Annotated in this window: 46 protein-coding genes and 1 pseudogene (1 of these 47 running past the window's edge); 19 read left to right on the top strand and 28 right to left on the bottom strand. The window is 43.3% G+C overall.

Going from position 1 to position 57671, the window contains the following annotated elements:
• Positions 1–402, bottom strand: partial view of a 3-phenylpropionate MFS transporter gene (locus EXA13_RS14870; protein ID WP_238133852.1) — the beginning only. 789 nt of this gene lie to the left of the window's left edge; 402 of the gene's 1191 nt are visible here — the first part of the coding sequence; it begins with the start codon at positions 400–402; its stop codon lies beyond the left edge, outside the window.
• Positions 403–617: 215 nt separating this feature from the next.
• Here EXA13_RS14870 and EXA13_RS14865 point away from each other — a divergent pair, with 215 nt between their 5' ends.
• The 12 genes from EXA13_RS14865 (at position 618) to EXA13_RS14810 (ending at position 12907) form a co-directional block, all read left to right on the top strand.
• Positions 618–2441, top strand: coding sequence for a DUF294 nucleotidyltransferase-like domain-containing protein (locus EXA13_RS14865; RefSeq protein ID WP_238133851.1), 1824 nt, complete (start codon positions 618–620; stop codon positions 2439–2441).
• A gap of 6 nt (positions 2442–2447) precedes the next feature.
• Positions 2448–3086: a 3'-5' exonuclease gene (locus tag EXA13_RS14860; RefSeq protein ID WP_238133850.1), complete on the top strand. Its 639-nt coding sequence runs from the start codon at positions 2448–2450 to the stop codon at positions 3084–3086.
• 198 nt (positions 3087–3284) lie between these two features.
• Positions 3285–5231, top strand: coding sequence for an acetate--CoA ligase (acs, locus tag EXA13_RS14855; RefSeq protein WP_238133849.1), 1947 nt, complete (start codon positions 3285–3287; stop codon positions 5229–5231).
• Between the two features lie 256 nt (positions 5232–5487).
• Positions 5488–5937, top strand: coding sequence for a type II 3-dehydroquinate dehydratase (aroQ, locus tag EXA13_RS14850; protein WP_078926892.1), 450 nt, complete (start codon positions 5488–5490; stop codon positions 5935–5937).
• Between the two features lie 62 nt (positions 5938–5999).
• The gene (gene accB / locus EXA13_RS14845; RefSeq protein ID WP_238133848.1) at positions 6000–6452 is read left to right on the top strand and encodes an acetyl-CoA carboxylase biotin carboxyl carrier protein; all 453 of its coding nucleotides are present in this window, start codon (positions 6000–6002) and stop codon (positions 6450–6452) included.
• A gap of 15 nt (positions 6453–6467) precedes the next feature.
• A complete protein-coding gene (gene accC, locus EXA13_RS14840) occupies positions 6468–7811 on the top strand; it encodes an acetyl-CoA carboxylase biotin carboxylase subunit (RefSeq protein WP_238133847.1) in 1344 nt (447 codons plus the stop codon).
• 164 nt (positions 7812–7975) lie between these two features.
• On the top strand, positions 7976–8863 hold the full coding sequence (gene prmA / locus EXA13_RS14835) for a 50S ribosomal protein L11 methyltransferase (protein ID WP_238133846.1): 888 nt from the start codon (positions 7976–7978) through the stop codon (positions 8861–8863).
• 139 nt (positions 8864–9002) lie between these two features.
• A complete protein-coding gene (gene dusB / locus EXA13_RS14830) occupies positions 9003–9971 on the top strand; it encodes a tRNA dihydrouridine synthase DusB (RefSeq protein WP_238133845.1) in 969 nt (322 codons plus the stop codon).
• A gap of 23 nt (positions 9972–9994) precedes the next feature.
• On the top strand, positions 9995–10291 hold the full coding sequence (fis, locus tag EXA13_RS14825; RefSeq protein WP_000462885.1) for a DNA-binding transcriptional regulator Fis: 297 nt from the start codon (positions 9995–9997) through the stop codon (positions 10289–10291).
• A 238-nt stretch (positions 10292–10529) separates the two neighbouring features.
• Positions 10530–11396, top strand: coding sequence for a TIGR04255 family protein (locus EXA13_RS14820; protein ID WP_238133844.1), 867 nt, complete (start codon positions 10530–10532; stop codon positions 11394–11396).
• A complete protein-coding gene (locus EXA13_RS14815; protein ID WP_238133843.1) occupies positions 11396–12001 on the top strand; it encodes a hypothetical protein in 606 nt (201 codons plus the stop codon). The genes EXA13_RS14820 and EXA13_RS14815 overlap by 1 nt, the downstream gene beginning before the upstream one ends.
• A 9-nt stretch (positions 12002–12010) precedes the next feature.
• Complete coding sequence (locus EXA13_RS14810) at positions 12011–12907, top strand: hypothetical protein (RefSeq protein ID WP_238133842.1); 897 nt, start codon at positions 12011–12013, stop codon at positions 12905–12907.
• Positions 12908–13041: 134 nt separating this feature from the next.
• Here EXA13_RS14810 and mobF read toward each other — a convergent pair whose 3' ends face one another.
• The 6 genes from mobF to EXA13_RS14780 all read right to left on the bottom strand — a co-directional run bounded on the left by mobF (position 13042) and on the right by EXA13_RS14780 (position 20568).
• Complete coding sequence (gene mobF / locus EXA13_RS14805) at positions 13042–15597, bottom strand: MobF family relaxase (RefSeq protein WP_238133841.1); 2556 nt, start codon at positions 15595–15597, stop codon at positions 13042–13044.
• Complete coding sequence (locus EXA13_RS14800; RefSeq protein ID WP_238133840.1) at positions 15594–17219, bottom strand: type IV secretion system DNA-binding domain-containing protein; 1626 nt, start codon at positions 17217–17219, stop codon at positions 15594–15596. Before EXA13_RS14800 ends, mobF begins: the two co-directional genes overlap by 4 nt.
• A 485-nt stretch (positions 17220–17704) precedes the next feature.
• A complete protein-coding gene (locus tag EXA13_RS14795) occupies positions 17705–18028 on the bottom strand; it encodes a hypothetical protein (RefSeq protein WP_193286730.1) in 324 nt (107 codons plus the stop codon).
• Positions 18021–18236: a helix-turn-helix transcriptional regulator gene (locus EXA13_RS14790; RefSeq protein WP_193286729.1), complete on the bottom strand. Its 216-nt coding sequence runs from the start codon at positions 18234–18236 to the stop codon at positions 18021–18023. Before EXA13_RS14790 ends, EXA13_RS14795 begins: the two co-directional genes overlap by 8 nt.
• A 198-nt stretch (positions 18237–18434) precedes the next feature.
• The gene (locus tag EXA13_RS14785) at positions 18435–19340 is read right to left on the bottom strand and encodes a hypothetical protein (RefSeq protein WP_238133839.1); all 906 of its coding nucleotides are present in this window, start codon (positions 19338–19340) and stop codon (positions 18435–18437) included.
• A 1-nt stretch (position 19341) separates the two neighbouring features.
• Complete coding sequence (locus tag EXA13_RS14780; RefSeq protein WP_238133838.1) at positions 19342–20568, bottom strand: tyrosine-type recombinase/integrase; 1227 nt, start codon at positions 20566–20568, stop codon at positions 19342–19344.
• Between the two features lie 410 nt (positions 20569–20978).
• Between EXA13_RS14780 and EXA13_RS14775 the strand changes: the two genes are divergently transcribed.
• Positions 20979–22619, top strand: a complete 1641-nt coding sequence (locus EXA13_RS14775) for a methyl-accepting chemotaxis protein (RefSeq protein WP_238133837.1) — start codon at positions 20979–20981, stop codon at positions 22617–22619.
• A gap of 163 nt (positions 22620–22782) precedes the next feature.
• On the opposite strand, the gene EXA13_RS14770 is transcribed toward EXA13_RS14775, so the two are convergent.
• The 4 genes from EXA13_RS14770 to zntR form a co-directional block, all read right to left on the bottom strand.
• Positions 22783–24918 (bottom strand): lysine decarboxylase CadA, encoded by a 2136-nt coding sequence (locus tag EXA13_RS14770; RefSeq protein WP_238133836.1) that lies wholly within the window; start codon positions 24916–24918, stop codon positions 22783–22785.
• Positions 24919–25038: 120 nt separating this feature from the next.
• Positions 25039–26379: a cadaverine/lysine antiporter gene (gene cadB, locus EXA13_RS14765; RefSeq protein WP_238133835.1), complete on the bottom strand. Its 1341-nt coding sequence runs from the start codon at positions 26377–26379 to the stop codon at positions 25039–25041.
• Positions 26380–26914: 535 nt separating this feature from the next.
• Entirely contained in the window at positions 26915–28480 is a 1566-nt protein-coding gene (gene cadC / locus EXA13_RS14760; protein WP_238133834.1) for a lysine decarboxylation/transport transcriptional activator CadC, read from the bottom strand.
• A 154-nt stretch (positions 28481–28634) separates the two neighbouring features.
• Entirely contained in the window at positions 28635–29033 is a 399-nt protein-coding gene (gene zntR / locus EXA13_RS14755; protein ID WP_078926904.1) for a Zn(2+)-responsive transcriptional regulator, read from the bottom strand.
• Between the two features lie 39 nt (positions 29034–29072).
• Here zntR and EXA13_RS16995 point away from each other — a divergent pair, with 39 nt between their 5' ends.
• The 3 genes from EXA13_RS16995 to purD all read left to right on the top strand — a co-directional run bounded on the left by EXA13_RS16995 (position 29073) and on the right by purD (position 32370).
• Entirely contained in the window at positions 29073–29237 is a 165-nt protein-coding gene (locus EXA13_RS16995; protein ID WP_430794494.1) for a phosphoribosylamine--glycine ligase, read from the top strand.
• A 99-nt stretch (positions 29238–29336) separates the two neighbouring features.
• The gene (purH, locus tag EXA13_RS14750; protein ID WP_238133833.1) at positions 29337–30929 is read left to right on the top strand and encodes a bifunctional phosphoribosylaminoimidazolecarboxamide formyltransferase/IMP cyclohydrolase; all 1593 of its coding nucleotides are present in this window, start codon (positions 29337–29339) and stop codon (positions 30927–30929) included.
• A 148-nt stretch (positions 30930–31077) separates the two neighbouring features.
• The gene (gene purD / locus EXA13_RS14745; protein ID WP_238133832.1) at positions 31078–32370 is read left to right on the top strand and encodes a phosphoribosylamine--glycine ligase; all 1293 of its coding nucleotides are present in this window, start codon (positions 31078–31080) and stop codon (positions 32368–32370) included.
• An 80-nt stretch (positions 32371–32450) separates the two neighbouring features.
• Here purD and EXA13_RS14740 read toward each other — a convergent pair whose 3' ends face one another.
• On the bottom strand, positions 32451–33143 hold the full coding sequence (locus EXA13_RS14740; protein WP_238133831.1) for a DUF1481 domain-containing protein: 693 nt from the start codon (positions 33141–33143) through the stop codon (positions 32451–32453).
• Positions 33144–33183: 40 nt separating this feature from the next.
• The gene (gene hupA, locus EXA13_RS14735; RefSeq protein WP_068711629.1) at positions 33184–33456 is read right to left on the bottom strand and encodes a nucleoid-associated protein HU-alpha; all 273 of its coding nucleotides are present in this window, start codon (positions 33454–33456) and stop codon (positions 33184–33186) included.
• 413 nt (positions 33457–33869) lie between these two features.
• Between hupA and EXA13_RS14730 the strand changes: the two genes are divergently transcribed.
• Positions 33870–34934: a CNNM domain-containing protein gene (locus EXA13_RS14730; RefSeq protein ID WP_238133830.1), complete on the top strand. Its 1065-nt coding sequence runs from the start codon at positions 33870–33872 to the stop codon at positions 34932–34934.
• A gap of 374 nt (positions 34935–35308) precedes the next feature.
• On the opposite strand, the gene EXA13_RS14725 is transcribed toward EXA13_RS14730, so the two are convergent.
• The 3 genes from EXA13_RS14725 to EXA13_RS14715 form a co-directional block, all read right to left on the bottom strand.
• Entirely contained in the window at positions 35309–35449 is a 141-nt protein-coding gene (locus EXA13_RS14725; protein WP_238133829.1) for a hypothetical protein, read from the bottom strand.
• Between the two features lie 150 nt (positions 35450–35599).
• Complete coding sequence (locus tag EXA13_RS14720; RefSeq protein ID WP_238133828.1) at positions 35600–36841, bottom strand: mechanosensitive ion channel family protein; 1242 nt, start codon at positions 36839–36841, stop codon at positions 35600–35602.
• A gap of 16 nt (positions 36842–36857) precedes the next feature.
• The gene (locus tag EXA13_RS14715; RefSeq protein ID WP_238133827.1) at positions 36858–37448 is read right to left on the bottom strand and encodes a YjaG family protein; all 591 of its coding nucleotides are present in this window, start codon (positions 37446–37448) and stop codon (positions 36858–36860) included.
• 127 nt (positions 37449–37575) lie between these two features.
• Here EXA13_RS14715 and EXA13_RS14710 point away from each other — a divergent pair, with 127 nt between their 5' ends.
• Entirely contained in the window at positions 37576–38148 is a 573-nt protein-coding gene (locus EXA13_RS14710; RefSeq protein WP_238133826.1) for a uracil-DNA glycosylase family protein, read from the top strand.
• Positions 38149–38222: 74 nt separating this feature from the next.
• Positions 38223–38900 (top strand): maltose-6'-phosphate glucosidase, encoded by a 678-nt coding sequence (locus tag EXA13_RS14705; RefSeq protein WP_275949666.1) that lies wholly within the window; start codon positions 38223–38225, stop codon positions 38898–38900.
• A gap of 133 nt (positions 38901–39033) precedes the next feature.
• Here the strand turns inward: EXA13_RS14705 and EXA13_RS14700 are convergent, their stop codons facing one another.
• The 12 genes and pseudogenes from EXA13_RS14700 to EXA13_RS14645 form a co-directional block, all read right to left on the bottom strand.
• Entirely contained in the window at positions 39034–40107 is a 1074-nt protein-coding gene (locus EXA13_RS14700; protein WP_238133825.1) for a hypothetical protein, read from the bottom strand.
• A gap of 58 nt (positions 40108–40165) precedes the next feature.
• Positions 40166–42433 carry a hypothetical protein gene (locus EXA13_RS14695; RefSeq protein ID WP_238133824.1) on the bottom strand — a complete coding sequence of 756 codons (2268 nt, stop codon included), beginning with the start codon at positions 42431–42433 and terminating at the stop codon, positions 40166–40168.
• Between the two features lie 300 nt (positions 42434–42733).
• Positions 42734–46732 carry a pullulanase-type alpha-1,6-glucosidase gene (gene pulA / locus EXA13_RS14690; protein WP_238133823.1) on the bottom strand — a complete coding sequence of 1333 codons (3999 nt, stop codon included), beginning with the start codon at positions 46730–46732 and terminating at the stop codon, positions 42734–42736.
• Positions 46733–47277: 545 nt separating this feature from the next.
• On the bottom strand, positions 47278–48282 hold the full coding sequence (locus EXA13_RS14685; RefSeq protein ID WP_238133822.1) for an NAD-dependent epimerase: 1005 nt from the start codon (positions 48280–48282) through the stop codon (positions 47278–47280).
• A 182-nt stretch (positions 48283–48464) separates the two neighbouring features.
• Positions 48465–49820, bottom strand: a complete 1356-nt coding sequence (locus EXA13_RS14680; protein WP_238133821.1) for an MBL fold metallo-hydrolase RNA specificity domain-containing protein — start codon at positions 49818–49820, stop codon at positions 48465–48467.
• A 216-nt stretch (positions 49821–50036) separates the two neighbouring features.
• A complete protein-coding gene (locus tag EXA13_RS14675) occupies positions 50037–51998 on the bottom strand; it encodes a nucleoside-diphosphate sugar epimerase/dehydratase (protein WP_238133820.1) in 1962 nt (653 codons plus the stop codon).
• Positions 51999–52212: 214 nt separating this feature from the next.
• The gene (locus EXA13_RS14670; protein ID WP_238117056.1) at positions 52213–52761 is read right to left on the bottom strand and encodes a sugar transferase; all 549 of its coding nucleotides are present in this window, start codon (positions 52759–52761) and stop codon (positions 52213–52215) included.
• Positions 52758–53729 carry a UDP-glucose 4-epimerase family protein gene (locus EXA13_RS14665; RefSeq protein WP_238133819.1) on the bottom strand — a complete coding sequence of 324 codons (972 nt, stop codon included), beginning with the start codon at positions 53727–53729 and terminating at the stop codon, positions 52758–52760. The genes EXA13_RS14670 and EXA13_RS14665 overlap by 4 nt, the downstream gene beginning before the upstream one ends.
• A gap of 2 nt (positions 53730–53731) precedes the next feature.
• Positions 53732–54868, bottom strand: a complete 1137-nt coding sequence (locus EXA13_RS14660; RefSeq protein WP_238133818.1) for a glycosyltransferase family 4 protein — start codon at positions 54866–54868, stop codon at positions 53732–53734.
• Positions 54869–54874: 6 nt separating this feature from the next.
• A complete protein-coding gene (locus EXA13_RS14655) occupies positions 54875–55897 on the bottom strand; it encodes an NAD-dependent epimerase/dehydratase family protein (RefSeq protein ID WP_238133817.1) in 1023 nt (340 codons plus the stop codon).
• A gap of 22 nt (positions 55898–55919) precedes the next feature.
• On the bottom strand, positions 55920–57188 hold the full coding sequence (gene tviB / locus EXA13_RS14650) for a Vi polysaccharide biosynthesis UDP-N-acetylglucosamine C-6 dehydrogenase TviB (protein ID WP_238133816.1): 1269 nt from the start codon (positions 57186–57188) through the stop codon (positions 55920–55922).
• A 92-nt stretch (positions 57189–57280) separates the two neighbouring features.
• Positions 57281–57562, bottom strand: a pseudogene (locus tag EXA13_RS14645) (transposase); the annotation flags it as partial.
• Positions 57563–57671 lie beyond the last annotated feature (109 nt).

Raw genomic sequence — 57671 nt, 5'->3', positions numbered from 1 at the left:
AGTCCGACCATAATCCAGTAGATTGTGTTTAGCATAGTAGTTAGCCATCGCATCGGACAATGGCACAACCGGACCGCAGCAGAGGTTAAACAAGACTGTGGCTAACGCCATCAACCAAAAACTGCCTCCAGTAAAAAAGTGGAAAGCGATAAACAGTAATGCAGCCAGGCTTAACCAACGTAAAGCCGGTAGCAAATGCTCCACTTTGTGCACTCGAGGGGTAATCACTAAATTAGCAACACAACGCGTGGCAAAACCAATACCGACTAGTACACCAATATCCGTCGCCGAAACACCTTGATCAGCAAACCATAACGCCCAAAACGGTAGATACACCCCGTAAGCAAAAAAGAAACCGACAAAATATTGGGATATCCACCCAAACGGAGAGGGGTTAAACATACAACATCCTAGAAAATCAATAACCACTGAATGCTCAGCGACACTTACAAAGGCCGCTATTATGCAATGACTCCCTTTAACTAAAAAGGGATCTTTCACTTAAAGCTATATTTCCCTGATCTTATCTCTTACCAAGCAGGATTAGACCAAAGTCGTCTGGTGAGTGAAGAGAAATTTGCCACACTTAGCGAAGTGTCCTCGTTGAGGTGAACCCCATGCCAGAAAAATTCAATATGCATTCGCCTCCGTTTGATCGACTCACGGAACCTCAGCAACAGCAACTTCGCACCTCATTGGATGTCGCTTATTACCGCGAGCGAGACATTTTGATTCAAAGCGGCCAAGCTTGTGATCAACTTTGGATTTTAATTAAAGGCACAGTGGAAGAACGTTCTGCTAACGGTAAAGAAATTTATGCACATTATGCCAATGATGACATGTTCGATGTCCGTGCTCTTTTTGAAACACAGGCAAAACATCATTACGTCGCCCTAGAAGACACCTTGAGTTACCTACTTCCCAAAAAGGTATTTTTAAGCTTGTATCAAGAAAATGGCCAATTTGCCGCCTACTTCGATAATAATCTCGCTAGACGACAAGCCTTGATTGAAGCTGCACAGCAACAAAAAAATATTGCCGAATTTATTCTCACCAAGATAGAACCCTCTCTCTACTTAGCACCAACGTGGTTAAAACCCGAGCACTCTTTGCAGGCGGCCACCCAATTAATGAAAGATCAGGGCGTTGATGCTGCATTCGTTGCGCTGGCTGAAGATGACATTCGACTAACTCAACAAACGGCTCATCCTTATGCCATTGTTACCAGAACCAATTTACTCCACGCTGTCATGCTCGGGAACTATCCACTTGATACACCCATTGCACAGATAGCAACCTTTCCCGTGTTACACATTGATCAAGGTGATTTTCTCTTTAATGCTATGGTGATGATGACGCGCCATAAAGTCAAACGGCTGATGGTTTGTGACGGTCACCGTGCGGTGGGACTGTTATCTATGCTACAGATCTTAAGTACCTTTTCTACTCACTCTCATGTCTTAACTCTTGCCATTGCCCGAGCCAGCACCATTGACGAACTATCCCTTGCCGCCAATAAACAACGACAGTTAGTGGACAACCTACTTAGTCGAGGGGTTCGCACTCGTTTTGTGATGGAATTGATTGCAGCGGTTAACGAACAAATTATTGAAAAAGCCTTTGAGCTGGTGGTTCCTCCCGCGCTACACGATCACTGCTGCTTTGTCGTTCTTGGCTCTGAAGGACGAGGAGAACAAGTACTCAAAACCGATCAAGATAATGCCTTAATCATTAAAGATGGTTTGGAATGGCATCAATGTACGCTCATTATGGAGAACTTAACCCATACATTATTGCAACTTGGTTATCCGCTTTGCCCCGGAAAAGTGATGGTAAATAACCCCGAGTGGGTAAAATCGCAATCAGCGTGGAAACAAAGTTTAACGCATTGGGCGAAAAACGCTCACCCCGAACAAATCATGAAGCTCGCGATTATGGCCGATGCACATGCTATTGCTGGAAATAAACAGCTATTACTTCCAATAAAACAACACCTTAGTCAACTCATGGCCCATCAAGAACTCATTTTAGCGGTGTTTACTCGCCCTGCGCTTAACTTCTCAGTGCCACTGACATTATTTGGTCATGTCAAAAGCAGCAAATCAGGGCTAGATATTAAGCAAGGGGGGATTTTTCCGCTCGTCCATGGTATTCGAGCTCTGAGTTTAGAGTATGGCATTACCCCGAACAACACATTCCAGCGCATTGAAGCCTTGGTTAAACAACGAGTATTAGAAAAAGAGACGGGAGATAATCTCAGTGAAGCGCTTAAACTCTTTTTCAAGATCCGCCTCGCTCAGCAGCTCAATAACCAACACAGTCATAGTCATCTTGACTTAAAACAGCTAGAACGAGCCGAACGAGATCTGCTCCGACACAGCTTACACGTGGTTAAAAAATTCAAGCAATGGTTAGGCTACCATTATCAAATTAGGGATTAAGCAACGATGAATTGGCTAATGCGCTATTACTGGTTTCACAAGCTGAAGGGATCGCCATATCAGCCCCTCTTTTCGGCTTGCCAACAGCCAGAGCTCATCTCTCTGGATTGTGAAACCACTAGCTTAGACCCGAAACGCGCAGAGCTCGTCACCATTGCTGCCACCAAAATTATCGGGAACCGAATTTTAACCAGCCAACCTTTTGAAGTTCGTCTGCAAGCTCCCCAATCTTTAGATTCTCAATCGGTCCGTATTCATCGCTTACGCCATCAAGATCTGGCTTATGGCATCACAGAACGAGAAGCGCTGATCAAACTGATTGAATTTATTGGTAATCGCCCGTTGGTGGGTTATCACATCCGCTATGATAAAACCATTCTTGATCTGGCATGCCGTAAACAACTCGGTTTCCCATTACCCAACCGATTAATCGAAGTCAGTCAGCTTTATCACGATAAATTAGAACAACAACTCCCCAATGCCTATTTTGATCTTAGCTTAGCTGCCATCTGCCATCATCTCGATCTCCCTTTACATAACAAACACGATGCCCTGCAAGATGCCATTGCCGCCGCACTGGTGTTTGTTCGTTTAACCAAAGGGGATCTCCCCTGTTTAAGTTCCCCTTATCAACCCTCCAGTTAATGCGACACAAAACAAAACTTCTTTCGCTTCATCCTAAAGTCTAATTGTAGAAATTGTGCCCCTGGCTAACAGTTATAAGCATATACCCAAACAACTCGAAGTTACCGCTTCCAGTAAAAATGGGAGAACGAATTTCCGCGGTTATGTTTAAAACACTTGCTGAAAAGGAAATTTGCCGTATTCACAAGGAGAATAACAATGAGTGATGCCCATATTTATCCGGTCAAAGACAACATCAAAGCCCACACCCATGCGGATAATGAAACTTATCTAACTATGTACCAGCAATCGATCAACAACCCAGAAAGTTTTTGGAGTGAGCATGGCAAAATTGTTGACTGGATTAAGCCCTTCAGCCAAGTCAAGCACACCTCATTTGATACTGGCCATGTGGATATCCGCTGGTTTGAAGATGGAACACTGAACATTTCCGCCAATTGTCTGGATCGTCATTTAGCAGAAAAGGGCGATCAAATTGCTATTATTTGGGAAGGGGATGATCCCGCGGATGATAAAAGTCTGACCTATCGTGAATTGCACCAGCAAGTCTGCCGTTTTTCGAATGCCTTAAAAGCACAAGGCGTCCGTAAAGGTGATGTAGTCTGCCTCTATATGCCAATGGTACCAGAGGCGGCGGTCGCCATGTTGGCATGTACTCGTATTGGCGCAGTCCATACGGTGGTATTTGGTGGGTTCTCACCAGAAGCCTTATCAGGACGTCTCATTGATTCTGATGCGAAATTAGTGATCACCGCCGATGAAGGTATCCGAGCTGGTCGCCCCGTTCCTCTCAAAAAGAACGTCGATGAAGCCTTAACCAATCCTGAGGTCAAAAGCATCAACAAAGTCATCGTGTTCCAACGAACAGGTGGTCATGTCGAATGGCATGACCATCGAGATGTATGGTGGCACGATGCGATTGCCCATGTCTCCGACCACTGCCCTGCAGAAGAAATGAACGCCGAAGATCCTCTCTTCATTCTTTATACCTCAGGTTCCACAGGCAAACCTAAGGGGGTATTGCATACCACGGGCGGTTATTTAGTCTATGCGACCATGACCTTTAAATATGTCTTTGATTATCAACCTCAAGAGGTTTTCTGGTGTACAGCAGATGTTGGTTGGATAACCGGACATACCTACCTAATTTATGGCCCACTTTCCAATGGCGCAAAAACCGTTTTGTTTGAAGGCGTGCCGAACTACCCAGATACCAACCGCATGAGCCAAGTGGTCGATAAACACCACGTTAATATCCTTTATACCGCACCAACGGCGATTCGTGCCTTGATGGCGAAAGGTGATGAGGCCATCAAAGGAACTCATCGCAACAGCTTACGGATTATGGGATCCGTCGGCGAGCCGATAAACCCGGAAGCGTGGGAGTGGTATTACAAAACCATTGGAGAGGAAAAATCCCCGATTGTGGATACATGGTGGCAAACAGAAACCGGCGGCATATTAATCAGCCCGTTACCCGGCGCAACAGACTTAAAACCCGGTTCAGCAACTCGTCCTTTCTTTGGTGTTCAGCCAGCCTTGGTTGATAACATGGGAAATATTATTGAAGGAGCCGCCGAAGGTAACTTGGTGATTCTCGACTCTTGGCCGGGCCAGATGCGTAGCGTCTATGGGGATCACGACCGTTTCGAGCAAACTTACTTTTCAACGTTTAAAGGCATGTATTTTACTGGCGATGGTGCTCGTCGAGATGAAGATGGCTATTACTGGATAACTGGGCGCGTAGATGATGTGCTCAACGTCTCTGGGCATCGAATGGGCACGGCTGAAATTGAATCTGCATTGGTAGCATTCGACAAAATTGCCGAAGCCGCCATTGTTGGCGTGCCACATGACATTAAAGGGCAAGCGATTTATGCGTATATCACCCTCAATGATGGCGTCTACCCAAGCGCTGAATTACATAAAGAAGTCAAAGATTGGGTACGAAAAGAGATAGGCCCCATTGCCACGCCAGATGTTCTGCACTGGACAGACGCACTCCCGAAAACCCGTTCAGGCAAAATCATGCGCCGTATTTTACGTAAAATCGCCACAGGTGATACCAGTAACCTAGGTGACACATCAACTCTTGCTGATCCGAGCGTCGTGGATAAGTTGATTGCTGAAAAAGCGCAGTTGTAAAAGAAGCGCAAGCTAGGTTCTAGGTTCTAAGACCTAGAACCTCCTCTCTCAAATCTAAATTCTGCCGAATTACTTCCCTTCAAAAAACATCCACCCTAGTCATTAGACCAGTAAATTGCTGCCATTTGCGATGAATTAGCTATAATCATGGTCAATTTGATAAAAACAGTGAACTTTTGACAAAAAAATTGTGTCGAAAACGTCATAATATGGGATTATTAGATTACGTCTCACAATAGAGGAAGATAGCCACACAATGACCGCAAAATTACGCATTCTTGTTCTTAATGGTCCAAACTTAAACCTCTTAGGTTTACGAGAGCCAGAACACTACGGTTCGCAAAACTTAACGCAAATCGTCGAAAAGTTAAAAGAACAAGCCGCACAAGCGAATGTGGAATTAGAGCATCTTCAGTCTAATCGTGAATATGAATTGATCGAAGCTATCCACCAAGCGTATCAGCATGTGGACTTCATTATCATAAATCCCGCAGCGTTCACTCATACCAGTGTCGCTTTGCGTGATGCTTTGCTTGGCGTGGCAATCCCTTTTATTGAAGTGCATCTATCCAATGTACATGCACGAGAAGCTTTTCGTCATCACTCCTATCTGTCTGATAAGGCTCAAGGAGTGATATGTGGTTTAGGCGCACAAGGTTATGAATTTGCTTTGGCAGCAGCGATCCATACGTTGCAAACAAAGTAATCCCCAACACTCTACAACCCGAATAGGGTTGTCTTACTCACAAGATAAAAGAGAAAGAAACAATGGATATTCGTAAAATCAAGAAACTGATCGAATTGGTTGAAGAATCTGGCATTTCTGAGCTAGAAATTTCAGAAGGTGAAGAATCGGTACGCATCAGTCGCCATAATCCAGCCCCCGCTCAGGTTCATTATGCTGCAGCACCGGCACCGGCTCCAGCCACCGCGCCAGCACCAGTAGCGGCAGAAGTACCCGCCGCACCAGCGGCAAAAGTACAAACGGGTCATATGGTTCTTTCTCCAATGGTCGGTACTTTCTACCGTTCACCAAGTCCAGACTCAAAATCATTCATTGAAGTGGGTCAAACCGTTTCAGCAGGCGACACGTTGTGTATTGTTGAAGCCATGAAAATGATGAACCAAATTGAAGCAGACAAATCTGGTGTCGTAACAGAAATTCTTGTGGAAGATGGTCAGCCAGTAGAATTCGACCAACCTCTTGTGGTCATCGAATAATCGAGGCGTGTTGTTATGCTAGATAAATTAGTCATCGCGAACCGAGGCGAAATTGCGCTTCGTATTCTTCGCGCATGTAAAGAATTAGGCATCAAAACCGTTGCCGTTCACTCCACCGCAGATCGTGATCTAAAACACGTTTTGTTGGCAGATGAAACCGTATGTATCGGCCCTGCAAAAGGTATCGATAGCTACCTAAATATTCCTCGCATCATTTCCGCGGCTGAAGTGACCGGAGCCGTCGCTATCCACCCAGGTTATGGCTTTCTCTCTGAAAATGCCGATTTTGCAGAGCAAGTTGAGCGTAGTGGCTTCATTTTTGTTGGCCCGAAAGCCGATACCATCCGTTTGATGGGGGATAAAGTTTCAGCCATTACCGCCATGAAAAAAGCGGGGGTGCCTTGTGTACCCGGTTCAGACGGCCCGCTAGATAGCGATGATGCAAAAAATAAAGCCCATGCTAAACGCATTGGCTACCCAGTCATCATCAAAGCCTCTGGCGGCGGCGGCGGTCGTGGTATGCGCGTAGTTCGTAGTGAAGCCGAGCTGATCACAGCCATCAATATGACCCGTGCAGAAGCCAAAGGCGCTTTCAACAATGACATGGTTTACATGGAGAAATACCTAGAAAATCCTCGTCACGTTGAAGTGCAAGTTTTAGCAGATGGTCAAGGTAATGCGATCCACCTCGGTGAACGTGACTGTTCAATGCAACGTCGCCACCAGAAAGTGGTAGAAGAGGCTCCTGCCCCAGGAATTACTGAAGAAGTTCGTAAATACATCGGTGAACGCTGTACTCGAGCTTGTATTGAAATCGGCTACCGTGGCGCTGGTACTTTTGAATTCTTGTATGAGAACGGTGAGTTTTATTTCATCGAAATGAACACACGAATTCAGGTTGAGCACCCAGTAACCGAAATGGTAACGGGCGTAGATTTGATTAAAGAACAGTTACGAATTGCTGCTGGTCAGCCGCTGTCATTTACTCAAGATGATATCAAAATCCGTGGCCATGCGATGGAATGTCGTATCAACGCAGAAGATCCTGAACGTTTCCTTCCTAGCCCAGGTAAAATTACTCGCCTCCACACACCGGGAGGCATGGGTGTCCGTTGGGAATCACATATCTATTCAGGTTATACCGTACCGCCATTCTACGATTCAATGATCGGCAAACTTATCACTTATGGTGAGAACCGTAATGTTGCCATTGCTCGTATGCGTAACGCGTTAGACGAAATGATTATTGAAGGAATTAAAACCAATATTCCTTTGCAAGACATCATCATGAAAGATGAAAACTTCCAAAATGGTGGCACCAACATCCACTATCTTGAGAAGAAACTTGGCATGCAATAATCCCTTTGCCTTATCACAATGCCCACTTCGGTGGGCATTGTGCATTTTTACCGAAAATAATAATTAACCTTATCTAAAGCGAAGAGAATATCCTCTGCTGCTAAATAGCGCGCAAATCTGCTAAACTCTGCGCCAAATTAAAGTGAATGAAGAGATCAAGCGTCATGCCTTGGATTCAAATTAAACTTAACGCCACCAACCAAAATGCAGAACCTATTAGCGATATGTTAATGGAGAAGACAGGTGCGTTATCTGTCACCTTTCTGGATGCAAAAGATACTCCTGTCTTTGAGCCTCTTCCGGGTGAAACCCGCTTATGGGGCGATACGGATGTTTTGGCCCTTTATGATGCGGAAATCGACACGCACCTCGTCATTCAGCAGATTCAAGCAAGCCAACTTCTGGCTGACGACTTTGCTTATAAAATTGAGCAAATTGAAGACAAAGACTGGGAACGGGAATGGATGGATAACTTCCACCCAATGAAATTTGGTGAACGGCTATGGATCTGTCCAAGCTGGCGCGAGATTCCTGAACCGAATGCCGTCAATGTTCTTCTCGACCCTGGTTTGGCTTTTGGAACCGGAACACACCCAACGACAGCATTGTGCCTACAATGGCTAGATTCACTCGATCTATCTGGTAAAACAGTCATCGATTTCGGTTGTGGCTCCGGTATTCTGGCCATTGCCGCCATTAAGCTGGGCGCAGCAAAAGTGATCGGTATCGATATTGATCCACAAGCCCTGCTCGCCTCTAAAGATAACGCCGCTCGTAATGGCGTCGCCGACAAAATTGAGGTTTATCTTCCACAAAATCAGCCAGATAATTTAGTGGCGGATGTCGTGGTGGCCAATATTTTAGCCGGCCCACTGCGTGAACTTTCTCCCGTCATTAAAAGTTTGATTAAACCCGGTGGCCAGCTCGCAATGTCTGGCGTACTCAATACACAAGCAGAAGATGTCGCTAATTACTACCGCGATGAATTGGGTATTGATCCCATTGTTGAACAAGAAGAATGGTGCCGCATTACGGGGCGCAAGCAAGGCTAACGATAAGTTTATGTGTTAATTGATTGAAAAATAGACTATTTGCAAAAACAATTTGCGAATGCTCAAATATTAGTCTTTTCACACAGTAAAAAAATGCGTAAAATGCGCGCCCTTGCTGGTACGAAGCTGTGAAGACGTTTTGAAAATCGGAAATCATCAACTTAACAACAATCTCATCGTTGCCCCTATGGCAGGAGTCACCGATAGACCGTTTCGAGAGTTGTGTCTCCGTTATGGTGCAGGAATGGCGGTCAGTGAAATGATGTCATCCAATCCGGCACTATGGAAAACAGACAAATCGAAAAACCGCATGGTACATGAAGGCGAATCGGGCATTCGTTCTGTACAAATTGCAGGTAGCGATCCACAGCTGATGGCCGAAGCTGCGCAGTTTAGTGTTGAAAATGGTGCACAAATCATCGACATCAACATGGGCTGCCCAGCCAAAAAAGTGAATAAAAAGCTAGCCGGCTCTGCACTGTTACGCTATCCGGATATCATTGAAGATATCCTCAAAGCCGTCGTCAATGCAGTGAATGTTCCTGTAACACTCAAAACCCGAACTGGCTGGGATACAGACCATAAAAACTGTGTCTATATCGCTAAGTTAGCCGAAGACTGCGGCATACAAGCTCTTGCTCTGCATGGGCGCACTCGTGCTTGTATGTACAAAGGAGAGGCGGAATACGACAGCATTAAAGCCGTTAAACAGGCCATCAGTATTCCTGTCATCGCTAATGGAGATATTGATTCTCCACAAAAAGCCAAACAGGTACTGGAATATACCGGTGCCGACGCTTTAATGATTGGACGCCCTGCCCAAGGTCGCCCATGGATTTTTCAGGAAATCCAACACTATTTGGAAAGCGGTACCACCATGCCTGAACTTCCGGTTATGGAAGTAAAGGACATTTTGCTTGGTCATGTAGACGCTCTCCATCAGTTTTATGGCGAGTATTTAGGGCCTAGAATCGTGCGTAAGCATGTAGGCTGGTACCTAAAAGAGCATGAACAAGCGAGTGAGTTTCGCCGTACCTTCAACGCGATAGAAGCAGCATCGCTGCAACTGGAAGCCCTTGAAGGTTATTTTGATAACGTTGCATCATAATTAAGAGAAGAGCTAGACCGAATATGTTCGAACAAAATCTGACTTCAGAAGCTTTAACCGTCACTACTGTAACTTCACAAGATCAAATCACGCAAAAACCCCTGCGCGATTCCGTTAAAGCATCTCTTAAAAACTACCTTGCCCAGTTAAATGGTCAGGAAGTCACTGAACTCTACGAATTAGTTCTAGCTGAAGTTGAGCAGCCACTGCTCGACACCATCATGCAGTACACTCGCGGAAACCAAACTCGCGCAGCGACTATGATGGGGATTAACCGCGGTACGCTTCGTAAAAAACTGAAAAAATACGGCATGAACTAATCAATATCATCCAACACATTGAAAAGCCATGTTATTTTCATAACATGGCTTTTTTTAAACCTAAAAACCCCCACATATACCCCCACACCTTAATTTCTACCTTCTTATAAGTATTACATTTCCACTCTAGTGTAAAAAAAAGTGTAAAGTTTGAACTATTATTACTTTTTAAGTGTCAAAAAAAGTGTAAAATCACAGCTCGAGATATATCCTCTCATTCATAACAATGGCAGATAGTATGAAAAAAACTCTAGAAAAGGCACCTTTGGTACATGCTTTGATTCACCTAAGATTTGCTGAAGTTCCAAGTCTAAAGGCTATCGCACCTGAACTTATTAATGCTCTCCACGTTAGGATGATCGATGAAGGCTTTCCTGAGAAAATTGAAAGTAAAGCTGAAATTTTGGAATGGAACTTTGACCCAGCTTCTCAACAAATGAGACAGAGAAAGCTTTCAAATACTCGTCTATTATTCCGTGCGGCAGGAGAACAAGAGATTGTTGAAATCTCGGAATCTTCTCTTATTCTCAAGTCAACAACGTACCGAACATTCAGTGAGTTCTATGACAAATTCCATAGATTACTGCTCGTATGTGAAGAAACTATCCCTAACCTCGAAAAAACACTCCTTAAAAGCGTAGGGTTAAGATACGTTGATGTAATTGCGCCTACTGGTCAATCTACACTGAGTGACTTCGTCCAAGGAGGCTTACAGCCACCTTCTGTTGGTGATATTGGTACTCATCTACAAGGCCATTCACTTAAAGCTGTTAAGGTAGCAGAAAACCAAGTTCTTGTGATTAACTTTGAAGAACTGGCTACCATCAACAAAACAGTACAAAAAGTGTTGCCTGACAACCTAATAGAACCAGATGATAAGTGTGGACTGGTAATCAATGGTCAACAAGATTGGTTTAATGTAGAATCTGCAACGTATGGAATATTGGATATTGACCATACATATCAATTTGCTCAAAGCCCTATATTTAGTTCAGAGCAAATTGAAAATGCAACTAGTAAGCTTTATCAAAGGGCCAGTGATATCTTTTGGAGCGTCATAACCAATGAAGCTAAACGTGCATGGGGATATAAGGAGACTGAGTAATGTGGAAAACAACAGCATCTAACAATGTAAAAACTACTGCCTCTGTAATAGCACTGAGCATGGCATTCAATACACATGCTAATATAGATGACATTGAAACGGCTGTATTACCCCAACGTGATGTCTTATATAGCTCTAACATGCTAGGTCATCACTGGTCATCTGTAGGTGTGTCCGAGCAAACTGATTGTGCAAAAAATACTGACATCCTCAGTATTGCGGATATCGTAAATTCAGTGAAGGTGACCTTAGGCTTGCCTAACAAAGATATTGCTAGCATTTTTAAAGTTTCGAGACAAACTCTGCACTCATATAAAAGCTCTAATGATCAACACGCTGTAAACTCTTCAACGAAAGAACGAGCATTACTGCTATCTAGCATCATGGCAGAGATCAGCCCTAAATTTAATCGTAGTCCTGGCGCAATGGCTAAAAACTACGTGATGGATGGTAAATCACTATTAGACTTATTATCAGAAACAGAACTAGATATTCCACGTATTGTGAAAATCTCTAATGGCCTCTCTGATAAGTTATCGCCTAATACAGCGAAAGAAACTCCTGTAAACGAAATCTCACTTCATCAGTTAACATCTGTTGCATAGGTGGTTTAAGTGACAGAAGAGCTTTCCAACGGTCAGAAACTGTTACATGGCAAGAAGCTTACCCAAGCTTCTTGTTTTTTTGTAAAAATCGTCCCCGAAGAGATAAGACTTCAATGGTCTGAATCTTTCTCAAAACCAGCACTGCGTGCAGATAAGAAAAAGTTTAAAGACTCATCAGTTTTTCTTGTTCTCTCTCAGAATTGTGATATTGCTTGTAGAAACGATGGCATAGAAAGCACTATAGAAATTGCCGTTTGCAAAAAGATTAGAGAAAAAGACGTTTTCTCTGGGAACTCCTTTGTAAAAAGTGTTCGCAAGCTTCATTTTAAAGCGGGAGAGTTTTGGTACGAGGCAAATGTAGACTATATCTTACATGTAGATAAAGCCGAGTTACTCAATTTGCTGGACAGGACAGAGAACTTTGAACCTATAACTCTAGCCAACGAATACGCAATTTCAGTTCCTGTATGGCGTTCTAACCGTTATATGCGAAGTGCGCTACCTGATAACTTCAACGCGCAACTAGACCCTATAATAGGTTCTCATTTATCAGATATCGAATCCGCAGCAACCCCCCAAGACGTAAAGCAAACTAAATTTTCTAGTTACATAAGAGCTTTTTACGTTTGGGTTAACTCTACAGAAGAACTGGATAGCTATTCTTTCGAATTTTTTGCTCTCCTCAGGGACGAAGTAAATGATGAGCAAGCTTCAAGAATTCAAACTGCTATAGAAAATATGGCGGAAGCTTTTGAAGAAGAAGCTGGCTATAAAGATGTGAGTGAAATCTATGCGGGAAGAGAGAATACTACTTACGTGTCATATTTGACTCGATTAGTTAGGCTAAATCTCGATCATCAGTCTTTATCCCAAGGCGATGAAGATACGGGGCCAGCTCCAGTATAGTGTCTATCTGCTAAGCTAAGGTAGCTTGAACATAGACATATAAATTCTATTGTATCCATTTTTTCTACACTAGCCCCCTTGAAACTATCGAAAGTCGATAATTTCAAGGGCAAAGCCCTTGGTCTACATAAAATCTATAGAGATAGATCTATCTCTGACACCATTTGAGGTAGCTCGAGTAGTACCTCTTGATGCTCTGAAAAATACTCAATAGCTAAACACTTGTAGTTGTCATGGCTCATAGCTTGTGCTGTAAGCCCTAAAATCTGATTATTTGTCAGGCATTTACCATCATTAAAGCTTTCTTCAATGTTGCTTTTATTGATAAAGCAACGACAATTGTCTTTATGTCTTGAGCCTGCTACATATGCGTATGAGCGATCCATACCTGAGCTATATAAAACAAATGAATCGCCATCGACAGTAATACCTTGACTTGAATATATTGTGATTGCATATGCATGAGCCAGATATAGCTGACCTAACTCATCACAATAATCATTGCTGCTAAAGCATAAAGGCTTGCCTTCATCACTAACTAACTTGAACTCTACACTGCCATCAGCTAACTGAGTCAAATTGGTTATAGTAGCTAAAGTTCCGTTACTGAAATCACGACGATAGTCATTTTGGGTTAACCTGACTCGATCACCAGTTGAAAACTCAAACCTTAGGCTCTTGTCCGAAACGCTGCATGTAAACTTAAGATTTTCATTTCCCACGATACCTTCTGACTGATAAATACTCCTAATCTGCTCCGAGATGGATTGAACATCTTTCCAAGTCTGTGCAAGCACGATAGAATTTTTTTCAGGATGGTCTTTTCTATATCGGTTCCATGAATCAACCAATAGAGCACGCGTGTCTGGACTATCATTGCCAATTTGCACATAACCTTTCTTCTGGCTTAACGATAATGAGTTTTTAGCTTGTCCGTTTCTCAAGTACATCACCGCGTTACGAGACCATTGCTCTCTTTGCCTACGTATTGTTTCAATCCTAGATGTTCCAGCCACATCAGGCTTTGACAAATAACGCAATGCACCACCATGCGAAATCGCATCTAATTGCTTGTCCTCACCAACCAACACAACTTTCGAACCATACTCGACAATATTTTCCAACAAAGCCGACAAATCAATAGTTCCAAGTTGTCCAGCTTCATCTATCAAAACCAAGGTCTTATCATCAATATTTAGCCTGTCCTGCTCAATATCAATAAGGAGTCTTGCCAAAGTATAAGTGTTTATCCCTGCTTCTCTACTTAAATTGTCTGCTGCCAGTTTGGCTACTGAGGCACCAATCACCTTATAACCTTCACTCTCATGAGCTATACGAACAGCCTCCAGAGAAGCCGTTTTTCCGCTCCCTGCGGCTCCTTGTAATATAGAAATCTTTGATGATGAACAAGCCTCCCATACCGCCTCTCGTTGCTCATCTGACAAGGAAATACCTGCTACTGTGAGTTTATTGAACGCAATTTCCACACTATTTGGGTTAATAGGTAAGCTCTGCTTTTCCTTTAACTGCTGAGCGTGGTCGATAAGACGACGTTCTGCTTCAACAATATGTCGAGAAGTGAATAGCTCATTGTGCTTGCTATCCCTCTTAATAAAGATGACATCTTTATCAAGTATCAACCTCTTTACTGTATTCTCAATCCTCTTAGATGATTCCCCAGAAATCTGAGCGACCTCAGCAGCAGCTTTATAAATATCCTGCTTGCGGAAAACCGCTTTTTTCTCACTAACCTTTTCTAAGATTTCTATTTCATCAAATAACACATCAGGAAACTCTATACTCTGCTCCCTAGACAAGATACTTTCTAGTGCATTAAGCCCAAACCCCCTCTCATCCATTTGCCTATTCCATTCATGAAAAAGAGTAGCTCGGTTAACTTCTTGCTTCTTTGCTCTAGTATCAAGCACAGCAATATCTCCAAAAGAAGTTTTTCCAGAAGTAATGCCGACAGAATCCAACTTTGCCCTGATATCCTTAGAACGCTTAGAGAAATACTCACATAAACTTGCAGGCACGCCACTGATTTGAAAGGTATCTTGATACCTTTCAATTGAAGCACCTAGCTCACGTAACTGAAATGCCAGTTCGGCTTTATATACAGCCCCTGCGCTAGCTTGCCAAAGAAACAGGTCTCGACTCTCTAATGTTCCCCACGTGCCATCATACCGAGGTGCGATGTTAGCAATAAGGCAGTGAGTGTGTAGCTGGGGATCCAAAGCTCTAGATGTACTGTGTTCATAAGTTGCGGCAACTAGCCCAATGACTTCCTCCCGACTAGTTCCATTGTGCAACCTACGTGTAATAGCTGCGTGTCTCTCTAAATGGTCAATAGCAGAGCAGATAGCCTTAAACTGTGCTGCCTGAATCTTTTGTTTTAATGATGTATCAGCTCTTGCCCATAGTACTGATACTGATTTAGGAGGACTAAAGCAAAGGTCAAATCCAGCACGATGTTCAAGGCCAGGCTTTTGGCACAAGGCTTCCCCACTGGGAGAGAAGCCACTCATGATTCTTTTATAATCTTCCTTTTCCACATAGCCTGATAGATCCAGCAAGATAGCCCCTTTGCCATACCACACACCAGCAGGCTCTCCTCCTTTAGTGTAGTAATCTTCCTCGGCAAGCTCCTCATAATAATCTAGATTCTTAATGGGACACATCGACATCATGTTTTTGATCTCCTCAGCCTATTCTTTCCTATTTTTTTATTTCTAGTAGGTTTTTTACCTTCAAGACTTTTTTGCTTAACAACAGCATCAGCCACAACAGGAATATCAACAAACGGCCACTGCATCTCATATACTGCACCCCAGCCTTGGATAGACATAAACCCAGATACGCCGCTTGAAGAATATTCTAAGCTAACCAAGTCTTCTGGCCTCACCAAAGGTTCATAACTAACTTGAGTGCTAACTGAGCGGCGACCAGTATCATCACGACTTAATAATTGGCGCTCTACTTGATGTTCTCCAAATGCTGCGCTGGCGTATTTTGCTGATTCACCAGAAGCCCCCATTCTTAAAGCGATAACATTCCCAAATAAGTTTAGAAGTGTCTCCGTTACATCAGCCCCATAAATTGACCGAATCTGCGATATAGATTGAACACCAGCAATTGTTCTAGCACCCTTTGAGCGGCCCAGTCGCAACCACTTTTCCAACGAATCATTCTTTGTAAGGCTAGAAAGCTCATCAAGACAAAACCAAATACGCCTTTCATCACTATCATCAAGTACTAAAACGCGACTAACCATAAGTGAAAACATTGCATTACAAATTTTGCTAGACAACTCTGGCGAGCTTTCATCATGTGCAATTATTAATGTGCCAGGTGTGGTCGATTTATTCTCAACCCAATCATTTATAGAAAAGCTGTTGGTAGCTCTCGGTCTCCATACAGCACGAAGCTGCCGAAGCCAGTGCAACTCTTTCATCAATGTGACCAAAAAGCCTTGGGTTGTTTTAGAGTTCTGACCAATAAACACAGCAGCTTGAGGGTAGTGTGTTCTTAGCATAGGTAATAGTTCGTTCTCGGGTTTACTGAGTAAACCCGCTAGCGAATACCATGAACACTTGCCTCTAACATTCAACAGGATCATCATGTAGCCAGTCAGAAGCAATCTTGCTCCAGTGCTCCATAACGGGTCATCAGTTTCTTCAATCAAGCATTGCGCAATGAGTAATGCGTCTTGCTCTGTTTGAACATCTTTACTTAAGTCCCACATAGCGCTACGGCAGTCAAATGGACTTATAAGTACAGAGTCCTTATCAAAAAAAAGCGGTGTATATTCGTTTTTCCTATCGTATATAAAGACTTGGTCACCTCTTTGACGACTAAAATGGATCCTAGGTTTGAAAATTGCACTCTTACCACTTCCCTGCTGCCCAAAAAGAAGGAGATTTGCTAGCTCTTGCCTCATGAGAATCTGTATGTCAGGGTGGAGGTAAATTCCCCTCCCCATAGAATCGCTTGTAACCTTGCTTTTGAACTTCTTCTTTGCGTGCTGTTTAGCAAGCCTTCCTTTCAACCTGACAGGCCCAGACAGGTGAACTACAGTCTCCCTGCCTCCTGCTACGTAAAGGAGTTTATACGCAATGAAAGCACCTAATATGATGGATGTAGTAATCGCTATATAACACAAAGGCTTTCCCTCGGTTAAAGCTACTAAAGCAAAACTAATATCCCCTCCATACAGGAGCCAAAGCTTTAGATATGTCAGCCCTGACGAGCTGACCAAAAATACCATCCCCATCTGAGGCCATAACTGGTAACGTTGAGTAGAGTTAATCATTTTGTAGCCTCCAGATATTTTTTAACTTGAGATAGAGCGTCCTGACGCTCTACTTGAGAAAGTCCAGCAACCACAGATACGATCTCAAATGTTCTGCGAGTCATTCTGCTTTCCAATCGATCAATTCGACTTTCTATACTCTTGTTCTCCAAATACAAACTCCAAGCCAAGCGAAGCACTTGTGCTGGATTTGAGCCTCTTGCTTCCGCCTCTGCTCGCAGTGCGGCATAATCAACCCACAGTCAATCGTGTCGTAACAGCATGTTGAGCAATATTGTTTTTCTTTTTTGCCATTTCTTTACCTGTTTTTTATAATTTCAATGTAATCTTCTGCATAAACAATAACTTAACCATCACTACCCCGCTCAATGATTTCAAAGCCGAAATGTCAACTTTTAACTTTACAATCATGACCTTACATAACATTTCTGCTTGTAAGGTTTGCAGAGTAGATGCGTGGTTGTATGTATTAATAGCTATGGACTCTATCTTTGCTCGATAGCTTTGTTCACAATCTCATTTACCCAATGGTCTCTTCCGTATTTCCAACGCAAAAACAAGAACTTTATTTGTGAACAATCACACCCATTTTGTTCAGCTATCCGTATCGCAGCCGCTTTTTGCAGTACATCAAAAAGCTCCCTTGTAACAAGCTTTGGAGATCCCACAGCTTCTAACGCCGTGTCATAAATTACTAATTCATAACCAGCAAGGGGGCTATCAACAAAATCACGCTGCCATAAAGAGACACACAGTTGATTAGTTGTCACATGGACTTTCGAGAAAGGAAAAATTATGAAGTTACTCATGCTCTGATACCTCTTCATTTTTAGGTTCAGTAGAGTTCTTTAACCAAAGTTCAATATCTCTCCTCCACCAACCTATGACGCGTCCGTTCACTTTCACACTTTTAGGAAAGTGACCTTGTTCAGACCATCGCTTTAAAGTCAAAAGGCTACGGTTAAAAGATTGAGTAACTGTTTTTGTAGAAACTATTTGTAGATCAGGATTAAGCATATTCACCTCATTTATTTAATGGTGCTCATACGCTCAACATTTCAGATTAGAATCCCCAGAATTGGGATGACTAACGGGATACCAATGTTAAGCATACTTCACCGAATTTCATTCGTGTTCATATGCTTAACTGTACAGATGTGTATGTCCCGCATCTGGTAGGGACACAAGGATCAGAGAGATTTAGATGAAGAGGCATTAAGATGATGAAAAAACACGATTGCCTTCTATTTTGATTTTTCCTTCTTTTACTAGATACTTAATGACATAATGTTCAAAAGTAGGCTTTGTTCGTTCAGTGATACACCAGTGAAATTTTTTCATATATTCATTGTCTAGTTTGAGAACTAATCGGCTAACCTCACTCAAAGTTACCTCATCTTTTTTAGAGCGAAGGTATTCCAACACCTCTCTTTCACATAATGAATATAATGCAGTTAGATAGCGCACTATGGTTAATACTCTGAACTTCGTTACCAAGTTTTGAATCGTGCGACCTGCAATTCCCAGTCTTTCACCCATAGCTTTGGCAACAAAAGTAATGCTTTCGGTTGCATCGATATCTAGAAAATCACAAATATCAATTCCTGAAACGTATGATCGTGAATCTTCATTTGTAGCTCTGTCGTTTACTTCTACAGTATGATAAAAGACATTGATTTCCCGACATTTTATCTGTTCAAAAATCCAGTAGATATAATAACTAGGTAATTTTCCATCCGTATTGGACGCTCCAAGCTTCGAACCAAACAACCCACCAAGCTTCTTAGATCTGTAGTCTCCATCCTTTTCTAAAGGCAAGTTAAACAATAACTCAGCCCCTTCTTCAAAGAGGCTAGAAAGAAACTCTCTACCATGAGAGGAAAGTGAGTCACTTCTTATACCTTCCGCAAGAGCGAGCATATAACGGGCATCTGAAGTCCCCTCTGTATATCTTCGAACCATAGCCTCAAAGTTCTTATGCTCAAGCTTTACCTGCCCCATATGGTTATTAAGATCTGAAACATTTTTCGCTAGACGACTTATTTCTTTCGGCGGCAAGTCATATAGTTCTTTAGCACTAAATGGGATCATTTTAGCGATATCAATATCAAATAAGTTCATTTCAAATCTCATTGTGTTTCATAAGTGACATGCAGTAAGTACTCCAAAGCGTAAGTGCATCAAGCTTTTTATCTAAGTATTGACTCCTATTGTAGATGGACAAAACACCACCCAACGAGTGACCTAATAACTTCTCAACAACGTACGGCTCTACACCTAGCTCATTTAAGTGTGTAGAGAATGTTCTTCTAAGATCATGCAAAGTCCAAGCTTCAGAGTGACCAATTTTTTTCCATATCCCAGATCCATATACGGAAACAGCTTCTGAGCTTTTCTCCTCACCAAGCAATAAGCTATGCGGTGAGGATTGGAGCGATTTCAAAATACTCGAAATATAATCTCTATGTGCCTCTGGAATAGGTCTAACAATTTTTTCTTTTGTCTTACTGTGCTCTTTTGGCACAGTCCAAGTCCAGTTTTCCAAATCCCATTCTGAACACGTAGAAAGCCGTGCTTCTATAGTTCTACAGCCAAAAAAAGTAACTATAAAAAACAACTTCCTATAATATGCAGGAATTTTTCCTTGAGCTAACCAGTTCAAATAGGTAGCAAATTCCTCCTCTGATAGATACCTGTCTTTCTTCCCCTGCCTTGAACCAACATCATTAACCATTAGATCATCAAGAGCATTGCTGACAACAAAGCGTCTCACACGACAGAATCGCAAAGCCTGTTTTACATTTTGCAAAATATATCCAGACGCCACAGGAGCAGGACGCTGCCTAAGCTCTTTCGCCCCCTTTCGAATCCGATCAAAACACTCAATCCATTGCTCCGTAGAGCAATCTTGGGCTTTTTCGTTCCCCAAATAAGGGTAAATGTGTTTCGCAAATTGGGAGCGATGTTTTTCAATGTTAGCCCTATTATTTACGGCATATTCATTCAGCCAATACTCTAAAGCGTCCTTTACTGTGACACCTTGCTTCTTTTCATTTAATACCTGCCGTTTTAGTTCAACTTTAGGATCTTTCCCCTCATCCAGAAGCTTTCTGCATAAGGATGCCTTGTTTCTAGCTTCCTTTAATCCAAGACCATTTATGCTATTTGAGTAACTTCCTATTGTTAGTTCTTGTTCTCTACCGCCATATCTATAACGGTAAATCCAGCTCAACTTACCTGTTGGTCGCCACAGAATATTCAAACCATCTCGATCAGCGAGACGTCTTGGTCTCTTGGAATCAAACTTGGTACCTAACATTGACTTTAACTTTGAATCCGTAAGAGCCATAAAACCCCCTCAAAAAACACCCGCATTTTTAAATATAACAAGTAAACGAAGCTGAATCAATTTGAACAATAACGAACCACAATCAACAATTAAATTATTGTTATAAAAGATTTAAATATAAAATATGAGTTTAAATGAACGAGAATGAAATAAAAAATTTAATAATACGGCATGAACTAATCACGCTGTTCTCCATGAATTAACATCAAGCCATTAACTCACCGGTTAATGGCTTTTTATTTCCCCCTATCCAAGTTCTCTTTTTATACAATTTTATGATGAGAGAAACTCGACCGGCTCACACCTTCTTCCTAAGTCTCATTTACCCAGCCTAGCTTTAACTGCTAAAGTAAAAAAACAATAGAATAAACAAATATCTTAAGCCACCAGCATTACAAGGAGTGATGCTTATGCATTTTTCACGCTTGCGTCAAATCACTATTCGAGCTCGGTTATATTTACTCAGTGCGGTGATTGTCGGCCTGCTCTTAGTGCCTTTTGGATTATTAATCAAAGATTATCAAGCCGACCTCATGAGTGCGAAACAGCTACAAACACAGTATTTGGTCGAAAGTAGCCTTGAAATTTTACACCACTATCATAAAAAGCAACTGGCCGGAGAACTCACAGAACCCCAAGCCCAGCAACACGCCAAAGAAGCCATAGCCCATTTACGTTACGGAAATAAAGATTATTTTTGGATCAACGATCTGAAACCCAATATGGTTATGCATCCTTTCAGCCCCCATCTCAATGGCAAAGATCTTAGCCAGTTTATGGATCCTAATGGGAAAAAACTGTTTGTGGATATGGCCCAAACAGCTCGCCAACAAGGGGCTGGTTTTGTTTATTACCAATGGGAAAAACCCGGCGCAGAGCTACCCATCGATAAACTTTCCTACGTAAAATTATTTAAACCTTGGGGTTGGATTGTGGGCACAGGTGTGTATCTTGATGATGTGCAGGCACTCTTCGCAGAGCGGAGCAAAACCGTTCTCATGCAGTTGTCGATCGCCATTATCGTGATGGCCGCTCTCGCTTATCTGATTGGACGCAGTATTACGAAACCTTGCTTAGCCACCTTAGCCGCCATGGAAGATATTGCGAAAGGCGAAGGCGATCTCACCCAACAACTTGATACACAAGGTAATGACGAACTTTCTCGTATTGCACGCGCCTTTAATCAATTTACCGGCAAAATCCGGCAAATAGTCCAAGAGGTCACTCCCATTACCAGCAATGTTACCGGACATGCACAAGCGTTGACCCAAGTTGCGCAAAGTTCTTCACAAAAAGCACTGCAACAGCAGCAATCGGTGGATACGGTTGCTTCTGCGATGAATGAACTGCACGCCAGCAATCAAGAAGTGGCTAATGCAGCCCATGATGCCGCCTCTGCTGCACAAACCGCCAGCCATAAAGGGCAAGAAGGTAGTCAAGTCATTAGCAAAGCGTCTGGTTATATGAGTGAGTTATCACAGCGCTTAACGGAAACAGAGCAAAATACCCAAATACTCACCAAAGAAACGGAAGAAGTCGGGAAAATCTTAGATGTGATTCGAGCCATTGCTGATCAAACTAACCTATTGGCTCTCAATGCAGCGATAGAAGCCGCAAGAGCCGGGGAGCAAGGGCGAGGCTTTGCGGTTGTTGCTGATGAAGTTCGCACCCTTGCCACTCGAACTCAAACCAGCACCGATGAAATCGAACAGATTGTGGGTAGCCTACAAGATCGAGCCAAAGTGTTGAGCCACTCCATGACTCAAACTCAACAGCAATCACAAGCCACCCAAGAACAAGCTTCTCTGGCTCAGCAAATGCTGAATGAGATTGATCAGCAAGTTAAAGTGATTGTTAACCTCAACCAACACATTGCCGAGGCCAGTGCCCAACAAACCACAGCAACGGATGAAATCAATCGTAACCTGAGTCAGATAGCAGAACACAGTACCCAAGCCGCCACCCAAGCAGAGCAAGTGGCCACTGCCAGCCAGCAGCTTTCAGATAGCGGTCAACAACTGAAACAGAGCATTGGGCACTTTAAAGTATAAAGTGCTTCAAACTTGTTCCGACAGAATAAAAAAGAGCCCGAATGGGCTCTGGGTTCGACAAGCGTTCTTGAGGGTGCTTATAGTCGAATGGTTAACGGTAAGCGGAGAGTAGAAAGATCTGCAATGAATCCTTTTCCCGAATCTCCACTCACCGTATTCGTCGTTAAGCTTTCAACACTTTTACGGTGTAGCTGCCATCATTTTGGCGATATAAACCGTGAATATCGGTTTCAAAGCCAGGGTAATGAGCGCCAATTTCACACAGCATTTCCAAAAACTCTAACACTGGGCGTGAATCTTCTGTCACCACCTCACCAGGCAGAACCAAAGGAACACCAGGAGGATAAGGCAGAATCATATTGGCACTGATTCGGTTCACCATCTCATTCAGTTGCACTTCTTCAGTTTGACCACGCAGTTCTTGCTGCCAAGCCGCATGAGGCGTCACTTTCATTTCAGGTAAAACATCAAATGCTTTATACATCAGTTCAGGCAATTGATATTTTTTGATCAAGTCGTGAATACCTTGCGCCAACTCTTGAATGCGCATGCCTTCATAGAAGCTTGGATCTTCTTTATACAGTGCTGGCAGCATAGTACGGATCGTCAAGTTCAAATCATAACCGCGTTTAAATTCAGTTAAACCACGCAGCAATTGCATCGCTTTTGACTTATCAATCCCAATCGAGAATAGGAACAGCAAGTTATAAGGACCGGTTTTTTCAACCACAATGCCACGTTCATCTAAGAATTTCGCCACCAATGAAGCTGGAATACCCGATGTTTCAAGCTCACCCTCTTGACTCATCCCCGGAGTCAGCAGAGTGATTTTGATTGGGTCAAGGTACATATGATTGTCATCTAAATCCTTGAAACCGTGCCAGTTATCACTAGGTTCTAGCTTCCAACATTCTGTGGTATCAATGTTTTCAGGCTGCCAAACGTCAAAGAACCAACTTTCGCTTTCCCCTTTCAGGCGTTTGATCTCTTTCCGGAAACGGATAGCGCGATCAATCGAGTCTTGCATCAGTTTACGACCGGTATTACCTCGCATCATCGCCGCGGCGGTTTCAGTGGAAGCCACGATACCGTACTGTGGTGAGGTAGAGGTATGCATCATAAAGGCTTCATTGAAAGACTCTTTATCAAACTCCCCTTTAATATGAATCATGGAAGATTGTGAGAAAGCCGCCAGCAGTTTATGGGTGGATTGGGTTTCATAGAACACTTTACCCGGAATGGCTTCACCACTCATGCCGCATTTACCTTGGTAAATAGGATTAAAGTTAGTGTAAGGCACCCAAGCACTATCAAAGTGGATATGTTTACAATCTAAAGACTCTTTGATGAACTGAGTATTGTAAAGCAGACCATCGTAAGTAGAATTAGTCACAACCGCATAGGTTGGCGCAGTGGCTCCCGGTGTATTCGCTACTTTTTCCGCAATCACTTCACGGCTAAATTCACTTTGTGGAATCCCGCCTAAAATCCCATAAGCATTACGAGTTGGGCGGAAATAAATTGGTGTCACATCCGTCATCATCATGAGATGGGTGAGGGATTTATGACAGTTACGATCCACTAATACGGTGCTGCCTGCCGGAGCAGAGAACATACCGACAATCTTGTTTGAGGTCGATGTTCCGTTAGTCACAATGTAAGAACTGTCCGCATTAAAAGTACGAGCAATATACTCTTCCGCTTCTTTATGTGGACCCGAGTGGTCAAGCAATGAACCCAACTCTGGCATAGAGATAGAAACGTCAGCTTTAAAAGTATTTGGACCGTAGAAATCATAGAAGATGCTACCCGCGGGGCTTTTTTGGAAGGCTGTTCCCCCCATGTGTCCTGGCGTGCAGAAAGTATATTTCCCTTCATCCACATATTTAAACAGTGCTTTGGTAAACGGAGGCATGATCGCCTCTTTATACTCTTGTGTCGCTTGATTGATTTTGATAGCAATATCATCTGCCATACCTAAGGCATATTCAAAAAAGCTCACGTTCAAACGCAGATCAGTTAAAGAAATATCTAAGGTTGATTGCTCATTGGCAAAGGCGTGTACGGGTAATTTCTCATTCACTTGGCTAATGCGTTCACACAATTCAAGTGAGTATTTATCCCAGTCAAACAGAACGCCGCAAATGCGTGGGTTCATTTCAATCAGTTTAATCAGATCTTTATCATCAACCGGGTAAACCACTTCATAACCGGCTTTTTCTAAAGCCGCATGCAGTTGACGCACTGGCTCTTCTTTAAAGAACACACCCATGTGGTTCAGGATAGCAAAAATATTCATTTGGACATCTCCAAGACGAAAGGAGGCGCTCCCTATCTAACGTGATAGTGAGTATCAGGAACGCCAAAGAAATTAACGAGCTAACGTCAGCTTTCGATCACCAGCGCTAGCATCGGAGGATTAAGCCATCGACGCAGAAGCGCTGTGCTTATGAGATTCACGGTATTGAGCAAAGCCCGCTTTTTTGCTGTAGAACATCAAAATTACTAATGAAATGATGAAGGTAGCCGTTAGTGTGGTTCCTTCTGCTCCGGCAAGAGCAATCATACAAAACGCACACGCTACCCCAGAGAAAAGCATGACAAAGCTATTGCGAGTCGTCATACCTTCAAAGCGGATCAAGTTAATGCTGGAGTAGAAGTAAGGCAGCATAGTCAACAATACTGCATCAGTGGTGAGCTGATTAAAGATGTCCGCCGCATGAGCGGTTTGTGAGCTAAAGAGCATCAACACAATCATTAACGCTGTCATTTTTAGGGAAGCGAGAATTAAACCTTTTTTCGGTACACCATTTTTATCCGTTTCACCATACACTTTAGGGAAGTTACCATCCGCAGCGGCACGTTTACCGGCTTCACCCACTAACATCATCCAAGAGCCTAATGAAGTAAAACAGGCGAGTGCCGTAAAGGCAGAAACGAACGGTGCAGACCAGCTACCAAATAGGTTTGTCGTCGCCATCGCAAACGGTGCGCCTGAAGCGGCAATGTCACCCGCTGGGAAAAGGCCACTGATCATTTGTGTCGAAACCACATAGATAATACCGGCCAGCGCAGTGCCCAGCATGGTTGCCAATGGCACAGTTCGTTTTGGATTACGCACCATACCAGAAGAAACGGCCGCAGACTCAACCCCAACAAATGACCACAAGCAGATAAGTACTGCGCTAACGATCGCATGGCTATCGCTACCCGCAGACACATTCCAGTTATGTTGGTAAATCGCCATATCAAAATGGGTCCAACCAAACAACGCTGTACCAAGGACAGGAATCAAAATCAGAACCAAACCAATCGTACATAAGCGACTTACCCAGCTACCACCGAGTAAGTTAACCAGTGTGAAAAGCCAAACAGAAGCAATGGTTGCTAAGCCAGCAGGGACAGGGTTATTCAACACAGGGAAGAAAACAGAAAGATAAGAAACACCCGTAATCGCAATCGCTAGGTTACCGATCCAGTTTGCATGGTAATAAAGTACGCCTGCCTGAAAACCAAAAACAGGAGAGACCTCTCCAGCATAAGCAATCGGACCACCCTCTTGTGGGTTTTTGGTGGCTAAGCGTGCAAAGACAAAAGCTAGACTCAATGCACCAACAATGCAGATAATCCAACTAAATAAAGAAATAGAGCCCACGGTTGCTAAACTGGACGGTAACAAGGCAATACCACTCCCCATCATGTTACCCGCGACAACCCCGGTACAGGCGATAACGCCAATTTTTTTGGTACTCGATGACATAATGTCTCCCGATTTTTCCACGAGCGATTCGCTCAGACCCTCAGAAGTAAAAGACCCAACACGAGCTGAGCCCTTCACCGAACAAAGCGAAGGTTACGCGGAAAAAAGACAGAAAAAATCAAGATGCGATTATCAATAAAAAAATGACTAAATCTTTATATTGAGCGCCAACCAATAAAAAATAAAAACATAAAATTCTTTAAAAACAAAATATTAATAAAGTCCTTCATTGGAAACCTGATAAAAGATAAAGAAATAAAACTGCATATAGCTTCAATTTTTCTCCTCAATAAAATTATCAAGATTTGCTCAAGATATTGAAAAGTGATCGTTATCACTAATAACGAAGAAGACTCACTCTTAATCAATGGGCATCCAATCCAAATGGGCAAGGAATCGAAGATAATATTCAATCAAGAAAAAAGGGAGGAAGAGTCATAGAAGGAAAGAAAGAGAGAGAATGACATGACGCTTTTCGATCATCAAAGATAACCCAAAGCGCCCCATCAAAGTCATTGAGGTCGGTAGTGACCGCTTATAATACGGTCGTCACAGAAGGATGAACTGAGCGATAGAGCGCATAATCAATCGATTTTAAGTTGCTATAAAACGCCAAGTTTTCACACAATAAATAAGTTTCTATCGAAGTATCGATATAAAAAGCCTCACTGTAGGCTTCACTGGCCGCTTCGGTATCCCCTTTTAATTCAAAAAGCTTACCTTGTAGCACATACGCTAATACGGATTCTCGTTGAGCAAACACTTTTTGTAGATAGACTTCCGCCTGCTCAGGATGGTTAGTTAATATTTCATGCAACGCCAACGCTTCAAACACCCGAGCTTGAGTCGCAAGGCTGGCCGATTTGATTCCGCCCACCAACTGATAAGTCAGCTGATTCACTCTATCTTGAGCTAAAGCTTGATCAGGATCTAATGCAACTTGCACATAGTAGGCCACTAATAATTCAGCCTGAATATAGCTATTCTCAGGTTCAGAACGCAGCACTTGCTCTAAGAGTTGAATCCCCTCTTTAAACGATTCAGGCTGTGAGACATTTAAATAATGATGAGCAAGAATCAGCTTCGAGAGAGCTTGTTGATTAACAGGCATTCCAGCCATCAATCGCTCAGATTGGCTTTGCGCATCCGAGACATGTAACGCTTGCATTAAATCGAGTGAAATTTGCTTGACTACCCGGTTTAAATGAGGAGGAACTAACATGTATTGGCGGCTAAATAAGATAGTTCCAGAGGCATTATTACGGTATTCCAGATCAAGATACGATTTCCCTTCGTGATCTTTCACTAATACCGTCACGGTTTTCCCCGGCAGGATGCCGGAAGCAAAACGTGTTTTACTCAAACGAATACGGTAATCCGTGACTTGATCCACATCGGCCGCTAACTTTTGAATAATACCATCGGCCAGATCTGCATCGTTTTCATTTTGTGCAAAGCTGTCATCAAATTTAAATTCAATGAGACGAGCATCCACCGCTTGGGTAATCGTGATATCAGATTGATGATACGTAAATAACCCAAAGCCAATAATCAGCACGCAGATCCACACCACATCAAACAGTACAGTTCGCCAGCGTTTCACGGGAAAATGAGCATGTTTTGAAAAGGAGGATCGAGACTGAAAAGCCCGAGTTAAAGGGGCGGCAGGAAAGGTAACCTCAGAGTAAGATGTTGACGACGCCTCCAATTCGGCATCTGAAGTATCTGCCGAGGGTGGGCTAATATCACCGTCTTGCCATCCATGAACAGGCACAGAAAAGATTTCGGTTACCGTCGCGACCAGCTTATAACCCCGTTTAGGAACCGTGGTTAAATAAGGGATATTTTCTTCACGTCCATCACGAAGCAGCTTTCTCAACTCAAAAATAGACTGCGTAACTACTTGATCGGTAACGACGGCTCCACCCCAGACATGCTCGATTAATTCTTCTCGACAGAAGACCTCGCCTGCATTTTTTGCTAAAAAATACAATAGATTAATCAATCTTGGCTCAACCGAAACTTCCCTATTTTGGCGATACAATTTATTTTCATCAACACTCAGCATCCAGTCGTTGATTTGAAAGCATCTTCCAACCATGTGTGCACCATGAAGTAACAGTAAAAGTCAGTGATTCACATCACCGAGACCGATCGATCCATAATCATCCAGTAACAAAAGTGTAAGATTATACTGACTTTTTACTCAAGAACACCAACACTCCAAGGTGTCAAAAATGAAAACTAAGGTTGGGCTACTCTAAGGCAGCTAAAATGGAGCAATGGCTGGCATCATCATCACTATCTCCACAGCACGCATCGTTGATTTTCTTGAGCGCAGCACGAATCCGAGTCAGCTCCGCAATTTTCTCATCAATCAGTTTGAGCTTAGCACTAGTAATCGACTTCACTTCAGCACAGCTGTGCTCTGTCGCTTCCAACTTAATATCGAGTAACTCTTTTATCTCATCAAGGCTCAGCCCCAATGCTTTGGCTTTTAAAATAAAACTGACTTGCTGTTGATTGGCCTCATCATATAAACGATATCCAGATTCACTGCGCCCAGCAGGTTTAATCAGCGCATTTTTTTCGTAAAAGCGCAGCGTATCACTCGACACGCCACAGCGTTTAGCCAGTTCACCGATCTGAAACATCTCACTCTCCTTTTCTCTCTTTAGGCTCATCAAAAATGCATTAACGAAAAAGACTCCACCGTGCTTTTTTTACTTGAAAAAGCCTTTTTTAACGATTATTTTTCCCATGCCAAACGATTGCGCGAGATCTTTAGCGATAATTTGGCTAGAATACGCGTCATCTTAATCACCGAGAAAAGACCTTTACCCCAACGGGAAATGTGACAATTTTAACACATAACCTTATTCCATATTCCGTTGTGGTAAAGCTCTTTGGTGATAGTCCACGATTTAACGTCGTACAAATTGAAGGAAAATGGAAGCATGAACAACGCTCGCCCTATTCGTCGCGCTCTGATCAGCGTATCCGATAAAACTGGTATTGTTGAGTTTGCTCAAGCACTCGCGGAACGAGGTGTCGATATTCTCTCCACTGGCGGTACCGCTCGTCTGCTAGCAGAACAAGGCTTAGCCGTTACTGAAGTCTCTGACTACACCGGTTTCCCAGAGATGATGGATGGGCGAGTGAAAACCCTTCACCCTAAAGTTCACGGTGGCGTGTTAGGTCGTCGTGGTCAAGATGATGCGATCATGGCGGAACACGGCATCCAGCCTATCGATATGGTGGTGGTTAACCTTTATCCTTTTGCTCAAACCGTAGCAAAAACCGATTGTACTTTGGCGGATGCCGTAGAAAATATCGACATTGGCGGACCAACCATGGTGCGTTCAGCCGCGAAAAACCACAAAGATGTGACCATTGTGGTGAATGCTAAAGACTATTCACGAGTGATTGCTGAAATGGATGCGAATGAGCGCTCACTCACACTGGAAACTCGTTTTGATTTAGCCATTGCCGCATTTGAACATACCGCCGCCTATGACGGTATGATTGCCAACTACTTCGGCACTATGGTTCCGTCTTATGGTGACAATACAGAAGGGGATGAAGAATCCACCTTCCCCCGCACTTTCAACCAACAATTTATCAAAAAGCAAGATATGCGTTACGGTGAAAATAGCCACCAATCTGCGGCTTTCTACGTAGAAGAAACCCCTCAAGAAGCGTCTGTGGCAACCGCTCGCCAAATCCAAGGTAAAGCTCTTTCTTACAACAACATTGCCGATACCGATGCTGCACTTGAGTGTGTCAAAGAGTTTGCTGAGCCCGCTTGTGTGATTGTCAAACATGCCAACCCATGTGGTGTGGCACTGGGTAGCGATATTCTTGAAGCCTATAACCGCGCTTACCAAACCGACCCAACCTCGGCCTTTGGCGGCATCATCGCTTTCAACCAAGAACTTGACGCAGCCACGGCAAGCGCCATTGTTGAACGTCAGTTTGTGGAAGTCATCATTGCACCGAAAGTCTCAGCGCAAGCTATCGAAGTGGTTGCAGCGAAGAAAAATGTTCGTCTATTGGAATGTGGTGAATGGTCAAGCAAAACCACTGGTTTTGATATGAAACGCGTCAATGGCGGATTACTGGTGCAAGAACGCGATCACGGTATGGTATCAGCCGATGACCTTAAAGTGGTTTCCAAGCGTCAACCAACGGAAGAAGAACTCAAAGATGCATTGTTCTGCTGGAAAGTGGCTAAATATGTAAAATCCAATGCGATTGTTTATGCCAAAGGTGATATGACGATTGGCGTGGGTGCAGGGCAGATGAGCCGTGTTTACTCAGCAAAAATTGCGGGAATTAAAGCGGCCGATGAAGGCTTACAAGTGGAAGGGTGTGTGATGGCTTCGGATGCTTTCTTCCCTTTCCGTGATGGTATTGATGCCGCGGCCCAAGCGGGGATTAAATGCGTCATTCAGCCTGGGGGCTCTATGCGTGATGAGGAAGTCATCGCCGCTGCGGATGAACACGGCATGGCAATGATCTTTACGGGGATGCGCCATTTCCGTCATTAATATCATGGGTTGACCATCCATCCAAATAAGTAGCGGTAGAAACCAAACTACTCCTCTTCATTGGAGAGATTTTTAAAGCCTCATACAAACAACGAAGATCCTAGGTGCATAGCTCAACACCCTAGGATCTGACAATAAGGATTAAACCATGCAAGTATTAATCATTGGGTCTGGCGGTCGTGAACATGCACTGGGCTGGAAAGTGGCACAAAACCCTCAAGTCGACACCGTATTCGTGGCTCCGGGTAATGCAGGAACGGCATTAGAAGCAAAACTTAAGAACGTGAATATCCAAGTGGAAGATATTGACGGCTTAGTTGAATTTGCCAAGCAGAACACTATTGAACTAACCATCGTTGGGCCAGAAGTTCCCCTAGTGCTCGGTGTGGTTGATGCGTTTCGTGCCGCTGATTTACCGATTTTTGGTCCAACTCAGGCAGCCGCTCAGCTCGAAGGTTCAAAAGCCTTCACCAAAGATTTCTTAGCGCGTCATAATATCCCAACGGCCGCTTATGCTAATTTCACCGAAATTGAACCTGCTTTAGCTTATGTCCGAGCGCAAGGGGCACCGATTGTGGTGAAAGCCGATGGTCTTGCCGCAGGGAAAGGCGTTATTGTGGCAATGACGCTGTCAGAAGCGGAAGACGCCATCAAAGACATGCTGGCAGGTAACGCCTTTGGTGATGCAGGTAGTCGAGTCGTGATTGAAGAGTTTTTGGATGGTGAAGAAGCCAGCTTCATTGTCATGGTTGATGGTGAGCACGTACTCCCCATGGCAACCAGCCAAGATCATAAGCGCGTCGGCGACAAAGACACGGGACCAAATACGGGTGGAATGGGTGCTTACTCACCCGCTCCTGTCGTCACTCAAGAGATTCATGATCGAGTCATGCAGGAAGTCATTTATCCAACGGTACGCGGTATGGCAGAAGAAGGTCATCCTTATACCGGCTTTTTGTATGCCGGCCTCATGATTGATCGTTCAGGTACACCAAAAGTGATTGAATACAACTGCCGATTTGGCGATCCAGAAACACAACCCATCATGATGCGTATGCAGTCAGATCTGGTTGAATTATGCTTAGCCGCACTGGATGGCAAACTGGACCAAGTGGAATCCCATTGGGATCCTCGCGCCTCTATCGGCATTGTGTTAGCCGCTGGCGGATACCCAGATAAGTACCGCAAAGGTGATGTAATCCATGGTTTACCAACCACGGAAGCGGAAGATCAAAAAGTCTTTCATGCGGGAACAATGGAACAACAAGGTGAAGTAGTCACCAGTGGTGGGCGTGTTTTGTGTGCAACAGCGCTAGGAGAGAGTGTCTCTCAAGCCCAGCAACGAGCTTATCAGTTAGCCAAACAAATTCATTGGCAAGATATGTTTTATCGTAACGATATCGGCTATCGCGCTATTGCCCGTGAACAAGCAGAAAAATAAGCATCACGATTAACCTCAAAGAAAAAAGCTGGGAAACCAGCTTTTTTCATTTTATATCCCTATCTCTGTGAAGCCAAAGCTCACTCCGCTTCAATCAACGCAGGCCGTTCAATACAGGCATGCCCACTCTCTGCGATCACCAGTACTTGCTGAACATCCAACCGAGCTTTACTCTTTTTAGCCAATACCACAAGGTAATGATCCGTCGCTAACCGCTGCGTGATAACATCGGGGACCGAAGAGGCAAAGGAAACTTGAGAAAACGATTCTTGAGCACAACTGGTAAAAACTTGACCATCCCAAACCCCTTGATACAGCATGACATCTTGGCTTGCTTGCGTTTTACTGAGTACAGACAAACTCTGGGCCTGATCCAGATACTCTTCCCGTTGCTGTTGGTTGAGTGGCAGTACTTTTCCTTCCACTCGAAACTGTTGATAAACCGCTTCCCCCTGTGGGTTAAAGCGTAATTGCACACGGTAAGGCACCAAAGCGTTGCCTTTTAACTGCATTCCCTCACGGACCACTTCCCGTACCTGTCCCTCCTCCCAGCGATAACTGGTCTGATAATGACCATGCTCTCCTTGCAGAACATACTCGGAACCTTTTACAGGACGATTTTGATATTCGGTATACCAATAGAGACGAGTGACATCCCCTGTGCTTTGACCGCCAGAGTAATCATTTAGAAATTCAAGATTAGGATGAGGGAGAGAAGAAGAACAACCCGCTAATAAGCCAGTTGTACACAATAGAAGAAGCCACTTATTCATAAAAAAGACGCCGAGACAGAATATCTCGGCGTAGTATAAATTACTTCACTGAATCTTTCAGTGCTTTACCAGCAACAAATGCAGGAACGTTTGCAGCTGCGATTTGGATTTCATCGCCCGTTTTAGGGTTACGACCAGTACGAGCCGCACGATGATTTACTTTGAATGTACCAAAACCAATTAGTTGAACCTGGTCTCCCTCTTTGAGTGCGCCTTCAACCGCACCAAGAGTAGCTTCAAGAGCAGCCTTAGCCTGTGCTTTAGAAAGGTCTGCTTTCTCTGCGATAAAGTCGATTAATTGGGTCTTGTTCATTAGGTTTCCCTTCTTATAGGTTATCAAATTCAGCCCACTCTAAAACATAAAGCCCCTGTCTGGCAAAGGTTTGTCGCGTAACTTCTGCTTCTCTGACGTACTTTTAACCATAATATGAGTCTTAACTCACAATTTACCGGGCTTCAGTATGCTCACCAGCCTTATTTTTATGGTTTTACGCCTTTATCTATAAGCCAAACACGCAAATAAATTGAAGGACGATATTCAAAAAAACATCATAAAAATGAGAATAATGACAATTTTACACACTCACCAATTCCAAGTTTCACCCAGTTATTTTTCTTGCTATGGGGGGAAAATAAAGATAAAAACACAGGACATTAATCAGGTCCGCGATAGGCTTCTTAACCCCTCCATTTTTTGATCGTGACTTGCTTAATGCTAAGGACTTTATGCTACTGCTTACGCTATACATCACTATTGCTATTGGTGTGTCATTTATCTGTTCCGTTCTTGAAGCGGTATTACTGAGCGTGACACCCAGTTACATTGCCCAATTGCGGCAACATGCCCACCCTGCGGCTCAAAAACTGATTGATATGAAAGCGGATATTGATCGCCCGCTGGCCTCTATTTTAACGTTAAATACCATCGCCCATACAGTTGGGGCCGCTGTCGCTGGCGCACAAGCGACACTGGTATTTGGCAACCAATGGTTGGGGCTGTTCTCTGCACTATTAACGCTCGCTATTTTGGTCTTTTCAGAAATCATTCCGAAAACGATCGGGGCAACCTATTGGCGTCAATTAGCCCCCCTCAGTGCCAACGTTTTGCGGGTGATGATCTGGTGGCTAACGCCTTTTATTTGGTTCTCTCAACAAATCACCAAACGGTTAGCAAGAGGAAACGATACCCCAAGGTTGCGTGATGAACTCTCAGCCATGGCATTAATGGCCAGTGACAGTGATGAGTTTGATGCTGGCGAGTCTAAAATTCTCAATAACCTACTCAATATTCGTGCCGTACCGGTAACTCAGGTGATGACGCCTCGCCCGGTACTGTTTCGTGTGCCTGCAGAAATGTCGGTGAATCAATTTCTTCAAACGCACCAAGACACCCCATTTTCAAGGCCGTTGGTCTACAGTGAAGAGACCGATAACATTCTCGGTTTTGTCCATCGGCTAGAGCTATTTAAGTTGCATCAAAATGGGCTGGGCAATAAGCAGCTTGGGGCCATCATGCGTCCTATTCATGTTTTGCTTAATACACAAACTTTACCGGTCGCCTTTGATCAAATGATGAAAATGCGCTTGCAATTGGCTTTGGTCGTGGATGAATACGGCACGGTACAAGGCTTGCTCACCTTGGAAGATATTTTTGAGCATTTATTGGGCGAAGAAATTATTGATGAGGCGGATAAAATTACGGACATGCAGCAACTTGCTACCGAACGTTGGGAGTTATGGAAAAAAGAGCATGGTGTGATTGAAAGCCGAGATGAAGAAGAACCACAATAAACGTATTCTCCCCTAAATAATATGAGCTCCCCGCCTACGCGCAATGCTGTTCGATTAAGAATACTTCTTCTTTCGGCTACTCTTTAAAGGATATTTATTGGGCCTTATCTTGACCGGCCGTTCATAATTTGGGCGGTCTGGTTTGGGGAGAATTAAATCTTTCAGGTCATCAGTTAAATCTTTGAGTCGTGCTGGTATCGACTGTAAGTTGCTCGTCTGACATATCGCTGTATAGTCATACAAAACCACCTTAAAACCGAGTTTAAAGCTAATTCTCAGGGGGCTGACTTTCGCTTCCTTAGCCGCTAGATAGATTCCTGTCTCAGCAAAGACATGCCAATCACGAGTCTGAGAACATCTTGTGGCTGAATTTTTCAACGTCGGACCGTCGCATGGGATGTCATACTCAATGCGTTGTTTACCCACTCAATAAGCAGGTGAGCATTCAAGACATGTAAGTAATCGCTCTGCAGTGGGTAGCTTGAAGAAAAGTCTTCTAATTCAGCAGCAAACATACGGGCTCCTTTCAGTCAAGCCTGTAGTTTGCTTGAATTTAAGGATCGTTCAAGTTATTCATTCTCCTTAAACGATCAGCATTGCGCCTACGCGGGGATGATGCTCTTCAGGCTGAAAAAATCGATATCGAAAACGCTTTTCTTTGAATATCAATGCTTCTGCCACTGACGGATATCACTGCCAGTAGGAGCTTGAGAGACCCGTAAACCAAACTCTGGCAACACCGCATAAAGATGGTCAAAAATATCAGACTGAATACGCTCGTATTCCACCCAAACTGTGGTAGCAGTAAAACAATATAGCTCTAAAGCAATCCCTTCATGGGTAGGGGCCAGCTGTCGCACCATCAACGTCATCTGTTGATGAACATCAGGATGAGCTCGTAGATAACGCTCTAAATATGCTCGAAAACTGCCTAAGTTCGTCAGGCGGCGACCATTGATCAGGTAACTCTCATCCACGTTGTGGGCTCGATTATAAGCCGTAATTTCCTCAACCTTCTGTTTTATATAAGGTTCAAGTAACTGAGCATGGGTTAAACACTCGATTTCGCGCTCAGATAAAAAATGAACGCTGGATGCATCAATCAGTACGCTGCGTTTAATCCGCCGCCCCCCAGATTCCCGCATGCCTTTCCAGTTTTTAAAAGAATCGGAAATCAGTGCATACGTGGGAATCGTGGTGATGGTTTTGTCCCAATTTTGAACTTTAACGGTGGTTAAGCTGATATCAATAACATCACCGTCAGCACCATATTTAGGCATTTCTAGCCAATCCCCCACACTGAGCATTTTATTCGCTGAGAGCTGAACACCAGCCACTAAGCCCAAAATGGGGTCTTTAAATACCAACATGATCACTGCGGTCATCGCACCAACACCACTGAGCAGAATCAATGGCGATTTCCCAATTAAAACAGAGGTGACAAGCAGAGCCGCAATAATAAATAAGATAATTTTGAGACTTTGGGCAATGCCTTTTAGGGGCATATTTCGCCCAACGGGAGTCCGAGCAAGCAACATTTCCAAAACATTCAATAGCGAATATAAGGTTAGCAAGGCATAAACCACTATCCATAGCGCCACAAACGTTAAGATTCCCTCCCGAATAGCACTGTCAGGAGAAAGCCACCATTTGGCTTGAATGCCGATCACGATGCCCTGTATCAACAATGCAATACGGCTAAACAAGTTGCCAGCAAAGAGCACATGACGCCAAGACGCGTGAGATTGCTCAGCATGCCTTTTTAACCAAGCAACCACTCCCCGATGTAACAGGACATGGATAGCAATGGCAATCAGCATGATTAAGCCCAGCGCTTCAGCAACATGAATCACTTGGGATATTTCAATATCATACTGACTCAACCACTGAGCCATGGATTCCAGCATGCTTTACTCCTTTTTCTTAATCTAGGGTTAAACCAATATTACTCATGCACTCGTCACGCAATTCTTGGCGTAAATCTTTAATTAAATCAATATCACGTTCTGTCGCTTCACGTAATGGTCGGAAAATCGCCCATTGCACATCCCACTCCGCACATACCGCTTCATTCTCTTTCTGATTATCATTGGTAATCACATCACCGGTTTGAGCTTCTTCCAACTGCGCCACCGTTCGCACTGAAATCTGACTGATTTTTTGCATTGATTCGTACAGATCATCGCGATCCAACAAACCATGTAATAAGGTAGACAATGCCTCACAAGCATCAATAGCGGGATACACCAAATAAAGCTCAAACTCATCCGTGGTTGGAATTAAGTCTTCTAACTTTTCTAACTGACGTTCGAAGTTGATCTTCGCATTTTTAACCGTCAGTAACTCCCAGACACTATCTAAAATATCCCGATAACCACGCGCTTGGGCAAACTCCGTCTGTTCGCAGAACAAGGCGTAATTGGGAAACATACGTTCACATAGGCATGCCATAAAGGTAATCTGTTGCCAAGGTTCAAACTTCTCCAGACGAAGCTGTAATGGGTTCTGTAACATAGTCACTCTGATGATTGAGGAAAAATACAGCGAAAGTGTACTGGATAACGAGTGGAGGGAAAAGGATGCTTAGTGATAATGTTCAACAGCGATGGCCAAAGGCCAATTTTATGATAAAGGAAGTGAGATGTTAGCCTCGTTATTGACAGAAATTCGTCATTGCACCGCCTGTGAACCCGAATTGCCTTTAGGGGCGAATCCCATTATTCAAGCCCACTCAGACGCCAAACTCCTGATCATCGGCCAAGCCCCAGGGCTTCGAGTTCACCAGACTTCTATTGCGTGGAATGACCCAAGCGGTGATCGCTTACGTCAATGGTTAGATTTGGATAAAACCCAGTTTTATAACCCACACCAAATCGCCATTATGCCAATGGGGCTCTGTTATCCGGGGAAAGGAAGCAGCGGTGACTTACCACCACGTAAAGAGTGCGCGCCACGATGGCATCAAAAAGTATTAGCACAACTGCCCAATGTGGGAATGACACTGCTGATTGGGCAGTATGCACAAAACGCCTATTTGCCCGATAAACCCAAAACCTTAACGGCAACGGTCAAACAGTGGCAACGCTGGGCCCCATGCTATTTGCCGCTGCCTCACCCCTCACCACGCAACCAATTTTGGCTCAAAAACAACCCTTGGTTTGAACAAGAAGTGATCCCGTTTATCCGTGAGTATGTACATCAGCAGTTAAGGTAGAAGGAAGATACACCATATGTAGCCAATATTAACGCTTCAGGTAATGTTTATACGAATACGTATTAGGCTTGCTGATGATTTCCGTATATTCAAAAGTCTTAAACATCTGTGATATGCCCATTGGCATTGAAACACGCATTGCAGAAATTCTAGGCTATCAAGATAGAAAACAATTCGATGTTATGTATTATGGGCTCAACCACTTTGGTTGGTGGAAAGAGTTTAAAGATGGGAATACTGGAGAAGACTTACTACCCCGCATTAAAGAGTATACCCGCGCTAATGAAGTCATGGATGGGCGTGAGAAAGAGGTCTTTACTGAATGCCGTCGCATTATTGATAATGGCACCGCTGTCGATACCAGCATCGAAGTAGAAGAACACGCATCTTATATTGTCGATCTCGCCACAGCGATTGCCTTTAATACCAAAGAACGTATGTTGCTTATCGTCCCTAACAATGGAGCAATCAGTAACTTTGACCCCACTGCGATGGTTGAAATTCCTTGTATTGTCGATAGTAGTGGTGCAAAACCACTACAAATTGGCGCGATACCTGAATTTCAGAAAGGTATGATGAACCAACAAGTATCGGTAGAAAAACTGGCGGTACAAGCACATATCGAAGGCTCATACCAAAAACTATGGCAAGCGCTAACCCTATCAGCAACAATTCCTAGTGCCTCTGTCGCCAAAGCCATTCTGGACGATTTAATGGAGGCCAATAAAGATTATTGGACTGAACTGAACTAGCCTCCCCCTCCTGATTAAGCCATCCCTCCTCTATTTGAGGAGGGATTTTTTCGTTCAAGGGCATTTTTTATAGAATGAAATCGGAATGCAGCAAAAACCTCAATACTGATCAATCTTTCAATGTACGGTCGTTTTAGAAATCCACAACAATACCGAGATTCAAGGCTAAGAAAGTGGCCTGCTGATAGTTAATATGATCACTTTGAATACCAAGTGTAAACCATCTCCATCGGCCTTCAACCCCTATCGCTCCCGTTTGCCAATTGTAGCTTAACCGAGAATGTAGATTATTACGCCATTGAGAAGTCCATTCCAGATCGGTAAGCCAGAGTTTATCGACATATAAACTTTTAATACCGTAGGCTTGTTGTCCATTAATCAATCCCACTCGGGCGTGATACTTTACAGGAAGGCGCTGAGTTTCATCTCGAAACCCTTCTACCCCATTCACTAATGGCTTAATAGAGACAAAGCCATTCTCATCGGTTTCAGCCGTCGCCGTATTGGCTGTAGCAGAGGTATAGGGCATATCCTGCCAATAAATTGCACTGTAGGCATCTTGTACCAATAAAGAAGCAAATGCATGCTCATGAAACTGCCAGCTCACCCCGACATCCGTGGTATAACCCAAATAACTAGAAGGAGCCTCTACCTCTCTTTTAAGTAAAGCATCTTCAGTATAGGTATAATCCAATTCAAGCAGGCCATTATATTCATCTTGCCCATTTTCTCCTGCCTGCCCCCGTAATCGACCACTCATCATTTCACTCGCTTGCAAGTAACTCGCAGAAAAATGCCAAATCAATGGCTGAGAGGCATCAGAGGTCCATGCCAGTTTGATCCCTCGGCTAATTAAGTGCTCGGCACGTAGATCAATATCGTAAATTTTACCTGTTTGCATATCTTGACGATTCACCGACTCACCATAAAGCCGCATGGTGTCAGGGCTAAAACGTAAATACCATTCATAACGACTCAATAAAGAAAACGAAAAATGTTGATAACGAATCCCCAATTCAGCCTGGTTAAAAGTAATGGCATGCTTGGCTGGTGTATACATCATTTTCTCGCCCTTTACTAAAGGATAGATAGCATTATCTTGCGAGTAACCAAACGCTTGGTTGTGGCTAAACAATTGCCAATCTGTGCTAGGCTCAGATAATGGAAAAAGACTCAAACTGGGCAGTAATAAAAAAGCACTCGACATGATGAGATCTCAATAAATAAAGAGCCTCCTAAGAGGCTCTTGTAACCACAACCAATACCTAAAAGAGAGACTCAAACTCGCCATTGGTATAGCGCACAACAACAACCCCCTTGCGAGGTTCATCAATACTGGCTACTTGTTTGTTGCCCACCTTGATATGACCGGAAACCTCTCCTTGCTCACTTTCACGTAAAATCGCGATCGCAGAACCATTCGATAACTCAACAGCCAGTGGGTTATCTTGTTCGGTATTGACCTCAGTTTTTAGAGTAAGATCTTTACCATTATAGGTAATTAAACCATTAAGATTCACGGTATCAAACGCTGGTCGAGCAGCTTGTAGGCTCACTTTTGCAATCTGTGGATTATCTGGATTCACCTCTGTTTCCAAGCTCACTAACACAGAACCCCGCAAGAATTTATCGGCCGTTTCTGGTTTAATATCATCAAGGCTAGATCCAGGTTGGGCAATATCGTCTTCTTGCGTGAATTCATAATTAAAACTTTCTCCCCACTGCCAAGCCTGGCGCATACTACTGAAGTAGACTAAACCATTCGGGTTATCGAGCGTCACTCTGAAGGAAACACCCGCTTTTTGATCTTGATACTCTAAATTTGCATTGATATTGAAGCTTAAGTCACGAGCGCTAAAGGTTTCTTCTTCAAATTCCTCTGACTGATTTTGCTGCTCAGTATATTGAGACGATGAGGTGTATGTCCCCTGAATCACTGGGTGATTAACGGTCAAGGCCACACTGCCTTGCAACATAAAAGGCTCATCACTACTGTCATTGGCATCAATGGTTAAATCAGTCAGAGAAAAGTGCAGTTTATCCGCTTTTAGATGCCACTCTTCGCTTTCTTCATAACCCGAGTTTTCCCCCTCAAGAGAAGAGCTTTGCCAGTTTTCATCGGCCACAAAAGTCAGCACTTGTGCTTGTCCACTTTCCGCGCTTAACTCTACCGCACCCTGCTTAACCCATAACTGAGAGATAGTCAGATCAATCTCTGCTTGTTCATCTAACGACCAAGAGTTTTCTGTCTCTTCTTCTACTGCTTGAATGGTCGCCGATCCCACCACGGTTAACTTAACGGTGTCTGTATTAATCGTGTAAGTATTTCCCGTTTTCACGACTTCCCATTCCCCCGCCTCTTCCACCATTTCCTCATTCACATGGTGAGCAATTGACATCAGTGCAGACGAGAGCATTTCAAAAGCGATATTGACATCGTCTTGTAACAAATCAGGAATAGGTTCAAGGCTCTCTCCAAGTTGTACAAACCCTTGACGTAAGGCTCCTTGCTCTTGCGTTGCATCATAGATGGTGCGAACTTGTGTCACTAACTCTTTCGCAGCTTGAACCTCTGTCGTTGGTGGTTCAGGGTCAATATCTGGCGTGTCGGTTTTTGCTTCCTCAATATTTTGATCTACCGCACTAAAATCCAGTTCAAGCGATTCATCCTTCTCTTCCAGCTTGGTTTTGACCACAGCTAAAAGCTCAGATGAACCCCCCAATAGATTTCTTCGTACGGAGTTTTGTGCCTCAACTGGATTTTCACCCGCACTGACTAAATCATCAATCTGAGTAAATAAGGCTTCTAAATTTGGCTTTTGATCTGCAAAAGCCGCTGATAATGCCGCCACTTGTACGGAGTGAACATCACCCCCCTCAACCGCTGCTTTTATCGCCGTTGCATCAGTTAAGTCAAGCGCCCCCAGTGACATGACTTTTTGTCCATCGATACCAAATAACTTCGCTACCATACTACGGCTATTCTTGATTACATCCGTATCGACTTCATCACTCCCACGAGAGGCTCGAATGGTATGCTTCGCTATCGTATCCGTGACACTCGTTATATGAGAGGTAATGGTGTCTGCATCTGGTGCTAAAATTGAAATGAGTTTAAAACCACTTTCTGTATTCGGATAACTATCAACTGAAATCCAGTCACCCAATGAATGATTATCATCAAGACAAGCCTGAAAATCACACTTCATTTCTGTTTCGATGGCATCATCTGGATGAGAGGTCAGCACAAAAAGTAGTGCTCGATTTTGTGGTAGCCCAGACAAAGAATATTGCCCGCTGTCATCGGTCACCGTACTGGCTAAAATGTCCTCTTCAGGGCAAGTCTCCTCATTAATATTGGCCCCGGTCGCTATACAAACATTGACCAAAGCATTTCTTATTAATCCTTTATTTCCGACACCAGAAACATCAGATTGACTTTCTGGTGTCGTCTCTGAACTACTACTTCCTCCGCCACACCCCGCTAAAGCGATAGAAGCCAAGACTGCGGTTGCTAGTAAGCTTTTTTTCATAATCACATTCCTATGTTTGTTCGCTAGCATCACTTATTCACCATGAATCATTCACATGATGAATGGATTTGTTTTTTAATATTAGGAAACAAATGCGTATAGATATGAGATAAAAACGTGATCAAAATCACAGTTCAATATGAGAAAAAGTAAGAATTCTATCGAGTGAACATAGCCATAGACAAATAAATAAGGACGTTGGAAGTAAAAAATCCTCGAACTTTTCAGATCGAGGATTGATACCTCAGAGAGAAACGCATGGCTTTCTCTTCATTACGGATATTTTAATAGCGGATCAGCTTAGTTTTTCGTTACCGTGATGACAGGTGCACTTTTATCCGCCGCATTGAAGTCGAAATGGTAGCTTCCCGCGTCTGGTATTGTGATACTGATATTGCCACTGGCACCGCCAGCTTCCATCGTCAAAGGTGTACCAAGTACCAACGCACCTTGAGCACCAAAGTTAGTTGCATCAGCCCAGTCGGCACTGGCTACTTTCATATCAAATTTACCGGCTTTGAGGTTAATATCTAGAGCATACACTTCGTTTGCTACATAGCTAAATTTTGCAGTTTCGATTGCAGCCCAATTAGCGTCTGTCACATCCCCTCGTAAATAAAGAGCAGTATCACCAAATGTAGGCGCATCGGCAGCTTTGGTGACAGAGACCACCGGTTTGGCTACGCTTTCATCTTGCTCGTTCACTGCGTTTAAGATGAAATTGTATTTACCTGTTTCAGCAACCGTAAGTTTACAATTCGCTTCTGTACCTAACTCAAGAGAGTCATTGGCTAAATCCACATCAGCACAACCGATATTGGGATTTGCCCAGCCTGAATCCGCAAACTTAAACTCATGCTCACCGGCTTCAAGAACGCCAGTAACAGAGTACAGGCCGTTACCAATGAAGGTCATCGCCCAGTCACTGTTATCAGACCATTCGTTCATTGAGCCTTTGACATACACCACAGCATCACCATAGGGAGGAATGCTAGAGACATCTTTATTGTCTTTATTGACAGGCAGACCTGCACCTTGCGCGCCGTCTTGTGGCTGTACGAATACCGCCGTAGTCAGCGCAGGAACGGTAAAGGTTTCATCTGAAAAGCTTGCACCTTTCACGATGTTATCCGCAGACTTTTGTTGAACTTCATGCAGCTCAAAACCCATTGCCCCTGTAACTTTGAAAGATTGCTCCGTTGATGTTGAGTTCACAACGGCCACGATCGCATCGTAGTTCGAATCCAAATCGGCACCTGCTGATGTACCATCATCGATAGACATCACAATCAAGCCTTCCACTTGCTCTTCTCCCACATTGCGGAAGTCAACCCGATTCATCACTTCTTGCGCGGTATCTAGGCGGAACAGTTCACTGGTGCTACGGATTTTTAGTAGCTCTAGGAATTGTTGCTTAGTCAGCTCGATGTCGGTTGAGTCTGGTTTCGCCGTGCTGTCACCAACGATGGTTTTGATCAGCTCCCAGTTGGCACCGTCTTTATCTTCACGCGGCAAGCCAACGTTCCAGTGATTGTCGCTTCCGTCGAAGAATACACGGTTGAACCAGTCACCCGAATCGTACGAGTCACGCTGCATGGATTTCGAGCGCAATAGCTCAGAACCCATGTGGATGAACGGAATACCTTGGCCTAGCATTACCGTTGATAGAGATACAGACTGCATGCGCGCACGCTCAGCTGACGAAGTACCGGTCGCGATCTTATAGGCGTTGTTGTCCCATAGCGTTTGGTTATCATGCTTAGAAACGTACGAGATATTCTCTGATGGTGCTTTGGTGTAGCCCGCAGGTGCACCATTGTAATCAACGTTCTTACCAAGTTTGGTTTCGCCTTTGTAATCCAGAAGGACGTAGTCAGCTAAGTTACCCGCCATACCTAGACGAACCAGATCTTGGTTGTGTAGACGACCATTCTCAGATTCTTTGTCATCTTTGGTTTCTTCGTTAGGATAAGCGGCATTACCGAAACCTTGGTTAAAGCGAAGTGGGTGCAGCCCCTCAGAATCAACACCGCCATCAAACGGGCTTCCGCCACGCACGGCGTCACGCAGACGATCCGAGAAAGTACCAATTTCTGTGCCCGCCATGTTGACTTGTGTTGCTTGATCAAAACGTGCGTTTTGAGCGACCTCACCAAAGTCCCAACCTTCGCCGTAGAACAAGGTATTTGGATCGATCTTACGCACTTGTTCCAACGCATACACCATCACATCTTTCGGCTGGTGACCCATAAGGTCAAAACGGAAACCATCGACTTTGTAGTCATCTGCCCAAACTAGTAATGAGTCAACCATCAGTTTACCCATCATTAGGTTTTCGGTTGCGGTGTTATCACAGCAGGTTGAGTTTTCTACGCCACCCGTGTTGACGTTTAGACGGTGGTAGTACCCAGGAACAATTTTATCGAGCACCGATTTATCATTCACACCAGAGGCATTGGTGTGGTTGTACACCACATCCATCACTAATTTCAGCCCCATTTTATGGGTCGCTTGCACCATTTTACGGAACTCAAGAATACGTTTAGCTCCGTTAGGATCGGTCGCATAACTGCCTTCTGGTACGGTGTAATGGTATGGGTCGTAACCCCAGTTGAAACTATCTAACATGCGAAGGTCATTCATTAACGCTTGTGCTTTGCCTGTCGCAGGGTCGTAGCTGTTTAATACCTCTTCAATGACTTTTGTCTCAGATTCGGTTTCACAAACAGAAGCTTCAGGTTTAATGCCACATAGCTTGCCAACCGTATCGGTAATATCAACACGGTTTTCCGCATCTTCATCCACCGTCGCAATGTCGAAAGCGGGCAAAATGTGAAGGGTTGTCAAACCTGCATCTTTTAAAGCTTGCAGATGTGAAACCGATTCGCGGTTTGCTTCGGTGAGTGCTAAGTACTTACCGTTGTATGCTTTGGTACCTTGAGTGTCGCTAAAGCTAAAGTCACGAAGGTGAGACTCGTAAAGGACGTGATCTTCATCTTTTTCCACGGTTGGTCGTGCGTAGGTGTCCCAACCTTGAGGTTTCAGGCTAGAATCATTTTCAAGATCAACCACTTGAGAATAGCGTGAGTTTTTCGACAAGCTTAATGAATATGGGTCTGTGACCAAACGCGTTTCGATAACACCCGTTGTTGGGTGATACACCTTCACTTGATAGCGATAGTATTTGTTGACAACGTTGCTTTGTGCCTCAGAAGCCCAGATCCCCGTTTCTGGATCCTCTGTCATTACAACGGTCGCTTCTTCTGCTAAGTTTTCATCGTAGATGATAAGATCAACATCTTGTGCGGTCGGTGCCCATACTTTGAAGGTCGTAGCGCTGCCTTCCACAATCGCACCCAGTTTTTGGCTAATCGCGTCACCCGTCTTGGAATCAGCAAATACGGCATCTAATACACCGGCTTTTTGTACTTCCGTTGCCGCTATCGCTTCGTCATTCGCGTTATACGCCACCATGACAATCTGTGATTTTAAAATGGTACGTAATGTCTCATCATCTACATCAAGGCTTGCCGCTTGTAAACTCGCAAGGTGGCGAAAACGCGCCTTCAGTTCAGAAGACAGTTCACCCGATTTTGTCAGTTCAACCGCCGCCCCCCCCGTGATCACCTGATCATCATCCATCTCAATATCGTTGATTAAGCTATAAAAAAGCTTGATATATTCGGCATTTGCAACGGCTTCCCAAGCAATTGTATCGGCATCTAACCAATGTGCTTTTTGGCCATCAATCCCCACTGGACGCTCTGCGATTGGCTGATAGTATAATTCGCTACTACCATGGAAACCAAACAAACCTTTTGACTCGCCGATTTGGGTGAGATCAATTTTAGAGTTTGCACTACCAAAAGCTTTATCATCACCTTTATGCAAAACAAAGTTCATACATTGATGAGGATCAGAAGCATCAGGATTAACTTTCAACACATAATAAGCGCCATACGTTTCACTGATTCCTGTAAAGGGATAAGGTGCCCCCCAATCGGTACCACCGTCAGGAATTCCCATCGCAGCTAGGTCTGTACTGGTACAACCTTCACCATTCCATAAATGTAATCCCCAGCCATCATAATCACTTGCGTTCGCGCTGGCTTTCGCAACGGAAGCGACATCACGTTTATAGTAAATGACGACTTCGTTCTCTCCCGCTTGGTATAAGTCAACACTTGAGTTCGTGTCATCGTTACTGCTATCACTGCCACAACCACTGATTACCGCAATGGAAATCAAAGGCAATACGATTTTGGCAATCGTTGATAAATTGAATGTTTTATTGTCCACGTTTACAAATCCATTGTTATTAAATTGATATGACGGACGTGTCGATATCCCGAGGCATTTAAACTCGTATCACTACACGACCGATTGGGGCAAAATTGCCGAAAAGGAAATGTTCCGCTAGATACTAGTGCACACAATCATCAACAAAATGTGAGAGCAGACGGTTAAGTTTTTTACAAATGCAAATTTTCTATCACAATTGAACTTGTTCACATATTGAATAAAAAAATAGATAGTAATAGAGACATTCAGCACATCTTTACGATGTTAATATCACTAGGAGGAGAAAGGGGGGATGAGGGGGGGATGAGAATGTCTCAGCCTCAAAATAGTGATTGAGATCGATAAAAACAGCATGTTCTTTTCTATCAAAAAATAATCAACAGTGATATTAATCACAGTGATGATATTGCTACTTAAAACAATTAAGAGCATTAACACATCAGTGCATTAAAAAAGGCCAGTAGAACAACCATTGATTCAACTGACCTCTTTCAAACAGAGTGACTCAAACTCACACCCTAAAATATTAAGAAATGCTGGGATTACCGAGGGTAAAACTCACGATACCAAGCAACAAACTCTGCAACGCCTTCTTTCACACCAACACTTGGGCGATAACCGGTTGCAGTAAACAAATCTTCCGTGTCAGCATAGGTTTGATAAACATCCCCCGGCTGCATCCCCCGGAAATTTTTCTTCGCTTCCATACCCAATTCCTCTTCAATGGCTTTAACAAATTCCATCAAGTTAATTGGGCTACCATGACCAATATTATAGATAGCATAAGGCGCAGAACTGCTGGCAGGCGTTCCTTTTTCTACTGTCCATTCAGGGTTACGAGTAGGAATGACATCAGCAATACGCACCACCCCTTCGACAATATCGTCAATATGGGTAAAGTCGCGCCACATATCACCATTGTTATTAATATCGATGGTTTGACCTTCTAAAATTTTCTTAGTGAAGATAAACGGAGCCATATCAGGTCGCCCCCATGAACCATACACGGTAAAAAAGCGTAAGCCCGTCGTGGGGATATCATATAAATGGGCATAACTGTGCGCCATAAGCTCATTCGATTTTTTGGTTGCAGCATACAGAGAAACAGGGTGATCCACCGAATCTGATGTTGCAAATGGAACTTTGGCATTCAACCCATACACCGAACTGGAAGAGGCATAAACCAAATGCCCGACTTTCTCTTGGCGGCAACCTTCTAAAACATTCAAATGCCCGACAAGGTTAGAATCGGCATAAGCGTGCGGGTTTTCTAATGAATAACGAACCCCTGCCTGCGCCGCCAGATGAATCACGCGTTCAAACTGCTGTTGGTGAAAAAGCTCGGCCATTTTGGTGCGATCAGCAATATCCAGTTCAATAAATTGGAATAGAGGGTGAGTAATCCGTGCTAAACGAGCCTGTTTTAATGAGACATCGTAATAATCGTTAAGGTTATCAATACCAATGACTTGATGACCCTGAGCAGTCAATTTTTCCACAACAGCACTACCGATAAAACCCGCAGCCCCTGTGACTAGATATTTCATGTGGTTATATTCCTTTAGAAAGTCGAACAGGCCACTATTCGGCCTGAATGCTTATTGCACAAAATTTTATCATGATACGAAAAGGATGTTTACACCTTTATAGCACCTTACACGCCCACCCATACATAGATTCCCGCTAGCGCGGGAATGGTACACGTTCAATGAATCAATAGAATGACTCGCTACTCCACAACCGAATAGCCTTTTTCTCTTAACAGAGCAGCAAAAGCACGTTGGGCTTCCCGTTCACCGTGGATAAGATGGATCTGCTGCGGCTTTTCCTCAATACCTTCAATAAAATGCAATAGCTCTGATTGATCGGCATGTGCCGAATACCCCGACATCACATGAATATTGGCATTGATCTCTATTTCTTCACCATCCATACAGACCACAGGTTCCCCTTGCTGAATGGCTCTGCCTAGCGTTCCTTCGGCTTGAAAGCCAGCAAAAATCACATCGGTTCGAGAATCACTCAACAACGCTTTTAAATAATCGACGATTCGCCCACCTTGGCACATTCCCGATGCTGCGACCACAATAGCAGGCTCTCCGGTTGAAGCTAAACGATTGACTAAAGCTTGATGGCTTCGATAATCCGTAATTTGAATACATTGTTCAAACGCCAATGGGTGTCGATGCTTCTCTAATCGCTCTTTCGCTTCTTGCCCCCAAAGCGCTTTAAACCGTCGATAAGATTGGGTCACTTTCTGCGCCATTGGCGAATCAAGGATGATCGGTAAATCAGCATCAATCTGCTTCTCGTAAACTAAACGCTCAATATCAAACAGCAGCTCTTGAGTACGCCCCACACTAAACGCGGGAATCAAAATTGTGCCACCATCAGCCAGTGAGCGTTCAATAATAGCCCGCAGTTGTTGAGCGCGATGCTCGACCCCCTCATGCTCACGATGACCATAAGTGGTTTCAATCACTAAGTAATCGGCACGTTTCGGTGGTTTAGGATCCGGTAAAAGTGGTGTATTACTGGGCCCTAAATCACCCGAAAACACCACCACCTCTTGAGTTGGTAGCATAACTTCAACATAGGCTGAGCCAAGGATATGGCCCGCGGGATTAAATCGAACAGACAGTGAGGATTGAGAAAGAGAAGAAGGAGGAGTGTTAGGAACTGTATCGTTAGCGGAGTTAAGCGTTATCCACTGGCCATAATCTACCGCGTGAATACGCTGTTGGATGAGGTCTAATATTTGCTGAATTTGTCGGCGGCTTAACCCTAATTGCAATTTTAAACCGTCTTCTAACATCAAAGGGACTAATTCTGCCGTAGCCGGCGTACAATAAATCGGGCCCTGAAAACCCGCCGCCAATAACCAAGGGAGGCGACCAATATGGTCAATATGTGCGTGAGTTAAAATCAGAGCATCAATATGCTCAACCGGAAAATCAAGATCCGCCGTCACCGCATCTTTACCTTGAAACAAGCCACAGTCGATTAACACCGCCATGTTATGAGATCGCAGCTCATGACAAGAGCCCGTAACTGTATGCTTTCCACCATGATGAATCAGTTGCATGTCCTTTGCCTTACGCTATGTATTATGAATAATCAAACATAACATAGGCATATCATTATAGATTCGACGTCACTGATTCGTTCAAGCGATTTCATGTTTTACCTTTCTTGAACGACATACTGTTATCATAAAAATATGAATGAAATATCATTGATAAACCCCTAAAAATAAAAAAAGGCCCAACAATGTGGGCCTTATTAGCTCTTCAAGATCATTTTATGCCGTTTGTGATGTTTTCAACTTAACAATCTTTGAATCCGCGTTATATCGCTTCTGTTTCGCATTCCAAACTAAATCACCAATACCATCGGTGGGATTAAACCCTGTTGGTGTTTCTAGTAAAATTTTCCGAATCGCTTCATGATCAAATTCATGACAGGCTTTATCTAAATGGTCCAAAATCCCAGAAAACTCATTTAACGGTAAAAAACGTTCATTAGCTGTCATAATTCGCTCATGCTCTGTTCCTTGAACATTATCGCCAATCAGCAACTCCTCATAGAGTTTCTCTCCCGGGCGTAACCCCGTAAACTTGATTTCAATATCTCCACCAGGATTCTCTGCGGATTTCACTTCTAAGCCAGATAAACGAATTAAGTTTTTAGCTAAATCGACAATTTTAACAGGCTCACCCATGTCTAATACAAACACATCGCCCCCTTTCCCCATGGCTCCCGCTTGGATCACTAACTGAGCCGCTTCAGGAATGGTCATAAAGTAGCGAATAATTTCTGGGTGAGTGACCGTAATAGGTTTGCCTTCCGCAATTTGACGTTTAAATAAGGGGATAACAGAACCTGAAGAACCAAGAACATTACCAAATCGAACCATACAGAAACGCGTACCTTTCGATTTCTGATTTTCTTTCTCGGCTAAAGCTTGTAATGCTAACTCAGCCATACGCTTCGTGGTTCCCATCACATTCGTTGGGCGCACCGCTTTGTCAGTGGATATTAAAACAAAAGACTCAACACCTGATTCAATTGCCGCTTTAGCACAATAATAAGTACCAAATACGTTATTACGAACCCCTTCGACCACATTGTACTCAACAAGAGGAACGTGTTTATAAGCCGCGGCATGATAAACCGTTTGAACGCCAAACGCTTTCATCGTGGCACACAATCGATTGACTCGCTGAACAGAGCCCAATAGAGGAATTATCTCTATCTGCAATTGTTCTGCCTCAACCCACTGGCTCAGCTCTTTATCAATTTGGTACAAAGCAAACTCGGAAAGCTCAAACAAAATCAGAGAACTCGGTTTTTGCATCACAATTTGTCGGCATAATTCAGAACCAATCGATCCCCCCGCTCCCGTTACCATGACCACTTTGCCATGAATATTCGACTTCATTAAACAAGAATCAGGTGCAACAGGATCACGCCCGAGCAGATCTTCTATTGCGACATCTTTTAATTCATCAACCGTCGCATTCCCTTCAACAATATCGGTAAAATCTGGCACGGTTAGCACTTCAACCGGTAAGTGAAGCAATTTATCAATGATTTGCTTTCTTTCTGAGCGGCTCGTTCTTGGCATCGCCAATAAAATTTTATCAATTTGATACTTTGCAACCAGATCCTGCACTAAAGCAGAGGGGTAAACCGTAACCCCTTGAATAATGGTATGAGCCAGTGAAGGATCATTATCCAAGAAAGCTTTTATTTGATACTGAGGAGAGTTACGCAAGGCTATCGCTAACTGCCTCCCCGTACTACCTGCGCCGTAAATAAGTACTTGTTCCCGAATATTTTTACATTGCGACTGAACAATCAGAGAACGAACTAACATTCTCGCCCCACCACAAAACAGCACCAAAAACGTTAAATAAATTAACGGGACTGTTCTTGGGATAGCAGCATTTAGATAATAAGCGAAAGAGGTTAAGGTAACCGCAGAAATGGCCGCCCCCATGGTAATAACCATCAAGGCATGAAAAGTTAAATAGCGTAATACCGCACGGTAAAGGCCTAAACGTGCAAAAGCTATCAATGTGATGAATAAGGTTCCAACTAAAACCCCGACTTCGACACCAGAAGAAGGAAGCACAATTTCCCCCAACCTTACCCACAATGCAGCAAAAAAAGAAAAAATGATTAAAATCGTATCGATTGCCAAGCTAATCAAACGCTTGTGCCCCCTCGATAATGACCAAATATAAGCCAACTTATCCATAATGTATCTCTATTTTGCGAATACTTTTATATAGTCCTGACTGACTATCACTATAACAGCGCTGAATGCACTTCTTCTTTTTATATAAAAACATGTTGAGCCGCCCTGCGATATAAGAAGAACAGCTTTTTCAAGTCAGCAATTTCCTAAAACACCAAATAAAACTAGCACTCAAGGTAGCATACTAAGCATATATCCTAAAACAAATACGCTCTTATTTGACCGCATCACCAGCACCACTACCCGTAGCCGTCATTAAGATATACTTAAAGTAGTCTTTCACTGTTAGCGAATCAATCATCTGCTTATCCGTTTTCGCTAACAATTCAGGGGTAGACATATCGATATTTTGTACTTGTGCTAAGCCTGTAATACCGGGCAGTACGTCATACACGCCTAAAGCATCACGCTCTTTAATCAGCTCTTGTTGGTTAAAAAGATTGGGACGTGGACCCACTAAGCTCATTTCACCTTTCAGAACATTAATCAACTGTGGCAACTCATCAATCTTAGTTTTACGCAAAAATGATCCTAATTTAGTGATTGAAGCATTACTGGCTAGGTGTGAAGCCACTGACTGAGTATCTACTGACATAGTGCGAAACTTGATCAGTTTAAATGGTTTTTTATTTCGACCAACACGCTCTTGGACAAAAATCGGCGAGCCAGTATCGAATAGGCCGATGATAGTTACGATAAGTAATATAGGCCACAAGAACAACAAACCAAAGAAGGCTGCAAGAAAATCTAATAAACGAATCATGATTTACCACTATTTTTTTTTGAAGATAGAAAGGCCTCAGCTGTTTTCTTGAAACCTTCTTGTAATGTTTGAGGAGGAGCCCAATCAAGTGTCTCTTTAGTATGAGAAATATCAACCTGTAACGAGCCAATCAACCTATCTACCACATCAGATTTATTGAATAGTTTTCCTGCTAGTTTGTAACACCAAATTGGAACGGGCAGTTGCCAAGTGGGTTTACCTAAAGCAATAGCCATTTCACGAACCATTTCAGAAGTAGACACATCGTGATCATCTGAAACTAAGAAAACTTGATTTGCCGCTTTAGGGTGGTCAATACAAGTAATAATGAGATCAACCAAATTATCTACAGAAACCAAACTGCGCTTGTTCTTGATGATACAACCAAATGGTAGTGGAATCCCCTTTGCAACTAATCCCATAAGTGAAGCAAAATTGGCTTTTACACCTGGGCCATAGACAAGCGTCGGGCGGATTATCACTATCTCCATACCTGTTTCTTTACCTAATACCAACAACTGTTCTTCTGCTTCAGATTTGGACCTACCATAAGGGTCTTCAGGTAAACACTGATCAAAAACGGTAAACGGCCCACCATTTGAAGTGGATTCACCGTTGACCTTAATAGAACTTAAAAAGATGAAGCGTTTTACACCGCTTTCTGCAGCCTGATGAGCTAATTTTACAGTACCTTCAGTATTGACAGCGCGAAACTCAGATAAAGGATCAAGAGAGGAGTCATTCATTATGTGGACGCGAGCCGCGCAATGAATAACACAATGCACACCAGATAAAGCATTATCCCATTGTGTATTTTTATCAATATCAGGGATCTTAACGCATTTGCCAAAAGTCTCTGAGTTCTTATTTCGCACAGCAGACAAAACTTGATAATGATTGATCATTGCTGCATTGAGTACTTTTCCAACAAAGCCATTAGCACCTGTTAACAAAACTTTTGATGCCATTTTCATTTTTCCAAAAGCTCTCTATAAATGATCATATGTTGTTCAACAATTTTTTCGATTGCAAAGGCCTCTTCTGCCAATACCCTGCCCGCCTCGCCCATTGTTTTTCGTAAACCAGCATCTTGAACCAAAACCTCAATTGCATCAGCGAGAGCGATGGCATTTTTTACAGGCACAAGAAGGCCAGTTTTTTCAGGTATTATCGCGTCTCTGCACCCCGGTACATCAGTCGTCACAACCGGACGACCACAAGCTGCTGCTTCAACCAAACTTTTTGGCAACCCCTCACGGTAAGAAGGCAAACAAATTATGTTGGCCTCACTATAATGTTTGCCAATGTTTTCTTGATAACCAAGTAGTTGTACAAAGCCAGAAGCAGCCCATTGATCTAATTCAGTTTGAGACACACTGGTAGGATTACCTAGATCAGGTGCACCGATTAATTTCATTTCAACCGCGATGTTACGCTCGTTCAATATTTTAGCGGCTTCAATAAACTCAATCACTCCTTTGTCCTTAAGTAAGCGTGCAGCCATAGCGACAACCGGAGTCCCTTCAGGTTCAGGTAGAAAAGGGTAATCCAAAAGGTCAACACCAGACCCTCGGATCATTCTTACCTGATGTGTGTTTAACGTTTTCAAAGATAGAAGAATATCTCGATCGTCAGGGTTTTGAAAAATCACAGACAAACGCTTCTGATTAAATGCAAAGCGGTACATCAATATGACTAACCAGCGACGTAAACGCGCAATAGCAGATTCAGCTAAAAAAACGGTACCCAAACCAGAAACAGCACTCACAACAGCTTCAACCCCTGTCAGCCGCGCCGCGATACCACCATATAGTACTGGCTTAATAGTAATAAGATGAACCAGTGACGGTTTTATCACCTTAAATAATTTAATTAAGCTAATTAGCGTTTTTAACTCATTCAGCGGATTTTGACCGCTTCTAGCAAAAGGTACAACATGATGAGTAAAACCAATAGACTGGATAGATTGAACATCCGGCCCCTCAGCAGTAGCTACATGAACATCATACCCCGCTTTTTGAGCAGCGATAGCAAGAGGTAATCTGTGAGATAAAAAAAACTCGGGCGCATTAACCACAAAAAGTATACGTTGTGTTTCGTTAGTCAAAGTCCATTAACCCACATTCTGTATATACCAAGGCATAGCCTTAACTATTCCATCCATAATATGGTATTCAGGCGCGTAACCTAATTTACCGATGGCCTTGTTAATATCCGCCTGAGAATGGCGTACATCTCCAGCTCGAAAATCACGATATAGAGGGGCCTTGCCATAGGGCTTATCATTTTTACCTAACGCCGTTTGTAATGCGTGAAACAAATCATTAAGCGTAGTACGGTCGCCAACAGCCACGTTATACACTTCATTTTTTGCCTCATCAGATGCTGTAGCCGCAAGTAAGTTCATTTGCACCGTATTTTCGATAAAACAAAAATCACGGCTAGTTTCACCATCGCCATTTATAACAACATCTTCATTAAGTAACATAGCTGCTGTCCACTTGGGTATTACTGCAGCATACGCGCCATTTGGGTCTTGCCGTTTACCAAATACATTAAAGTAGCGCAAACCGATTGCTTTAAAACCATACGTTTTAGCGAATACATCCGCATACAATTCGTTCACATACTTAGTCACCGCATACGGTGATAAGGGCTTTCCAATATTTTCTTCTACTTTTGGTAACGCTGGATGATCGCCGTACGTAGAGCTGCTAGCAGCATAAGTAAAGCTTTTTACTTCAGCATCACGAGCTGCCACTAGCATATTTAAAAAGCCACCAATATTAGTCGCATTAGTGGCGATCGGATCATTAATCGAACGAGGGACCGAGCCCAGAGCTGCCTGATGTAGTACATAATCAACGCCGTCACATGCTTTTTGGCAATCTACTAGGTTACGAATATCACCTTCGATAAAGGTAAATCCTGCCCACTGTTCAGAACTAACCAATCCTTTAACTTCATCTAAGTTGTGCTTATGCCCCGTTGCAAAGTTATCTAAACCAATAACCTTTTGGTTCAGCTTTAACAAGTGCTCCAATAAATTGGAACCAATAAACCCAGCAACGCCAGTTACGAGCCATGTTTTAGACTGTGTTTTTAATGTTTCAGTTAATGTTTGATACGCTGTCATACTATTCTCAGTCCTTTCTTGCTTACAAACGTAAATCTGCTTGCTCGCGTGGCAATACGTATTTCAGATCATATAATACATGTTCACTCTTACCCAATGAGCGAATTTTAGCTGCGCCCATCTGCGCGAATTCATCATGAGCAACGGCTAGAATGATACCGTCATATTGTCCAGCAATAGGCACACTAATCGGTGAAATCGCGTATTCATGTTCCGCTTCTTTGGCATTAATCCAAGGATCATAACAATCGACTTGCACACCGTAACCTTGTAACTCATGAATAATATCAACAACCTTAGTATTGCGTAGATCTGGACAATTTTCTTTAAAGGTTAAACCCAATACTAATACTCGCGCACCATCAACATGGATACGTTTTTTCAACATCGCTTTCACTAGTTGGCTAGCGACATAAGCCCCCATGCCATCATTTAAACGACGCCCAGCTAAGATAATTTCAGGATGATAGCCAACGGTCTGAGCTTTATGGGTAAGATAATAAGGGTCAACACCGATACAATGGCCACCCACTAAACCAGGACGAAAAGGTAAGAAATTCCACTTAGTACCCGCGGCTTTCAGTACTTCTTCGGTATCTATACCTAACTTGTTAAAAATTAACGACAGTTCATTAATAAGGCCGATATTGACATCACGCTGGGTGTTTTCTATGACTTTTGCCGCCTCCGCCACCTTAATAGAAGAAGCTTTATGTGTTCCAGCGGTAATAATAGAACGGTATAATTGATCAACAGTTTCCGCTATCTCAGGGGTAGAACCTGATGTCACTTTTAAGATCGTTGTTACACGATGCTCTTTATCACCGGGGTTAATGCGTTCAGGGCTATAACCACAGAAAAAGTCTTTGTTAAAAGATAAACCAGATACACGCTCCAAAACAGGCACACAGTCTTCTTCGGTCGCACCGGGGTACACTGTAGATTCATATATTACGATATCGCCCTGTTTAAGCACGCTCCCAATCGTTTCACTAGCTTTAATCAACGGAGTTAGATCTGGCTGCTTATGCTCATTGATTGGAGTTGGCACAGTAACAATAAATACATTGCAGGTTTTTAACTCGTCTAATGAATTACTGTAAGTTAAATATTCAGCCGAGGCTAATTCATTATCATCGACTTCTAAAGTACTATCATGGCCATTTTCCAACTCAGCCAAACGAGCAGAGTTAATATCAAACCCGACTACTGGATATGTTTTGCCAAATTCAACGGCTAGAGGTAGCCCCACATAACCTAGACCAATAATGGCAAGTTTAAAGTTATCCATTTTTACTCCAAAATTTATATTTTAAATTAATAAAACTATTGTAGATATTTATCAAACCAAACCTGATGCTAACTAGTTAGCACACGGAAAAATCATGAACATTCCCGTAAATAAAGGCTTCCCAGAACCTTCAAAAGGTACTCTGGATCCATCGCGCACATCGCTCTTTTGTGTTTAATGCTCGCTTTCAGCGTCGTTTCACTTTTTAGCATGTTTAAGCACATCTGTCTGATCCTTGCGAAATTCTCTGCTCGTTCTTCCGCTCGTTTACGGTAAGCATCTTCACCAAATTCTGTATCCAACATCCAATGCATCGACTCAACTAACCAGTGCGAGCGTGAAGCATTTAACAATTCTTTAGCACTGAGCGCACGGAAACCGCATGAACATCACCGCCCTGTAAGGCCACGGAAAAATCATGAACATTCCCGTAAATAAAGGCTTCCCAATACCTTCAAAAGATACTCTGGATCCATCGCGCAC

Source organism: Vibrio cincinnatiensis (assembly GCF_022113815.1).
Lineage (GTDB): Bacteria > Pseudomonadota > Gammaproteobacteria > Enterobacterales > Vibrionaceae > Vibrio > Vibrio cincinnatiensis_A.
The sequence above is the reverse complement of the archived record's forward strand: the minus strand, read 5'-3'. Positions and strand labels throughout refer to the sequence as shown.

What these genes read in the sequence shown, in the direction of transcription:
- EXA13_RS14865 (WP_238133851.1), top strand. Translation starts at nt 618, where the DNA reads ATGCCAGAAAAATTCAATATGCATTCGCCTCCGTTTGATCGACTCACG.
- EXA13_RS14860 (WP_238133850.1), top strand. Translation starts at nt 2,448, where the DNA reads ATGAATTGGCTAATGCGCTATTACTGGTTTCACAAGCTGAAGGGATCG.
- acs (WP_238133849.1), top strand. Translation starts at nt 3,285, where the DNA reads ATGAGTGATGCCCATATTTATCCGGTCAAAGACAACATCAAAGCCCAC.
- aroQ (WP_078926892.1), top strand. Translation starts at nt 5,488, where the DNA reads ATGACCGCAAAATTACGCATTCTTGTTCTTAATGGTCCAAACTTAAAC.
- accB (WP_238133848.1), top strand. Translation starts at nt 6,000, where the DNA reads ATGGATATTCGTAAAATCAAGAAACTGATCGAATTGGTTGAAGAATCT.
- accC (WP_238133847.1), top strand. Translation starts at nt 6,468, where the DNA reads ATGCTAGATAAATTAGTCATCGCGAACCGAGGCGAAATTGCGCTTCGT.
- prmA (WP_238133846.1), top strand. Translation starts at nt 7,976, where the DNA reads ATGCCTTGGATTCAAATTAAACTTAACGCCACCAACCAAAATGCAGAA.
- fis (WP_000462885.1), top strand. Translation starts at nt 9,995, where the DNA reads ATGTTCGAACAAAATCTGACTTCAGAAGCTTTAACCGTCACTACTGTA.
- EXA13_RS14820 (WP_238133844.1), top strand. Translation starts at nt 10,530, where the DNA reads ATGAAAAAAACTCTAGAAAAGGCACCTTTGGTACATGCTTTGATTCAC.
- EXA13_RS14815 (WP_238133843.1), top strand. Translation starts at nt 11,396, where the DNA reads ATGTGGAAAACAACAGCATCTAACAATGTAAAAACTACTGCCTCTGTA.
- mobF (WP_238133841.1), bottom strand. Translation starts at nt 15,597, where the DNA reads ATGATGTCGATGTGTCCCATTAAGAATCTAGATTATTATGAGGAGCTT.
- EXA13_RS14800 (WP_238133840.1), bottom strand. Translation starts at nt 17,219, where the DNA reads ATGATTAACTCTACTCAACGTTACCAGTTATGGCCTCAGATGGGGATG.
- EXA13_RS14795 (WP_193286730.1), bottom strand. Translation starts at nt 18,028, where the DNA reads ATGAGTAACTTCATAATTTTTCCTTTCTCGAAAGTCCATGTGACAACT.
- EXA13_RS14790 (WP_193286729.1), bottom strand. Translation starts at nt 18,236, where the DNA reads ATGCTTAATCCTGATCTACAAATAGTTTCTACAAAAACAGTTACTCAA.
- EXA13_RS14785 (WP_238133839.1), bottom strand. Translation starts at nt 19,340, where the DNA reads ATGAACTTATTTGATATTGATATCGCTAAAATGATCCCATTTAGTGCT.
- EXA13_RS14780 (WP_238133838.1), bottom strand. Translation starts at nt 20,568, where the DNA reads ATGGCTCTTACGGATTCAAAGTTAAAGTCAATGTTAGGTACCAAGTTT.
- EXA13_RS14775 (WP_238133837.1), top strand. Translation starts at nt 20,979, where the DNA reads ATGCATTTTTCACGCTTGCGTCAAATCACTATTCGAGCTCGGTTATAT.
- EXA13_RS14770 (WP_238133836.1), bottom strand. Translation starts at nt 24,918, where the DNA reads ATGAATATTTTTGCTATCCTGAACCACATGGGTGTGTTCTTTAAAGAA.
- cadB (WP_238133835.1), bottom strand. Translation starts at nt 26,379, where the DNA reads ATGTCATCGAGTACCAAAAAAATTGGCGTTATCGCCTGTACCGGGGTT.
- cadC (WP_238133834.1), bottom strand. Translation starts at nt 28,480, where the DNA reads ATGGTTGGAAGATGCTTTCAAATCAACGACTGGATGCTGAGTGTTGAT.
- zntR (WP_078926904.1), bottom strand. Translation starts at nt 29,033, where the DNA reads ATGTTTCAGATCGGTGAACTGGCTAAACGCTGTGGCGTGTCGAGTGAT.
- purH (WP_238133833.1), top strand. Translation starts at nt 29,337, where the DNA reads ATGAACAACGCTCGCCCTATTCGTCGCGCTCTGATCAGCGTATCCGAT.
- purD (WP_238133832.1), top strand. Translation starts at nt 31,078, where the DNA reads ATGCAAGTATTAATCATTGGGTCTGGCGGTCGTGAACATGCACTGGGC.
- EXA13_RS14740 (WP_238133831.1), bottom strand. Translation starts at nt 33,143, where the DNA reads ATGAATAAGTGGCTTCTTCTATTGTGTACAACTGGCTTATTAGCGGGT.
- hupA (WP_068711629.1), bottom strand. Translation starts at nt 33,456, where the DNA reads ATGAACAAGACCCAATTAATCGACTTTATCGCAGAGAAAGCAGACCTT.
- EXA13_RS14730 (WP_238133830.1), top strand. Translation starts at nt 33,870, where the DNA reads ATGCTACTGCTTACGCTATACATCACTATTGCTATTGGTGTGTCATTT.
- EXA13_RS14725 (WP_238133829.1), bottom strand. Translation starts at nt 35,449, where the DNA reads ATGTTTGCTGCTGAATTAGAAGACTTTTCTTCAAGCTACCCACTGCAG.
- EXA13_RS14720 (WP_238133828.1), bottom strand. Translation starts at nt 36,841, where the DNA reads ATGCTGGAATCCATGGCTCAGTGGTTGAGTCAGTATGATATTGAAATA.
- EXA13_RS14715 (WP_238133827.1), bottom strand. Translation starts at nt 37,448, where the DNA reads ATGTTACAGAACCCATTACAGCTTCGTCTGGAGAAGTTTGAACCTTGG.
- EXA13_RS14710 (WP_238133826.1), top strand. Translation starts at nt 37,576, where the DNA reads ATGTTAGCCTCGTTATTGACAGAAATTCGTCATTGCACCGCCTGTGAA.
- EXA13_RS14705 (WP_275949666.1), top strand. Translation starts at nt 38,223, where the DNA reads ATGATTTCCGTATATTCAAAAGTCTTAAACATCTGTGATATGCCCATT.
- EXA13_RS14700 (WP_238133825.1), bottom strand. Translation starts at nt 40,107, where the DNA reads ATGTCGAGTGCTTTTTTATTACTGCCCAGTTTGAGTCTTTTTCCATTA.
- EXA13_RS14695 (WP_238133824.1), bottom strand. Translation starts at nt 42,433, where the DNA reads ATGAAAAAAAGCTTACTAGCAACCGCAGTCTTGGCTTCTATCGCTTTA.
- EXA13_RS14685 (WP_238133822.1), bottom strand. Translation starts at nt 48,282, where the DNA reads ATGAAATATCTAGTCACAGGGGCTGCGGGTTTTATCGGTAGTGCTGTT.
- EXA13_RS14680 (WP_238133821.1), bottom strand. Translation starts at nt 49,820, where the DNA reads ATGCAACTGATTCATCATGGTGGAAAGCATACAGTTACGGGCTCTTGT.
- EXA13_RS14675 (WP_238133820.1), bottom strand. Translation starts at nt 51,998, where the DNA reads ATGGATAAGTTGGCTTATATTTGGTCATTATCGAGGGGGCACAAGCGT.
- EXA13_RS14670 (WP_238117056.1), bottom strand. Translation starts at nt 52,761, where the DNA reads ATGATTCGTTTATTAGATTTTCTTGCAGCCTTCTTTGGTTTGTTGTTC.
- EXA13_RS14665 (WP_238133819.1), bottom strand. Translation starts at nt 53,729, where the DNA reads ATGGCATCAAAAGTTTTGTTAACAGGTGCTAATGGCTTTGTTGGAAAA.
- EXA13_RS14655 (WP_238133817.1), bottom strand. Translation starts at nt 55,897, where the DNA reads ATGACAGCGTATCAAACATTAACTGAAACATTAAAAACACAGTCTAAA.
- tviB (WP_238133816.1), bottom strand. Translation starts at nt 57,188, where the DNA reads ATGGATAACTTTAAACTTGCCATTATTGGTCTAGGTTATGTGGGGCTA.